This is a genomic window from Nonomuraea sp. NPDC048826, from assembly GCF_043198225.1.
Classification (GTDB): Bacteria; Actinomycetota; Actinomycetes; order Streptosporangiales; family Streptosporangiaceae; genus Nonomuraea.
On sequence record NZ_JBICUQ010000007.1, the window covers coordinates 388,301 to 442,938 of the forward strand.

General features: G+C 71.9%; 57 protein-coding genes (2 of these 57 running past the window's edge). 28 read left to right on the forward strand and 29 right to left on the reverse strand.

Annotated elements, in window-relative coordinates; genetic code table 11:
* Both ACGFI7_RS26670 and ACGFI7_RS26675 read left to right on the forward strand, forming a co-directional pair.
* On the forward strand, positions 1–552 hold the 3' portion of the coding sequence (locus ACGFI7_RS26670) for a glycosyltransferase family 9 protein (RefSeq protein ID WP_393409312.1). 321 nt of this gene lie to the left of the window's left edge; only the last 552 of its 873 coding nucleotides appear in the window; the start codon falls outside the window, past its left edge; the stop codon is at positions 550–552.
* Positions 549–1,523, forward strand: coding sequence for a UDP-glucuronic acid decarboxylase family protein (locus ACGFI7_RS26675; protein WP_393409313.1), 975 nt, complete (start codon positions 549–551; stop codon positions 1,521–1,523). Before ACGFI7_RS26670 ends, ACGFI7_RS26675 begins: the two co-directional genes overlap by 4 nt.
* Here ACGFI7_RS26675 and mshC read toward each other — a convergent pair.
* The 5 genes from mshC to ACGFI7_RS26700 are packed head-to-tail and all read right to left on the reverse strand — an operon-like array spanning position 1,520 to position 5,433.
* Positions 1,520–2,743 (reverse strand): cysteine--1-D-myo-inosityl 2-amino-2-deoxy-alpha-D-glucopyranoside ligase, encoded by a 1,224-nt coding sequence (mshC, locus tag ACGFI7_RS26680; protein WP_393409315.1) that lies wholly within the window; start codon positions 2,741–2,743, stop codon positions 1,520–1,522. The genes ACGFI7_RS26675 and mshC overlap by 4 nt on opposite strands.
* Before the next feature lie 10 nt (positions 2,744–2,753).
* On the reverse strand, positions 2,754–3,404 hold the full coding sequence (locus ACGFI7_RS26685; protein ID WP_393409316.1) for an NRDE family protein: 651 nt from the start codon (positions 3,402–3,404) through the stop codon (positions 2,754–2,756).
* A 23-nt stretch (positions 3,405–3,427) separates the two neighbouring features.
* Positions 3,428–4,192, reverse strand: a complete 765-nt coding sequence (locus tag ACGFI7_RS26690) for an SCO1664 family protein (RefSeq protein WP_393409318.1) — start codon at positions 4,190–4,192, stop codon at positions 3,428–3,430.
* On the reverse strand, positions 4,189–4,737 hold the full coding sequence (locus ACGFI7_RS26695) for a DUF3090 domain-containing protein (RefSeq protein ID WP_393409320.1): 549 nt from the start codon (positions 4,735–4,737) through the stop codon (positions 4,189–4,191). The genes ACGFI7_RS26690 and ACGFI7_RS26695 overlap by 4 nt, the downstream gene beginning before the upstream one ends.
* A 9-nt stretch (positions 4,738–4,746) precedes the next feature.
* Positions 4,747–5,433 carry an MSMEG_4193 family putative phosphomutase gene (locus ACGFI7_RS26700; protein ID WP_393409321.1) on the reverse strand — a complete coding sequence of 229 codons (687 nt, stop codon included), beginning with the start codon at positions 5,431–5,433 and terminating at the stop codon, positions 4,747–4,749.
* 65 nt (positions 5,434–5,498) lie between these two features.
* Between ACGFI7_RS26700 and ACGFI7_RS26705 the strand changes: the two genes are divergently transcribed.
* Complete coding sequence (locus ACGFI7_RS26705) at positions 5,499–6,446, forward strand: aldo/keto reductase (RefSeq protein WP_393409323.1); 948 nt, start codon at positions 5,499–5,501, stop codon at positions 6,444–6,446.
* A gap of 127 nt (positions 6,447–6,573) precedes the next feature.
* Positions 6,574–7,452 carry a hypothetical protein gene (locus tag ACGFI7_RS26710; RefSeq protein WP_393409324.1) on the forward strand — a complete coding sequence of 293 codons (879 nt, stop codon included), beginning with the start codon at positions 6,574–6,576 and terminating at the stop codon, positions 7,450–7,452.
* A 222-nt stretch (positions 7,453–7,674) separates the two neighbouring features.
* Here ACGFI7_RS26710 and fabI read toward each other — a convergent pair whose 3' ends face one another.
* Entirely contained in the window at positions 7,675–8,439 is a 765-nt protein-coding gene (gene fabI, locus ACGFI7_RS26715) for an enoyl-ACP reductase FabI (RefSeq protein ID WP_393409326.1), read from the reverse strand.
* A gap of 1 nt (position 8,440) precedes the next feature.
* Positions 8,441–9,136 carry a 3-oxoacyl-ACP reductase FabG gene (gene fabG / locus ACGFI7_RS26720; RefSeq protein ID WP_393409327.1) on the reverse strand — a complete coding sequence of 232 codons (696 nt, stop codon included), beginning with the start codon at positions 9,134–9,136 and terminating at the stop codon, positions 8,441–8,443.
* A 77-nt stretch (positions 9,137–9,213) separates the two neighbouring features.
* Between fabG and ACGFI7_RS26725 the strand changes: the two genes are divergently transcribed.
* Together ACGFI7_RS26725 and ACGFI7_RS26730 are read left to right on the forward strand one after the other, a co-directional pair.
* Entirely contained in the window at positions 9,214–10,707 is a 1,494-nt protein-coding gene (locus ACGFI7_RS26725) for a TldD/PmbA family protein (protein ID WP_393409328.1), read from the forward strand.
* Positions 10,708–10,721: 14 nt separating this feature from the next.
* Positions 10,722–12,077 (forward strand): metallopeptidase TldD-related protein, encoded by a 1,356-nt coding sequence (locus tag ACGFI7_RS26730; RefSeq protein WP_393409571.1) that lies wholly within the window; start codon positions 10,722–10,724, stop codon positions 12,075–12,077.
* On the opposite strand, the gene ACGFI7_RS26735 is transcribed toward ACGFI7_RS26730, so the two are convergent.
* Positions 12,061–13,164 (reverse strand): carcinine hydrolase/isopenicillin-N N-acyltransferase family protein, encoded by a 1,104-nt coding sequence (locus ACGFI7_RS26735; protein WP_393409330.1) that lies wholly within the window; start codon positions 13,162–13,164, stop codon positions 12,061–12,063. The two genes, ACGFI7_RS26730 and ACGFI7_RS26735, sit on opposite strands and share 17 nt — an antisense overlap.
* Before the next feature lie 89 nt (positions 13,165–13,253).
* A complete protein-coding gene (locus ACGFI7_RS26740; protein WP_393409331.1) occupies positions 13,254–13,466 on the reverse strand; it encodes a dodecin in 213 nt (70 codons plus the stop codon).
* Positions 13,467–13,566: 100 nt separating this feature from the next.
* Between ACGFI7_RS26740 and ACGFI7_RS26745 the strand changes: the two genes are divergently transcribed.
* Complete coding sequence (locus ACGFI7_RS26745; protein ID WP_393409333.1) at positions 13,567–13,881, forward strand: DUF3099 domain-containing protein; 315 nt, start codon at positions 13,567–13,569, stop codon at positions 13,879–13,881.
* A gap of 316 nt (positions 13,882–14,197) precedes the next feature.
* Here the strand turns inward: ACGFI7_RS26745 and ACGFI7_RS26750 are convergent, their stop codons facing one another.
* The 4 genes from ACGFI7_RS26750 to moaA are packed head-to-tail and all read right to left on the reverse strand — an operon-like array spanning position 14,198 to position 17,270.
* Positions 14,198–14,455 (reverse strand): DUF6457 domain-containing protein, encoded by a 258-nt coding sequence (locus ACGFI7_RS26750; protein ID WP_393409335.1) that lies wholly within the window; start codon positions 14,453–14,455, stop codon positions 14,198–14,200.
* A complete protein-coding gene (locus ACGFI7_RS26755) occupies positions 14,439–15,071 on the reverse strand; it encodes a molybdenum cofactor guanylyltransferase (RefSeq protein ID WP_393409336.1) in 633 nt (210 codons plus the stop codon). Before ACGFI7_RS26755 ends, ACGFI7_RS26750 begins: the two co-directional genes overlap by 17 nt.
* Positions 15,072–15,129: 58 nt before the next feature.
* A complete protein-coding gene (locus ACGFI7_RS26760) occupies positions 15,130–16,281 on the reverse strand; it encodes a P1 family peptidase (RefSeq protein ID WP_393409338.1) in 1,152 nt (383 codons plus the stop codon).
* Positions 16,281–17,270: a GTP 3',8-cyclase MoaA gene (moaA, locus tag ACGFI7_RS26765; protein ID WP_393409339.1), complete on the reverse strand. Its 990-nt coding sequence runs from the start codon at positions 17,268–17,270 to the stop codon at positions 16,281–16,283. Before moaA ends, ACGFI7_RS26760 begins: the two co-directional genes overlap by 1 nt.
* Before the next feature lie 293 nt (positions 17,271–17,563).
* Between moaA and ACGFI7_RS26770 the strand changes: the two genes are divergently transcribed.
* The 3 genes from ACGFI7_RS26770 to ACGFI7_RS26780 are packed head-to-tail and all read left to right on the forward strand — an operon-like array spanning position 17,564 to position 20,458.
* Entirely contained in the window at positions 17,564–18,718 is a 1,155-nt protein-coding gene (locus tag ACGFI7_RS26770; RefSeq protein WP_393409341.1) for an RtcB family protein, read from the forward strand.
* Positions 18,719–18,732: 14 nt separating this feature from the next.
* A complete protein-coding gene (gene aroQ / locus ACGFI7_RS26775) occupies positions 18,733–19,188 on the forward strand; it encodes a type II 3-dehydroquinate dehydratase (RefSeq protein ID WP_393409342.1) in 456 nt (151 codons plus the stop codon).
* 43 nt (positions 19,189–19,231) lie between these two features.
* Positions 19,232–20,458, forward strand: coding sequence for a serine hydrolase domain-containing protein (locus ACGFI7_RS26780; protein ID WP_393409343.1), 1,227 nt, complete (start codon positions 19,232–19,234; stop codon positions 20,456–20,458).
* On the opposite strand, the gene ACGFI7_RS26785 is transcribed toward ACGFI7_RS26780, so the two are convergent.
* From ACGFI7_RS26785 to ACGFI7_RS26820, 8 genes are all read right to left on the reverse strand, one after another.
* Entirely contained in the window at positions 20,459–21,673 is a 1,215-nt protein-coding gene (locus ACGFI7_RS26785) for an IucA/IucC family C-terminal-domain containing protein (protein ID WP_393409344.1), read from the reverse strand. It abuts the gene before it with no gap.
* A gap of 50 nt (positions 21,674–21,723) precedes the next feature.
* On the reverse strand, positions 21,724–22,860 hold the full coding sequence (locus ACGFI7_RS26790) for an alanine racemase (protein ID WP_393409345.1): 1,137 nt from the start codon (positions 22,858–22,860) through the stop codon (positions 21,724–21,726).
* Positions 22,861–22,990: 130 nt separating this feature from the next.
* The gene (locus ACGFI7_RS26795) at positions 22,991–24,688 is read right to left on the reverse strand and encodes an endo-1,4-beta-xylanase (protein ID WP_393409347.1); all 1,698 of its coding nucleotides are present in this window, start codon (positions 24,686–24,688) and stop codon (positions 22,991–22,993) included.
* 168 nt (positions 24,689–24,856) lie between these two features.
* Entirely contained in the window at positions 24,857–25,222 is a 366-nt protein-coding gene (locus ACGFI7_RS26800; protein ID WP_393409348.1) for a VOC family protein, read from the reverse strand.
* A gap of 69 nt (positions 25,223–25,291) precedes the next feature.
* The gene (locus ACGFI7_RS26805; protein WP_393409349.1) at positions 25,292–25,591 is read right to left on the reverse strand and encodes a hypothetical protein; all 300 of its coding nucleotides are present in this window, start codon (positions 25,589–25,591) and stop codon (positions 25,292–25,294) included.
* Positions 25,588–26,196, reverse strand: a complete 609-nt coding sequence (locus ACGFI7_RS26810; RefSeq protein WP_393409351.1) for a TIGR00645 family protein — start codon at positions 26,194–26,196, stop codon at positions 25,588–25,590. Before ACGFI7_RS26810 ends, ACGFI7_RS26805 begins: the two co-directional genes overlap by 4 nt.
* Positions 26,197–26,322, reverse strand: a complete 126-nt coding sequence (locus ACGFI7_RS26815) for a hypothetical protein (RefSeq protein ID WP_393409352.1) — start codon at positions 26,320–26,322, stop codon at positions 26,197–26,199.
* Positions 26,323–26,424: 102 nt separating this feature from the next.
* Positions 26,425–26,628, reverse strand: a complete 204-nt coding sequence (locus tag ACGFI7_RS26820; protein ID WP_393409353.1) for a hypothetical protein — start codon at positions 26,626–26,628, stop codon at positions 26,425–26,427.
* A gap of 230 nt (positions 26,629–26,858) precedes the next feature.
* Here ACGFI7_RS26820 and ACGFI7_RS26825 point away from each other — a divergent pair, with 230 nt between their 5' ends.
* The 6 genes from ACGFI7_RS26825 to ACGFI7_RS26850 are packed head-to-tail and all read left to right on the forward strand — an operon-like array spanning position 26,859 to position 32,853.
* Positions 26,859–27,950 carry an ABC transporter ATP-binding protein gene (locus ACGFI7_RS26825; protein ID WP_393409354.1) on the forward strand — a complete coding sequence of 364 codons (1,092 nt, stop codon included), beginning with the start codon at positions 26,859–26,861 and terminating at the stop codon, positions 27,948–27,950.
* Entirely contained in the window at positions 27,943–29,037 is a 1,095-nt protein-coding gene (locus tag ACGFI7_RS26830; RefSeq protein ID WP_393409355.1) for an ABC transporter ATP-binding protein, read from the forward strand. The genes ACGFI7_RS26825 and ACGFI7_RS26830 overlap by 8 nt, the downstream gene beginning before the upstream one ends.
* Complete coding sequence (locus ACGFI7_RS26835; protein ID WP_393409356.1) at positions 29,034–29,969, forward strand: carbohydrate ABC transporter permease; 936 nt, start codon at positions 29,034–29,036, stop codon at positions 29,967–29,969. Before ACGFI7_RS26830 ends, ACGFI7_RS26835 begins: the two co-directional genes overlap by 4 nt.
* A gap of 14 nt (positions 29,970–29,983) precedes the next feature.
* On the forward strand, positions 29,984–30,781 hold the full coding sequence (locus ACGFI7_RS26840; RefSeq protein ID WP_393409572.1) for a carbohydrate ABC transporter permease: 798 nt from the start codon (positions 29,984–29,986) through the stop codon (positions 30,779–30,781).
* A 3-nt stretch (positions 30,782–30,784) separates the two neighbouring features.
* Entirely contained in the window at positions 30,785–31,060 is a 276-nt protein-coding gene (locus tag ACGFI7_RS26845) for a DUF2160 domain-containing protein (RefSeq protein WP_393409357.1), read from the forward strand.
* A 14-nt stretch (positions 31,061–31,074) separates the two neighbouring features.
* Positions 31,075–32,853: an ABC transporter substrate-binding protein gene (locus tag ACGFI7_RS26850; RefSeq protein ID WP_393409358.1), complete on the forward strand. Its 1,779-nt coding sequence runs from the start codon at positions 31,075–31,077 to the stop codon at positions 32,851–32,853.
* 27 nt (positions 32,854–32,880) lie between these two features.
* On the opposite strand, the gene ACGFI7_RS26855 is transcribed toward ACGFI7_RS26850, so the two are convergent.
* Positions 32,881–34,413, reverse strand: a complete 1,533-nt coding sequence (locus tag ACGFI7_RS26855) for an MDR family MFS transporter (protein WP_393409573.1) — start codon at positions 34,411–34,413, stop codon at positions 32,881–32,883.
* A gap of 138 nt (positions 34,414–34,551) precedes the next feature.
* Between ACGFI7_RS26855 and ACGFI7_RS26860 the strand changes: the two genes are divergently transcribed.
* From ACGFI7_RS26860 to ACGFI7_RS26895, 8 genes are all read left to right on the forward strand, one after another.
* Positions 34,552–35,133 (forward strand): TetR/AcrR family transcriptional regulator, encoded by a 582-nt coding sequence (locus tag ACGFI7_RS26860; RefSeq protein ID WP_393409359.1) that lies wholly within the window; start codon positions 34,552–34,554, stop codon positions 35,131–35,133.
* 187 nt (positions 35,134–35,320) lie between these two features.
* Positions 35,321–36,325 carry a LacI family DNA-binding transcriptional regulator gene (locus ACGFI7_RS26865; RefSeq protein ID WP_393409360.1) on the forward strand — a complete coding sequence of 335 codons (1,005 nt, stop codon included), beginning with the start codon at positions 35,321–35,323 and terminating at the stop codon, positions 36,323–36,325.
* A 195-nt stretch (positions 36,326–36,520) separates the two neighbouring features.
* Positions 36,521–37,357, forward strand: coding sequence for an STAS domain-containing protein (locus ACGFI7_RS26870; RefSeq protein ID WP_393409361.1), 837 nt, complete (start codon positions 36,521–36,523; stop codon positions 37,355–37,357).
* Entirely contained in the window at positions 37,357–37,728 is a 372-nt protein-coding gene (locus tag ACGFI7_RS26875) for an STAS domain-containing protein (protein ID WP_393409362.1), read from the forward strand. Before ACGFI7_RS26870 ends, ACGFI7_RS26875 begins: the two co-directional genes overlap by 1 nt.
* Positions 37,725–38,126, forward strand: coding sequence for an ATP-binding protein (locus ACGFI7_RS26880; RefSeq protein WP_393409363.1), 402 nt, complete (start codon positions 37,725–37,727; stop codon positions 38,124–38,126). The genes ACGFI7_RS26875 and ACGFI7_RS26880 overlap by 4 nt, the downstream gene beginning before the upstream one ends.
* On the forward strand, positions 38,114–39,121 hold the full coding sequence (locus tag ACGFI7_RS26885) for an ATP-binding protein (protein WP_393409364.1): 1,008 nt from the start codon (positions 38,114–38,116) through the stop codon (positions 39,119–39,121). Before ACGFI7_RS26880 ends, ACGFI7_RS26885 begins: the two co-directional genes overlap by 13 nt.
* 1 nt (position 39,122) lies before the next feature.
* Positions 39,123–40,766: an ATP-binding protein gene (locus ACGFI7_RS26890; protein ID WP_393409365.1), complete on the forward strand. Its 1,644-nt coding sequence runs from the start codon at positions 39,123–39,125 to the stop codon at positions 40,764–40,766.
* Positions 40,759–42,330: a SpoIIE family protein phosphatase gene (locus ACGFI7_RS26895; RefSeq protein WP_393409366.1), complete on the forward strand. Its 1,572-nt coding sequence runs from the start codon at positions 40,759–40,761 to the stop codon at positions 42,328–42,330. The genes ACGFI7_RS26890 and ACGFI7_RS26895 overlap by 8 nt, the downstream gene beginning before the upstream one ends.
* 26 nt (positions 42,331–42,356) lie before the next feature.
* On the opposite strand, the gene ACGFI7_RS26900 is transcribed toward ACGFI7_RS26895, so the two are convergent.
* Positions 42,357–42,689: a YnfA family protein gene (locus tag ACGFI7_RS26900; RefSeq protein ID WP_393409367.1), complete on the reverse strand. Its 333-nt coding sequence runs from the start codon at positions 42,687–42,689 to the stop codon at positions 42,357–42,359.
* A gap of 139 nt (positions 42,690–42,828) precedes the next feature.
* Here ACGFI7_RS26900 and rfaE2 point away from each other — a divergent pair, with 139 nt between their 5' ends.
* Both rfaE2 and ACGFI7_RS26910 read left to right on the forward strand, forming a co-directional pair.
* Positions 42,829–44,247 carry a D-glycero-beta-D-manno-heptose 1-phosphate adenylyltransferase gene (gene rfaE2, locus ACGFI7_RS26905; protein WP_393409368.1) on the forward strand — a complete coding sequence of 473 codons (1,419 nt, stop codon included), beginning with the start codon at positions 42,829–42,831 and terminating at the stop codon, positions 44,245–44,247.
* An 83-nt stretch (positions 44,248–44,330) separates the two neighbouring features.
* Positions 44,331–46,046: a carbamoyltransferase C-terminal domain-containing protein gene (locus tag ACGFI7_RS26910; protein WP_393409369.1), complete on the forward strand. Its 1,716-nt coding sequence runs from the start codon at positions 44,331–44,333 to the stop codon at positions 46,044–46,046.
* Positions 46,047–46,111: 65 nt separating this feature from the next.
* Here ACGFI7_RS26910 and ACGFI7_RS26915 read toward each other — a convergent pair whose 3' ends face one another.
* The gene (locus ACGFI7_RS26915) at positions 46,112–46,315 is read right to left on the reverse strand and encodes a cold-shock protein (protein WP_148031343.1); all 204 of its coding nucleotides are present in this window, start codon (positions 46,313–46,315) and stop codon (positions 46,112–46,114) included.
* 260 nt (positions 46,316–46,575) lie between these two features.
* Here ACGFI7_RS26915 and ACGFI7_RS26920 point away from each other — a divergent pair, with 260 nt between their 5' ends.
* Positions 46,576–48,633 carry an AAA family ATPase gene (locus ACGFI7_RS26920; RefSeq protein ID WP_393409370.1) on the forward strand — a complete coding sequence of 686 codons (2,058 nt, stop codon included), beginning with the start codon at positions 46,576–46,578 and terminating at the stop codon, positions 48,631–48,633.
* Here ACGFI7_RS26920 and ACGFI7_RS26925 read toward each other — a convergent pair.
* Positions 48,539–49,675, reverse strand: a complete 1,137-nt coding sequence (locus ACGFI7_RS26925) for an acyltransferase family protein (RefSeq protein WP_393409371.1) — start codon at positions 49,673–49,675, stop codon at positions 48,539–48,541. The two genes, ACGFI7_RS26920 and ACGFI7_RS26925, sit on opposite strands and share 95 nt — an antisense overlap.
* 169 nt (positions 49,676–49,844) lie before the next feature.
* Between ACGFI7_RS26925 and ACGFI7_RS26930 the strand changes: the two genes are divergently transcribed.
* Positions 49,845–50,570 (forward strand): lytic polysaccharide monooxygenase, encoded by a 726-nt coding sequence (locus ACGFI7_RS26930; RefSeq protein WP_393409373.1) that lies wholly within the window; start codon positions 49,845–49,847, stop codon positions 50,568–50,570.
* Positions 50,571–50,578: 8 nt separating this feature from the next.
* On the opposite strand, the gene ACGFI7_RS26935 is transcribed toward ACGFI7_RS26930, so the two are convergent.
* The 4 genes in view from ACGFI7_RS26935 to ACGFI7_RS26950 are tightly spaced (at most 26 nt apart) and all read right to left on the reverse strand, a layout consistent with a single transcriptional unit that may run on beyond the window.
* On the reverse strand, positions 50,579–51,568 hold the full coding sequence (locus ACGFI7_RS26935) for a glycoside hydrolase family 43 protein (protein ID WP_393409375.1): 990 nt from the start codon (positions 51,566–51,568) through the stop codon (positions 50,579–50,581).
* The gene (locus ACGFI7_RS26940) at positions 51,565–53,067 is read right to left on the reverse strand and encodes an alpha-N-arabinofuranosidase (protein ID WP_393409377.1); all 1,503 of its coding nucleotides are present in this window, start codon (positions 53,065–53,067) and stop codon (positions 51,565–51,567) included. Before ACGFI7_RS26940 ends, ACGFI7_RS26935 begins: the two co-directional genes overlap by 4 nt.
* 26 nt (positions 53,068–53,093) lie before the next feature.
* Positions 53,094–53,921, reverse strand: a complete 828-nt coding sequence (locus ACGFI7_RS26945) for a carbohydrate ABC transporter permease (RefSeq protein WP_393409379.1) — start codon at positions 53,919–53,921, stop codon at positions 53,094–53,096.
* Positions 53,918–54,638, reverse strand: the 3' portion of a protein-coding gene (locus ACGFI7_RS26950; protein ID WP_393409381.1) for a carbohydrate ABC transporter permease. Its footprint extends 206 nt past the window's final position; only the last 721 of its 927 coding nucleotides appear in the window; its start codon lies off the right edge, out of view; the stop codon is at positions 53,918–53,920. The genes ACGFI7_RS26945 and ACGFI7_RS26950 overlap by 4 nt, the downstream gene beginning before the upstream one ends.

Genomic DNA, 54,638 nt, shown 5'->3' on the forward strand with positions numbered 1-54,638 from the left:
GTGCACGAGGTGCGGCGCTGGTGCGATCTGCTGGAGTGGTACGGCATCCCGGCCGATCCGCGGGATCTGACGCTCGGCGTGTCCGACCGGACCGGGCCGGCGATCGTGCACCCGGGGGCCGCGTTCCCGGCCAGGCGCTGGCCGCCGGAGCGGTTCGCCAAGGTGGCGGCGCTGCTGGACGACGTGGTCGTCACCGGCAGCGCCGAAGAGGTCGGCCTGGCCAGGAGAGTGGCCGAGCTGGCGGGGCTGCCGGCGGATCGGGTGCTCGCCGGCCGCACCGACCTGGCCGACCTGATCGAGCTGGTGAGCAGGGCCCGCCTGGTGGTGTGCGGCGACACCGGCGTGGGCCACCTGGCGACCGCGTTCTGCGTGCCGTCGGTGGTGCTGTTCGGGCCGGTGTCGCCGATGCAGTGGGGGCCGCCGCCGGGGTGGCGGCACGTCGCGCTGTGGACCGGGCACCGGGGCGACCCGCACGGCGACAGGCCGGACCCCGGCCTGCTCGAGATCGAGGTTTCCGAAGTCGTCGACGCCGCCATGGAGGTCACGTCATGAGAGCGCTGGTCACCGGAGGAGCCGGGTTCCTCGGCTCCCACCTGTGTGAGCGGCTGCTGGACCGGGGGGCTGACGTGGTGTGCATGGACAGCTTCCTGACCGGCGGGCCGCGCAACGTGGAGCACCTGATCGACCGGCCGTCGTTCCGCATCGTCGAGTGCGACCTGACCGGCTACGTGCACGTACCCGGCCGGGTCGACCTGGTGTTGCACTTCGCCTCGGCCGCCTCGCCGGCCGATTACCTGCGCTACCCGATCGAGACGCTGCGCGTCGGCAGCGTCGGCACGCTGCACGCGCTCGGGCTCGCCAGGGAGAAGGGGGCCAGGTTCGTGCTGGCCTCCACCAGCGAGGTGTACGGCGACCCGCTGGAGCACCCGCAGCGCGAGACGTACTGGGGGAACGTCAACCCGGTCGGCCCGCGCAGCGTCTACGACGAGGCCAAGCGCTTCGCCGAGTCGCTGACCACGGCCTACCGGGTCTCGCGCGGCACCGACACCGGCATCGTGCGGATCTTCAACACGTACGGGCCGCGCATGCGGCCGTTCGACGGCCGGGCGATCCCGACGTTCATCCGCCAGGCGCTGACCGGCGAGCCGATCACGATCACCGGGGACGGCTCGCAGACCCGTTCCATCTGCTACGTGGACGACACGGTGTCGGGTGTGCTGGCCATGGCCGACAGCGACTTCGACGGGCCGGTGAACCTCGGCAACCCGGACGAGCTGACCATGCTCGACCTGGCCATGACGATCAAGGAGCTGACCGGGTCGTCGTCGCCGATCGAGTTCATCGACCGGCCGGAGGACGACCCGAAGGTGCGCCGGCCGGACACCACGCTGGCCGCCGAGAGGCTCGGCTGGACGGCGAAGGTGCCGGCCGGCGACGGGCTGCGGCGCACCATCGAGTGGTTCACCGCGGAGCTGAAGCGCCACCGCCCGCCGGTCAGGATGACGGGCGCCGGGGCGGCCTAGAGCGTCACGCCGAGGAGGGCGTCGGCCAGGTCGCGGACCAGGGCCGGCGCCGACGGGTCGCTCCCCCGCCCGTCGAGCGCCTCGCCGGCCCACCGGTCGACGGCGGCCACGGCGCCGGGGGCGTCGAGGTCGTCGGCGAGCCGGTCGCGCACGTCGGCCAGCAGGTCGCCGGCGGGCGGCGCGGCGTCGAGCGCCACGGCGGAGCGCCAGCGCTCCAGCCGGGCCTCGGCGTCGGCGAGCAGGGCGGGGGTGTACTCCCAGTCGGCGCGGTAGTGCTTGCCCAGCAGGAGGAGCCGGATCGCCATCGGGTCGTGCTCGGCCCGCAGCTTGGAGACGAACACGAGGTTGCCCCGCGACTTGGACATCTTCTCGCCGTCGAGGCCGACCATGCCGGCGTGGGTGTAGAAGCGGGCGAACGGCCACCGGCCGGCGGCCGCGTAGCCCTCGGAGGCGCCGCACTCGTGGTGCGGGAAGATCAGGTCGGAGCCGCCGCCGGCGACGTCGTAGCCGGCGCCCAGGTTGTCGAGCGCGATCGCGGTGCACTCGACGTGCCAGCCGGGCCTGCCACGGCCCAGCGGGGTGTCCCAGGCGGGCTCGCCGGGCCGCTCGGCCCGCCACAGCAGCCAGTCGAGCGGGTCGCGCTTGCCGGGGCGCTCGGGGTCGCCGCCCCGCTCGGCGAACAGCTCCACCATCCGCTCGCGGGAGTAGCCGGACACCTCGCCGTAGTGAGGGGCGGCCGCGGCGTCGAAGTAGACGTCGCCGTCGAGCGCGTAGGTGACGCCCCGCTCGCCCAGCTCGCCGATCAGCTCCGCCACCCGGCCGACGACCTCGGTGACGGCGACGTACTCGCGGGGCGGCAGGATGCGCAGCGCCTCCATGTCGGCGCGGAACAGGTCGATCTCGCGCTCGGCCAGGCTCTGCCAGTCGACGCCCGTCTGCTCGGCCCGCTCCAGCAGCGGATCGTCGACGTCGGTGGCGTTCTGCGTGTAGTGGACCTGGTGCCCGGCGTCGCGCCACATCCGGCCGGCCAGGTCGAAGGCGAGGTAGGTGTTGGCGTGGCCGAGGTGGGTGGCGTCGTAGGGGGTGATGCCGCAGACGTACATTCTCGCGGTCGGCCCGGGATCGGTCTGCCGGACCTCCCGGGACGCGGTGTCGTAGAGCCGCAGGGGGACGCTCGCGCCGGGGAGCGTGGGAACGTTGGGGGCGGACCACGATTTCATGTCTTCGAGCCTATCCGTGCTGATCAGCGGTCATGTCGGTGAACTCGTACGTCACGCCGTCCGGCGCCAGCGTCAGCAGAGTGACACTGAGGCTGGCGAAGACGCGGCCGTCGGGCAGTTCGTGCCTGACGATCAGCGCCTCGGGGGCGTCGGAGGGCGGGTCGCGGAGCGGCTCGTGCCAGTCGGCGTCGCCGGCGAATCTCGGCAGGTGGGTGGTGACGCGCTCGTGGTCCGGGTCCAGGCCGGTGTTGACGATCACGTGGGTGCCGCCGGGCAGTTCGGAGGTCTCCAGGCGGTGCCCGTCCCAGCTGAACAGGCGCACCCGGTCCGGGTCCGCGAGGACCAGGTGGAACGGGTCGTAGCGGGTCAGGTCGGCATCCGGGAGATCGCCGGAGACGACGGCGCGCAGCGGCAGGTCGCCGCGGGAGACCTTGCGGGCCTCCGGCGCGGGTGTGCCGCGGCCGTTGAGCAGTGCGGCGGCCCGGGCCGCCGCCCGGTCGACCGCGAGCCAGGTGCCGCCCGCCTTGAGGTCACGCCCGCCGACGACACCGGGATAGTCGGGCCAGTGTTCGGCCGGGCCTTCCCATGGGCGGTCGGCGAACTCGTCCCTGATGCCCATCAGAGTGAGGGGCCGCCCCGTTCTCACGATCACCGTGCACATGGGGCAAAGCGTACAAAACCTGCTCAGATGGGCGGCCAGGGGATGGCAGGCCAGCCCTCGAAGGGGTACGGATGGACCCCGGTGTCGAGCAGCCGCCGCACGCGCTTCCAGGTCGCCTCGACCTCGGCCGTGGTCAGCAGCTCGCGCAGCCTGCGGCCGAGCGAGCCGGAGTCGAGCTCGCGCTCCAGCTTGGCCAGCACGCCCACCGCCTCGCGTGCCAGCGGTTTGCCCCGCCACTGCCACAGGACGGTGCGGAGCTTGTCCTCGACGGCGAAGCAGACGCCGTGGTCGACCCCGTAGACGTGACCGGTCGACAGCGGCAGCAGGTGGCCGCCCTTGCGGTCGGCGTTGTTGACCACCGCGTCGAAGACCGCCATCCGGCGCACCACCGGGTTGCGGCTGCGCACCAGCCGCATCAGGTCGACCTCGCGCTCGGTGTCGATCCACAGCTGGCACATGCCGGGCCCGAACGGCCCGTCGCGGTAGACCGTGGGCGGCACGATGTGCCAGCCGGTGGCCTGGGAGACCTCATAGGCGGCGACCTCGCGGGCGGCGAGGGTGCCGTCGGGGAAGTCCCACAGCGGGCGCTCGCCGCGGACCGGCTTGTAGACGCACGCGGCCGAGCGCTCGCCCAGCCGGACCGTGCAGTAGAGGGTCATGTTGGTGGCTTCGACGAGGCGCCCGGCCATCTCCAGGCGGCCGTCACGGAGCAGCTTGAGCGTCTCCTCCTCGTCCATGGCCGAGGGGAGGGCAGCCTTGACGGCGGGCTCGCTCTCCGGAGCGGTCATGAAGCCGCCTCACCTCCGCGGTAGCCGTTGAGACGTACGCACACATGCCCCTCGGCGTCGAGCGGCTGCGCGCACAGGGGGCACGGCGGGCGGCCCGCCGCGACGATCTCCAGCGCCCGCTGGGTGAAGGCCCGCGCGGCGCCGGCGCTGATGCGCACCCGCAGCACCGCGGGCTCGGGCGCGTCGAGGTCTTCCTCGTCGACCATCTCCTGTGCCTCGATGACCACCTGGGACCGGTCGGGATCCCACGCCAGCGCCATCGTGCCGACCCGGAAGTCCTCGGACACGGGGAGGTCGAGCGGCGCTTCGTCGGCCAGGTCGGCGGGGGCGACGGCGGGCACGTGGGCGGCCCCTCCGCTGCGCCTCAGCACCTCGTCGAGCAGCTCTTCGAGCCGGCCCGCGAGCGCCGCCACCTGCAGTTTCTCCAACGCGACCGTGGTCAGTCGCCCCTCGGACCTGGCCTGCAGAAAGAAGGCGCGCGCACCCGGCTGGCCGAGGGCGCCCGCCACGAACCTCTCCGGCGGGTCGTAGTCGAAGACCGGCATAGCCTGACCTTACGTGGTCCCGGGCCCGCCGCCGACGGCGGCATCGCTCCCGGTGGAGTTTTCTCCCCCGTCTTTCTCCTCCGAATCCTCGGGAAGCCTCAATTCACCCATATCGTTGAGCCTGAGAACAAAGGGACGCAAGGGGGCATAGCGAATAACGGTGAGAGCGGCTGGATCAGCAGTTATCCGTTGAAACTGATCGAGGTGCAGCCCCAGGGCGTCGGCGACGATCGCCTTGATCACGTCTCCGTGACTGCAGGCGAGGTAGACAGCCTTCTCCCCCAGGCGGTGATTCCACTCCCGGATCGCGGCCACGGCGCGGTGCTGCATCGCGGCCATGGGCTCGCCGCCGGGGAACGCCGCCGCGCTGGGGTGGGCCTGCACCACCGGCCAGAGCGGATCCTTGGCGAGCTCCTTCAGCTCGCGCCCGGTCCAGTCGCCGTAGTCGCACTCGAGCAACCGGTCATCGGTCAGCACGCTCAGCCCGCGGCCCGCCGCGACGGCCTCGGCGGTCTCGTGGCAGCGCTCCAGCGGGCTGGAGACGATCGCGTCGAGCCGTACGCCGGCGATCCGCTCCGCCAGCGCGGCGGCCTGCGCGCGGCCCGCGTCGCTGAGGTGGACGCCGGGGGTGCGGCCGGCCAGCACCGGCCCCGTCAGGTCGGTCAGCCCGTGCCGGGCCAGAAGCAGCGTGGTCATCCACCCAAGTGTCGCAGGCCGCTGTCTCTGCGTACGACCCGCCCGAGCGGTAATCTGGCGGGATCATGGAGCAGCGCTATGTCGGCCGCAGCGGCCTGTCGGTGTCCCGGCTGGGCCTGGGCACGATGACGTGGGGGCGTGACACCGACACCGACGACGCGGCGGCGCAGCTGGGGATGTTCCTCGACGCGGGCGGCACGCTCGTCGACACGGCCGACGTCTACACCGGCGGCGACGCCGAGCGGGTGCTCGGCCGCCTGCTGCGCGACCAGGTGCCGCGCGGGGAGCTGGTGATCTCCACCAAGGCGGTGGTGACGCCGATGGGCCGCCGGCCGCGCGACGCCTCCCGGCGCCACCTCATCGCGGCCGTCGACGACTCGCTGAGCCGCCTCGGCGTCGACTACGTCGACCTGTGGCAGCTGCACACCTATGACGCCGAGGTGCCCCTCGACGAGACGCTGGCCGCGCTCGACGCCATCGTCTCCTCCGGGCGGGCGCTGTACGCGGGCGTGTGCGACTACACCGGCTGGCAGCTCGCCGCGGCCTCGGTGACCCAGCGGGTGATCCCCGGCCGTGCGCCGATCACCTCGGCGCAGACCGAATACTCCCTGCTGGCCCGCGACGCCGAGCGCGAGCTGCTGCCCGCCGCCCACCACCTGGGCGTGGGCGTGCTCGCCTGGTCGCCGCTCGGCCGCGGGGTGCTGACCGGCAAGTACCGCACCGGCATCCCCGCCGACTCCCGCGCCGCAACCCCGCATTTCGCCGACTTCATCCGGCCCTACCTCGACGACCGGTCCCGCAGCGTGGTCGAGTCGGTCGTGACGGCCGCCGAGGGGCTGGGCGTCTCGCCGACGGCGGTGGCGCTGTCTTGGGCCCGCGACCAGCCGGGGATCGCCTCGGCGATCGTCGGGGCGCGCACGCTCGCGCAGCTGAAGGGCACGCTGCTCGCCGAAGACCTGGAGCTTCCGATCGAGATCCGAGAGGCCCTTGATGACGTCTCGTCCCCCGAATGACGACGAAAGAGAGCCCCACTCGCGTATCACTAGTCGATACCGAATCGCAACTTTACCGAGAAAAACCCTGCGTCGTCCGCCCCGTACCCATAAGGATTTTCCTCGGAAGCGACGCGGGAGGGGACGGATGGGGAGCAGGACCGCGATCTCGGCTGGGATCCTCGCGGTGTCGATCGCGGCTCTTCCGATCGCCGCGGTCCCGGCGGCGGCCCAGGCGGCGCGGGCCGGCGACTGCGAGCACGGCGGGGGCGGCCTCCTCTCCGGGGTGACCAACGGCCTGTGCGACGCCGTGGGCGCCGTCACCGGCACCGTCGACAAGCTGACCGGCGGGCTCACCGAGCCCCTCACCGACGGCCTCGGCAAGACCACCGACAAGGTGCTCGGCACCGTCGGCGAGGCCGTGCCCACCACCCGCGCGAAGCCGTCGGGCGCGCCGTCGGCCGACTCCACGCCCTCCACCAAGCCCAGGAAGACCCTGCTGCCGGAGCCGCTCGGCGACGTGTGCCTGCCGGGCCTGGCCTGCGAGGACGAGGGCCTGCTGGAGGAGACGCTGCGGCCCAGCCCGCGGGCGACGGGCCGCGACACGGCCGAGCCCGAGACCGAGACCAAGACCGACGACGAGCCGCAGGAGCGCCGCCGCGCCGACCGCGAGGAGGACGCGGAGGCGGTGCCGACGACCTGGCCGACGCAGCCGCCCATGCGGGAGACCCACTCCATCGACGGCAGCGAGGAGCCGGTCACCGACGAGCCCGCCGCCGACCCCGAGGACCTCCGGATCGACCTGCTGTGGCCCAACCCGTTCACCGACGAGCTGCCCCTGCCGGTGGGCAGGGAGCCGGTGGTGCGGCCGGTCGCGCCGGCCTCCGACGTGGTGGGCACCACGCTGACCGTGGTGCTGCTCGCCACGGCGATCCTGGCCAGCCGCGTGGTGCAGCAGCGCAGGCGCCGCGGCGAGCCGCAGGAGTCGATGCCGTTCGAGCCGGCGGGCCGCCACCGCCTCGCCTGAGATCAGCCACCGGCTCGCGTGAGGTCAGCCACCGGCTCACGCGAGGTCAGCCATCGGCTCACGCGAGATCAGCCACCGGCTCACGCGAGATCAGCCACCGGCTCACGCGAGATCAGCCACCGGCTCACGCGAGATCAGCCACCGGCTCACATGAGGTCAGCCATCGGCTCACGCGAGGTCAGCCACCGGCTCGCCTGAGATCAGTCATCGGCTCGCGTGAGGTCAGCCGCCGATGGCGTGGACGCCGCCGTCGACGTGCACGATCTCGCCGGTGGTGGCGGGGAACCAGTCGGACATGAGCGCCACGCAGGCGCGGGCGGCCGGGACCGTGTCGGCGAGGTCCCAGCCGAGCGGGGCGCGGTCGGGCCAGCTCTCCTCGAACTCCTTGAAGCCCGGGATCGACTTGGCCGCCATGGTGCGCAGCGGCCCGGCGGCCACGAGGTTGACCCGGATGCCGTGCTTGCCCAGGTCGCGGGCGAGGTAGCGGTTGCACGACTCGAGGCCGGCCTTGGCCACGCCCATCCAGTCGTAGACCGGCCAGGCCTTGCTGGCGTCGAAGTCGAGGCCGACGACCGCGCCGCCGTCCTTCATCAGCGGCAGGCAAGCCACCGCGAGCGACTTGTAGGAGTAGGTGGAGATGTGCAGGGCGGTGGCGACGTCCTCCCACGCGGTGTTGAGGAAGTTGCCGCCGAGCGCCGACTGCGGGGCGAAGCCGATGGAGTGGACGACCCCGTCGAGGCCGTCGACGTGCTCGCCGACCCGGGCGGCCAGCGTGCCGAGCTGGTCGGTGTCCTGCACGTCGAGCTCCAGCACCGGGGCGGGCGCGGGCAGCCGCTTGGCGATCCGCTCGACCAGGCTCAGCCGGCCGAAGCCGGTGAGCACCACGGTCGCGCCCTCCTCCTGGGCCAGCTTGGCGACCGAGAACGCGATGGACGCGTCGGTCAGCACGCCGGTCACGAGAATCCGCTTGCCTTCGAGTATGCCCACGTCAGTGCCCCATTCCCAGACCGCCGTCGACGGGGATCACGGCCCCGGTGATGTAGGAGGCGTCGTCGCTCGCCAGGAAGCGGACGACGCGCGCGACCTCCCCGGGGGTCGCCTGGCGCCCGAGGGGGATGTTCTTGACGATCGCCTCGGTGTCGAGCTCGGCCGTCATGTCGGTGGCCACGAACCCGGGCGAGACCACGTTGACCGTGATGCCGCGCGAGCCGTACTCGCGGGCCAGGGAGCGGGCGAAGCCGATCAGCCCGGCCTTGGAGGCGGCGTAGTTGGACTGGCCGGCCTGGCCGAGCATGCTGATCACGGAGGAGATGAGGATGACGCGGCCGCGCTTGAGCCGCATCATGGGCCGGATGGCCCGCTTGGCGACGCGGTAGGCGCCGGTGAGGTTGGCGTCGATGACGTCGGTGAAGGTCTCTTCCTTCATCATCGCCAGCAGGGTGTCCTTGGTGATGCCGGCGTTGGAGACGAGGACCTCGACCGGGCCGTGCTCCGCCTCGACCTTGTCGAAGGCGGCCTCGACGTCGGCCGTGCTGGTCACGTCGCACCTGACCCCGAACAGCCCTTCCGGCGGCTCTCCAGAGCGATAGGTGACGGCGACGGCGTCGCCGCCGGCGGCGAGTTCACGGGCGATCGCGAGGCCTATGCCGCGATTGCCTCCGGTGACGAGTACAGAGCGAGCCATGGCACCTGACGCTATCTGCTACCGGCCGGTACCCGCTTATCCGGGTGGTACAAGATCACGGGGTTAGGATCGTGGACATGCGCCAGATCGACTCCGACTTCCTCGCGCTCCCGCTGCGGCGGCTCGCGGACGCAGCGTTGCAGCGCGCCCGCGACCTGGGCGCCGAACACGCAGACTTCCGGCTGGAACGCATCCGCGCCGAGACGCTCAGCCTCTACGACGCCCGGCTCCAAGGCGCCGCCGACGCCGACGACCTGGGCTATGCCGTCCGTGTCGTCAAGGGCGGCACCTGGGGCTTCGCCGCCGGCATCGATCTCACCCCGGAGGCCGCCGCGCGGGTGGCCGAGCAGGCGGTGCGGGTGGCGGAGGTCAGCGCCCCCATCAACCGCGAGCCCATCGAGCTGGCCCCCGAGCCGGTCCACGCCGACGCCGTCTGGGTGTCGCCCTACGAGGTCGACCCGTTCGAGGTGCCCCAGGCCGACAAGGTGGCGCTGCTGGCCGACTGGTCGGCGGGGCTGCTCAAGGGCGCCGACCACGTCTCGGCCGCGCTCCTGCAGATCAAGGAGCAGAAGTTCTACGCCGACACGGGCGGCACCACGACCACGCAGCAGCGGGTCCGCCTCTACCCGCAGCTCAACGCCATGAAGGCGTCGGAGACCGGGTTCGACGACATGTCGACGATCGCGCCGCCCGCCGGGCGCGGCTACGAATACCTGACCGGCACGGGGTGGGACTGGCAGAGCGAGCTGGCCGCGCTGCCGCTGCACCTGGAGGAGAAGCTGGCCGCGCCGTCGGTCGAGGCGGGCGACTACGACCTGGTGATCGACCCGTCCAACCTGTGGCTGACCATCCACGAGTCGATCGGCCACGCCACCGAGCTCGACCGGGCGCTCGGCTACGAGGCCGCCTACGCCGGCACCAGCTTCGCCACCTTCGACCAGCTCGGCGAGCTGGTGTACGGTTCGCCGCTGATGAACGTCACCGGCGACCGCACCGTCGAGCACGGGCTGGCCACGGTCGGCTTCGACGACGAGGGCGTGCAGGGGCAGAGCTTCGACATCGTCCGCGACGGCGTCCTGGTCGGCTACCAGCTCGACCGGCGGATGGCGCTGATGAAGGGGTTCGGCCGGTCCAACGGGTGCGCGTTCGCCGACTCGCCGGGCCACACGCCGATCCAGCGGATGGCCAACGTGTCGCTCCGGCCCGCGCCTGACGGCCCGTCCACCGAGGAGCTGATCTCCGGGGTGGAGCGGGGACTCTACATCGTCGGCGACAAGAGCTGGTCGATCGACATGCAGCGCTACAACTTCCAGTTCACCGGGCAGCGCGCCTACCGGATCTCCCACGGCAAGCTGGCCGGGCAGGTCCGCGACTTCGCCTACCAGGCCACCACGACCGACTTCTGGCAGTCGATGGAGGCCGTCGGCGGCCCTGACACCTACGTCCTGGGCGGCGCGTTCAACTGCGGCAAGGGCCAGCCGGGGCAGGTCGCGCCGGTCAGTCACGGCTGCCCGTCGGCGCTGTTCAGGAACGTCCGGATCCTCAACACCGTTCAGGAGGGCGGAAAGTGACGACTCCCCAGGAGATGGTGGAGAGGGCGCTGGAGCTCTCCACGGCCGACGGGTGCGTGGTGCTCGTCGACGAGCACTCCACGGCCAACCTGCGGTTCGCGGGCAACACGCTGACCACCAACGGCGTGGCCCGCTCCAACCGCCTCACCGTGATCTCGGTGGCCGGGCAGGGCGTGGGCATGGTGTCGCGCGCCGCCGTGCGCCCCGAGCAGCTCGCCGACGTGGTGGGCGCCGCCGACGCGGCGGCGCGCGACGCGCAGCCCGCCGAGGACGCCCGCGAGCTGGTGTCCGGCGTGCCGGCGAGCCCTTCCTGGGACGAGCCGGTGCCGCCCACCGGCATCGGGGTGTTCGAGGAGTTCGCGCCCGCGCTCGGCGAGGCGTTCTCGGCCGCCGAGTCGGGCGGCAGGAGGCTGTACGGGTTCGCCGAGCACACCCTCACCTCGACCTTCCTCGGCACGTCCGCGGGCCTGCGGCTGCGCCACGACCAGCCGACCGGGCGGCTGGAGCTCAACGCCAAGTCCGCCGACCTGAAGCGTTCGGCGTGGGCCGGGGTGTCCACCAAGGACTTCACCGACGTCGACGTGGCCGCGCTCGACGCCGGGCTGGCGCGGCGGCTCGACTGGGCCAAGACGCGGGTCGACCTGCCCGCGGGCCGCTACGAGACGCTGCTGCCGCCCACGGCGGTGGCCGACCTGATGGTCTACATGTTCTGGTCCGCGGGCGCGAGGGACGCCGTGGACGGCCGCTCGGTGTTCGCCAGGCCGGGCGGCGGCACCCGGGTGGGCGACCAGCTCGCCACGGTGCCGGTGACCCTCTCCAGCGACCCCGCGGCCGAGGGCATCGCCTGCGCGCCGTTCGTGATGGCCCATGCCTCCGGCCGGCAGAGCTCGGTGTTCGACAACGGGCTGCCGCTGTCGGCCACCGACTGGATCCGCGAGGGGCGGCTGGAGTCGCTGCTGCAGACCCGCTACTCGGCCGAGCTGAGCGGGCTGCCGGTGACGCCCGCCATCGACAACCTGATCATGAAGGGTCCCGACGAGGGCCGCTCGCTCGACGACATGATCGCGTCCACCAGCCGGGGGCTGCTGCTGACCTGCCTGTGGTACATCCGCGAGGTCGACCCGCAGACGCTCCTGCTGACCGGGCTCACCCGCGACGGCGTCTACCTGGTCGAGCACGGCGAGGTGGTGGGCGAGGTCAACAACTTCCGGTTCAACGAGAGCCCCGTCGACCTGCTGGGCCGGCTGAGCGAGGTGGGCCGGTCCCAGCAGACGCTGGCGCGCGAGTGGGGCGACTACTTCACCCGCACCGTCATGCCCGCCGTGCGGGTGCCCGACTTCAACATGTCGACGGTCAGCCAGGCGAGCTGATCGCCAGTTCGTGCACCCTGGCCCAGCGCCGCCCGGTGACCAGCCGGGCGGTGAGGTCGTCCAGGTCGTAGACGATCGACCAGCGGGTGTGCGGCTGCGCCACCTCGCGCAGCAGGTCGAGGGCGTCGGCGCGGGTGCCGGCACCCTCGGCCAGGGCGGCGTAGCGGGCGTCCGACAGCCGGTCGTCCGGCCGGGTGCCGGCCATGGTGATGTTGGTGAGGATCCGGTCGTCGACGACGTGCAGCCGGCCGCCGCCGTACTCGGCGACCACGGCCCGGCCGGTCCTGTCGGCGATCAGGTAGTGCACCTGCGGCCCGCCGGTGAACTCGACGTCGTAGCGGCCCATGAGCGCGATCGCCTCGTCCACGGTGGCGGCGTGGTCGAGCATCAGCCGGATGACGCGCGTGGTGCCCACCAGGACGCGCCCGGGCGTCCTGGCGGGCAGCTCGGCGTCGGGCGTCTGGGCCAGGCCGACCGCCAGGCCCTTCTCGTTCATGCCGTCGAACGGCAGCAGCACCGCGTGGCCGAGCCGCCGCCGGTGCCGCGGGTCCGTCAGGTCGGGGCCGCCGGTGGACTCGCCGCCGAGCACGTACGAGACGTCGGAGACGGAGATCGAGGCGTACCCGCCGGGCGGGTCGGCGTGCACCACCATGGCGGCGTGCGGGTCCCAGTCGAAGTTGCGCCCGAACTCGGGCCCGCCCGCGGAGCCCGGGCCCCGGGCGAACAGCGAGCACGCCCAGGCGCTGTCGGGCCGGGCCAGCTCCTCGTCGGTGAGCGGCGCCTCGGCGTCGTAGCCGCCGTGATAGGTCATCACGTACATCGGCAGGTCGTCGAGCCGCCGCAGGCTGCCCGCCGTCCGCTCGATCTGCTCCTGGCTCTGCCGTAACACCGGGCTCTGCTGTGACGCCGGGCTCTGCTGTGACGCCGGGCTCTGCTGTGACGCCGGGCTCTGCTGTGACGCCGGGCTCTGCTGTGACGCCGGGCTCTGCTGTGACGCCGGGCTCTGCCGTACGGGGCGCTCCTGCGAGCACGCCGCCTGGGACACGAGGAGCAGTGCCGTCAGCACCACCGCGGTACGGCTGCGCATGACCGAAGTGTGCCGCCCGCTCGCCGATCCGTCACCCCTCGGGCGGGAACGGCGGGCGTGCGGCGGGCGTGCGGCGGGCGTGCGGCGGGTCAGGAGTCCTCGAGGCGGAAGCCGACCTTCATGCCGACCTGGAAGTGGGCCACCTCCCCCGCGTCGATGTGGCCGCGCACCTCGGTCACCTCGAACCAGTCGAGGTGGCGCAGGGTCTGCGAGGCCCGCCTGATGCCGTTGCGGATGGCCTGGTCGACGCTCTCCTGAGAAGTGCCGACGATCTCGGTCACGCGGTACGTACGATCCGTCATCTCCCGATCCTCCCTTACTCCAAGGCCATGATCGCATGACCTGTGCCTCCGTCCGGGGGCTCTGTCGCCGCCGGCCCGTCCGAGGTCTAACGTGAGAGGTATGAGGAGTTGGCGCAGGAAGCAGGCGGTCCACACCGTCACGGATGCCAGACCGCCGTTGAGCGCCGACATCCGCCACCGCGAGCGGAGCTACCTCATCAAGATGGGCATCCGCACGATCTGCCTGATCCTGGCCGTGGTGGTGCCGCTGCCGTGGCCGTACAAGCTGCTGTTCATCGCCGGTGCGGTCTTTTTGCCGTACATAGCGGTTATCGGGGCCAATGAGCGTGGGAAGGACGCCCCTCCTCCCACCTTTCAGACCCCCGAAGCTAACCAAAGCGAGATACCGCTGCATCGACGCGAGATCGGGTCGTGACTAAGTCTTGACGCATCCCACGGGTTGTAGGTGTACGCTTTAGCCAAGCGCTCCGGTCCCCCGTCGGAGTGCTGGTGCCGGCGTTCCGGGCCCCCGTCGGAACGCCGATGAAGCGACGCCGGGTGGTTTGCCCCCGTAACCACCCGGCGTCGCCCTTCTCCCGGCAAAACTTTCGAATGCGGATGATCTATCTGTGTGCCGGCTTCGCAGTCGGATAGGGCCGCTTTCCCGAAATCGTTTACACCCCGCCCGTCCCAGAATTCACAGGAAATCTTCAGGTTCGGGCGGGGGTTGACTTCGTGAGTTCGTTCCAGTGTCAGCCGTCGGTCAGTTTCTCGGTTGCGGTCTGGCCCCAATTCCTGGCCAGCGCGGTCAGCCGCGCCACCGCCTCCTCCGGCGCGGTCCCGGCGCCCTGCGCCAGGCCCAGCAGGTACGCGGTCAGCGGCGCGGCCGGTCGGGCCACCCCGTGCGCGACCTCCTTGGTCAGCTCCAGGATCTGGTCGCGGTCCACCCGGGCCGGGTCGATGCCCAGCTCCTCGCAGGCCAGCGCCGTCCACTCAGCGAGCACGTTCATTCCGAGCCTCCTTCAGGTCGTCCCCAGTGTCACAGTCGAACCACGCCTCGCGCGGCAGCGGCACCCGCCGGTCCGCGAGCGGCCCCAGCAAGCCGCGCAGCGACCGGTCCTCGTAGGCGGCCAGCGCCTGCCGCAGCGCGGCGGCCTGCCACACGCCGAGCAGCCACTGCTCCCGCCCGTCGCCGTCCACGGCGACCACCCCGCGAACCTCGGTACCGGCCCGTACGCCTGGATCCGCGGCCATGGCGGCCTGCCGGGAAGCCGGGTCGCCGGTCCGCTCCAGGAGGATGGCGAGGTGGGGCGGGGCCAGGAAGGGCAGGTCGGCGGCCAGCAGGATCACCCAGGGGGCGGTCACTTCGGCGAGTCCGGCGCGCAGAGCCGGGACGGGCCCGGCGCCGGGAGGGTCCTCGCGGACGAACACGGCGTCCGGGATGGCCCGCGGCGGCCCCACGACGATGACCCGCCCGCCGTCGGACCCTGCGGTCGTCCGGGCGGCGTCCCGGGCGGCGGCGGCCACGTTGGCGGCCATGGGGACGCCGCCCACCTCCAGGCCGGGCTTGTCCACTCCGCCCAGCCGCTCGGCCCTGCCGCCGGCCAGGATCACCGCGTCGAACACGCTTCCACCGTACGCACTCCTCGGGAAGGGAAACACCGTCCACGCGGCTTGCATGGGATCATGCCCGCTCGTGGTCGCGCAGGAAGTCCCTGAGGCGGGCCGCGGGGAGCGCGTGGGCGACGCGGCCGCCGACGCCCACGGTCGTCTCCGCCGCCAGGAGTGAGTTGAGCACGGCCTCCTCGACGGCGTCCAAGACTGCGCCGAACAACGGGTTCAGGGCGTGGTCGGGCATGGGGGCGAGGCCGGTGCTGGTGGTGAAGGCGATGGCGTAGTCGCCGCTCCCGTGGCTGTAGTCGGCCCCGACACGGGCGAGCGCGAACACGGCCCGCCTGGCCAGCCGGGTCAGCTGCCGGGCGTCCACGGGCGCGTCGGTCGCGACCACGATCATGCAAGACCCGGCCTCCCCCTCACCCCCTCCCCCGGAACCTGTAGAAAGATCCGGCCGGGCAGACCCGCCCCGAGCGGCGGTCTCGGCCGCGCCCGAGCGGGCGCCCGGAGCAGGGAGGACCGAAGAGGCCGGGGTGGGCGGGTCTGGAGGGCTGGGGACCGGGGAGGGTGGGGTGGGGAGGCCCAAAGAGGTGGGGGTGATGGGGTGGCCGTGGAGGCGGAGGGTGCCGCCGAAGTTGGTCTGGACGAGGGCGCCCAAGGTGATCGGGGCGTCTCCGGCGCGGACCACGCGGGAGGCGGTGCCGATGCCCGACTTGAAGCCGAGCGCGGTGGTGCCGGTGCCCGCGCCGACGCAGCCCTCGGCGACCGGGCCGCGGGCGGCCGAGGCGACGGCCTCCAGGACGTGGGCCTCGGTGACGGGGCGGGCCCGGATGTCGGACAGGAGGCCGTCGTTGCACTCTCCGACCACCGGGTTGAACGTCCGTACTCCGGCGCACCCGGGCTGCGCGAGCATCCACGTCACCAGCGCGTCGGCGGCGCGGAACGCCGACAGCGTGGCCGTGAGCACGATCGGCGACTCCAGCGCGCCCAGCTCGGCGAGCTGGGTGGCGCCGACGAGCTTGCCGTGGCCGTTGCCGGTGAACAGTCCGGCGGGCAGCGGGGCGCGCGGGCCGGCGTCGCCGGGCACGATCGCGGTGACGCCGGTGCGGATGCCGGGGTCGCGGACGAGGGTGACGTGCCCGACGCGTACGCCGGGCACGTCGGTGATCGCGTTGTGGGTGCCGCGCTCGCCGGAGGTGAGGCCCAGGTCGCGGGCCCGCACTAGCCGCCGATCGCCGACATGGGGCGGGCCGGCTGGAGGAAGGTGGGGTCGTCGATGCCGTGGCCGGGACGCTTGCCCGCCACGGCGGCGCGCCACCGGTCGGCCAGTTCGTCGTCGGTGGCCCCGGCCCGCATCGCGGCCTTGAGGTCGGACTCCTCGCGGGCGAACAGGCAGTTGCGGATCTGCCCGTCGGCGGTGAGCCGTACGCGGTCGCAGGCGCCGCAGAACGGCCGGGTCACCGACCCGATCACGCCCACCCGGGCGGGCCCGCCGTCGACCAGGAACCGCTCGGCCGGCGCGCTGCCGCGCTCCTCCAGGTCGTCGGGGGTGAGGTCGAAGGAGGCGGACAGCAGCGCCAGGATCTCGTCGGCGGTGACCATGGCGTCGCGGCTCCAGCCGTGCTGGGCGTCGAGCGGCATCTGCTCGATGAAGCGCAGCTCGTAGCCCTGTTCGAGACACCAGCGCAGCAGCGGCACCGCCTCGTGCTGGTTGATCTCGCGCATGAGCACCGCGTTGACCTTGACGGGCCGCAGCCCGGCGCGGTGCGCGGCGGCCAGGCCGTCGAGCACGTCGGGCAGCCGGTCGCGGTGGGCCAGCCGCTTGAAGGTGTCGCGGTCGAGGGTGTCGAGCGAGACGTTGACCCGGTCGAGCCCGGCGGCGGCGAGCGCGTCGGCGGTGCGGGCCAGGCCGATGCCGTTGGTGGTGAGCGAGACCTGCGGCCGGGGCCGCAGCGCGGTGGTGCGGGCCACGATGTCGGTGAGCTCGCGGCGCAGCAGCGGCTCGCCGCCGGTGTAGCGGACCTCGGTGATGCCGAGGCGTTCGACGCCGATGGTGACGAGCCTGACGATCTCGTCGGCGGTGAGGAGCTGGGCGTTGGGCAGCCAGTCGAGCCCTTCAGGCGGCATGCAGTACGTGCAGCGCAGGTTGCATTTGTCCGTGAGGGACACCCGAAGATCGGTAGCCACCCGCCCGAACGAGTCACGCAGCATGGGCGTCACCTCCCGTGGTCGCGCCGATGGGCCCGTGGGCGCCAAAAGGACAGCCTACGTCCGCTCTCGGTCCGGTCTCAAAACGGTGCGTCACCGTACAGCCTCCTGGAGAACGGGCGCGTGGCGTGGCCCCTGGGAGTCACAGAACACGCGGGGGGTACGGGGAGGGTCGTAACAGGGCGATCGTAACAACCCCATTCAACCGTCCGAAATTTCGTGACGGCATAAATGAGTGGGCTGGACCCATCTTGTCCGGGCAGACTGGATCAAGGACGAACAAGGAGTTCCACGTCATGCCGTACCAGCCAGCCCCGAACCTGCTGTCGTGGGCCAGCGAGATCGACGACCACACGATCGCGCAGGCGGCCCGCGCCGCCCGGATGCGGATCGTGTCCGGTCACGTCGCGCTGATGCCCGACGCGCATGTCGGCATCGGCGCCACGGTCGGCTCGGTCATCCCCACCGAGGGCGCGATCATCCCGGCCGCCGTCGGCGTCGACATCGGCTGCGGCATGGTCGCCACCGAGACCACGCTGACCGCCGCCGACCTGCCCGACACGCTCGACAAGCTGATGCCGCTGGTCGAGCGCCGGATCCCGGCCGGCGTGGGCAAGGGCCACGAGGACCCGTCGGTGGACCGGGCGCTCAGCGATCTCGGCCGCCCGCACACGAGCCTGACGCCGGCGCAGGAGACCAAGGTCGCCCGCCAGTTCGGCACGCTGGGCTCGGGCAACCACTTCGTCGAGGTCTGCCTGGACGAGCGCGACCGCGTGTGGACCGTGCTCCACTCCGGCTCGCGCGGCATCGGCAACCAGCTGGCCACCATGCACATCACCGGCGCCAAGAAGCTCATGAAGCGCCAGGAGATGGGCCTGGAGGACCCGGATCTGGCCTACCTGGTGCAGAGCACGCCGGAGTTCGACGCCTACATCGCAGACATGCTCTGGTCCCAGCACTACGCCATGGCCTCGCGCGCCCGGATGGACAAGGTCCTGGTCAACGCGCTGTTCCAGGTGGTCGGCACGGGCCGGAGGGTGCGAACCATCAACTGTCACCACAACTTCACCCAGCTGGAGACCCACTACGGCAAGGAGTTGTGGATCACCAGGAAGGGCGCGATCAAGGCCGACACCGGAGACGAGGGCGTCATCCCCGGCTCGATGGGCGCGCGGTCGTACATCGTGTCCGGGCGCGGCAACCCCGACTCCTACCACTCGTGCGCGCACGGGGCGGGGCGTCGGATGTCGCGGACGAAGGCCAAGCGGGAGCTGTCGGCGACGTCGCTGAAGGCGGCCATGCGCGGCCGCACCTGGAACGCCGACCGCGCCGCCGCGCTCGTCGACGAGCACCCGGAGGCCTACAAGTCGATCGACCAGGTGATGGACGACCAGAAGGATCTGGTGACCGTGCAGCACACGCTGCGGCAGGTGTTCAACTACAAGGGCTGAGTACGATCAGGCGGATGACTTCCGTCTACGTGTTCAACGGCCCGAACCTCAACCTGCTCGGCACCCGCAAGCCGGAGGTGTACGGGACCACGACCCTGTCCGACGTCGAGGCGATGTGCCGCGAGGAGGCCGAGGCGCTCGGCCTGGAGCTGGTCTTCGGGCAGTCCAACCACGAGGGCCAGCTGATCGACTGGATCCAGGAGGCGGGCGCCGCGGTGAAGGCCGGTCAGGCGATCGGCGCGGTGCTCAACCCCGGCGCCTACACGCACACCTCGGTCGCGTTGCACGACGCGATCGAGGGCGTGGAGCTGCCGCTGATCGAGCTGCACATCTCGAACGTGCACCGCCGCGAGCCGTTCCGGCACCACTCCTACGTGTCGCCGGTGGCGAGCGGGATCGTGGTCGGTTTCGGGGTGTACGGGTACGTGCTCGCGATCAGGGGGCTGCACAACGCGGCGCGCCCAGTCTAGAATCCGGTTCTAGATTGTTGTTCCGGGCTTTCGAGGAGGCGCGGTGGGCGAGCTGAAGGTGACCTGCGACCCGGAGGACGTCGGCCTCGACCCCGCCCGCCTCCGGCGGATCGACGCCCATTTCGCCCCGTACGTGGACGACGGGCGGCTGCCCGGCTGGCTGGTGCTGGTCAGCCGGCGCGGCGAGATCGCCCACCTGTCCGCGTACGGGTCGCGCGACGTCGCGTCGGGGGCGCCGGTGGAGACGGATACGCTGTTCCGGATCTACTCGATGTCCAAGCCGATCACCTCGGTCGCGGTGATGATGCTGTACGAGGAGGGGCTGCTGGAGCTGACCGACCCGGTCAGCCGCTACCTCCCGGCGTTCGCGGACCTGCGCGTGTACGAGAAGGGCCCGGCCTTCTCCCCCGTCACCCGGCCGACGACGGAGCCGATGCGGGTGTGGCACCTGCTCACCCACACCTCCGGCATGGTGTACGGGTTCCAGCACGTGAGCGTGGTGGACGAGATCTACCGGCGGGCCGGGTTCGACCGGGGCACGCCGCGCGGGATGAGCCTGGCCGAGGTGACCGACCGGTGGGCGGAGCTGCCGCTGCTGTTCGAGCCGGGCACGCAGTGGAACTACTCGGTGGCCACCGACGTGCTCGGCCGGCTGGTCGAGGTGGTGTCGGGCCGGCCGCTGGACGCGTTCCTGAGCGAGCGGATCTTCGGGCCGCTGGGCATGGACGACACCGGGTTCTGGATCGACGAGGAGCGGGCGGGGCGGATGGCCACGCTCTACACGGCCGACGGCCACCGCAGGGCCGTGCCCATGGACACGCGGGGCTCGGAGCTGCGGCGGCCGTCGTTCCTGTCGGGCGGCGGCGGGCTGATCTCGACGGCGGGCGACTACCACCGCTTCACCCAGTCGCTGCTGCGCGGCGGCGAGCTGGACGGGGTGCGGCTGCTGGGCCCGCGCACGGTCCGCTACATGACGCGCAACCACCTGCCGGGCGGGGCCGACCTGGAGGACTTCGGGCGGCCGGTGTTCGCCGAGGTGCCGTACTCGGGGATCGGGTTCGGGCTCGGGTTCGCGGTGGTGCAGGACGCCGCCCGGCACCGGACGCTGAGCTCGGAGGGCGAGTTCAGCTGGGGCGGGGCGGCGAGCACCGCGTTCTGGGTGGACCCGGCGGAGGAGCTGACGGTCGTCTTCATGACCCAGCTCCTCCCGTCGGACACCCACCCGATCAGGAGCAGGCTGCGGCAGCTGGTCTACCAGGCACTGCTGTAGCTAGCGCCAGGCCGGGGCCTCGCCGGTGTCGACGAGGTCCCAGCGGCCGTTGTCCTGGAGGCGATCCTCGTAGTAGTGGACGGTGGGCGGCAGCTCGACGTCCGGACCGGCGGCGAACGCCTCCCGCGCGGCCCGGCGCAGGTGCTCGGGGTCCACGCCGAGGGTGTCCGCGGCGACCCGGGCGAGGCGTTCCAGGGCGTGATGGCCCATGAAGCTGTCGTAGGTGAGGCTGAAGACGCGCTCGCGCGGCTGCCGGATGTCGCGGGAGATGACGTTGACCGGGGGCAGGTCGCGGGTCAGGCCGAGATCGGCCCGGGTGGCGGGGTCGACGTAGACGCCGCAGTCGCGGTAGAGGATCGCGGTGCGGCGGCCGTCGGGGTCGAAGGCGACCAGGGTGTTCTGGCCGTGCGGCTCGGGCACGCAGCCGGTGGCGGAGACGGCCTCCAGCCAGAGGCGCACCATGGGGGCGATCACCCGGCCGGCCAGCCACCCGGCGGGGTCCTCCCCGCTGCGGGCCGCGAGCTGCGCCACCAGCGGCGGGTCGTCCGGCCGGCGCACGTCCTGCCCGTAGAGCGCGAACAGCGGCACCGTGAACCGCGGCGTGGCCGCCGCCGGCCCCCGGGGGCGGGTCTCGCGGACGAGGAAGCCCCAGGACTCCGCCGGGTCGGCGCCCAGGACCCCGGCGGCGACCTCCGGGAGGACCGGCAGCCCGGCCGCCGACAGCTCCTCGGCCACCCACAGCTGCACCGAGATGATCGGCCGGCGCAGCCGCCGGGTGAAGCGCGACAGCCGCCGCGGGTAGTGGAGCTTGACGAAGTGCGGCTCCACCGGCTCGCCGCCGATCCGCTCGACGAACACGGTGCGCGCGTTGGCCGACGGCACCACGGTCAGATCGGGCCCCCGCTCGGTCAGCACGTCCAGGTCAGGCAGGCCGGGGAAGGCGAGCGTCTCGGGGTGGACCGGCAGCAGGAACCCGTCGCCGCCCTGGTAGTGCTTGACCGTCGCCGACTCCAGCGCGTTGCGCAGGAAGGCGCCCCGGCCGGGCGGCACCCGGAAGGTCGGCACCGCGAACCGTTCGAGGCCGAGCTGCGGATGGTACGGCTCGGAGATCTCCAGGTCCTGCGAGAACCGGCTGTAGGCCCGGGTGCCCGCCCCCAGGTAGCGCTCGGCGTACTGCCACACGCGCAGCGGGTCCTGCCCGTCATCAAGGATCATTCGCACCCGTTCCTCGTCGAAAGCCGGTAGATACCCGACATGGGAGCGTCTCAGTCGAGGTAGCGGAATCGGGGCCGCGGGTGCATCAGGAAGTCGTGGTGGGACAGGTTCCACGCGTACGCCCCGGCCAGCTCGAACACCACCAGGTCGCCCGGCCGCAGCTCCGTCACCGGGACGTCGCGGGCCAGCACGTCCCTCGGGGTGCAGAGCTGGCCGACCAGGGTGGCGGGGCCGGTGAGGGCGGGGCCGCCGCCGCCCGCCCGGGGCACGACGACGAACGGCTGGTCGTGGCCGCGGGCGACGGGGGTGCGCAGATGGTGGGTGCCGCCGCGCAGCACGGCGTAGTCGCGGCCGTGGTTGCGCTTGACGTCGAGCACGTCGGTGACGTACCAGCCGTGGTAGGCGGTGAGCGACCGGCCCGGCTCGACCCGCAGCCGCGCCTCGGTCGCGGGCAGCGCGGCGGCGTACGCCGGCCAGTCGAACACCCGGTCCGGCGCCCCGTAGTCGACGCCCATGCCGCCGCCGAGGTCCAGCTCCGGGTCGTCGAGGCCGGGCAGGTGCTCGCGGAGCCAGGGCAGCGCCCAGTCGGTCACGCGGCGGGCCAGGGCGGCCATGGCGGGCGCGTCGTGCCGGGCCCAGGTCAGGTGGGCGTGCAGGCCGCGCACCCGGATGTGCGGGGCGTCGGCCAGCAGCGGCAGGCAGGCGGCGAGGCCGTCCGGATCCATGCCGAACGGGCTGGCGGCGGCCTGCCGGGTGTCCTCGCCGGGCAGGTCCGGGTTGGCGCGCAGCAGCACGTCCACCGGGGCGCCCCGGGCGATCAGGCGGGCCAGCTCGCGGGGGCTCTCCACGTGCAGCCGGTGCACGGGCGGGGTGAGCGCGACTGCCAGCTCCTCGTCGGTCTTGCCGGGGCCGCTGAACGCGACCGGCCGTCCGGGGACGACCTCGCGCACGTGGGCCAGCTCGCCGCCGGAGGCGACCTCGAAGCCGTCCACGTACGGGTCGAGCGCGCGCAGGATCTCGGCTGCCGGGTTGGCCTTGACCGCGTAGTAGAGCTCCGCCGTCCCGGCCGTCGCCGCGCGTACGCGGGCGGCGTGCCCGCGCAGGGCCTCCAGGTCGTACACGTAGGCGGGCAGCTCCCCGCTCCCGGCCAGCCGCAGCGCCTCCGCCCGCACGGGCTCCGTCACCATCGGCTCCCCCTCTCGTCTCCGTATGCGAACGGTACGGGAGAGAGATCACCTCTGGCCTGGTGGGGCACCTGGAGAAGCGCGGGGTGCGGCCGGTGGGCCGCACCCCGCGAGGGTCAGACGGGACGGTGGGTCACGGGGAGGCGCAGGTGTAGCCGGACACGGTCTGGGTGTTGCCGTTGGGGCGGCTGACCTGGAAGCCGAACGAGGTGCCGGCGTTCGGGCCGAGGTTGCCGTTGTAGTTCATGTTCTTGGCCGTGACGGTCTGGCCGCTGGTGGTGAAGGCGGCGTTCCAGGAGCCGGTGATGCTGTGGCCGGCGGGCAGGGTGAAGGTAACGGTCCAGCCGTTGATCGCGGACGACCCGGTGTTGGTCACGGTGACGGGCTGGATGACGTAGCCGTTGCCCCACTGGGTCTGCACGGTGCCGGCGGCGGTGCACGGACCCTCGGGGCCGCCGTCGCCTTCGGTGGTGGTGAAGGTGACCGTGCTGGACGGGGTGGACAGGTTGCCGGCGCCGTCGCGGGCTCGCACGTACACCTGGTACTGGGTGCTCGGGGACAGCCCGGTCAGGGTGATCGAGTTGGTGGACGACTGGCCGAGTTGCGGGTCGGTGCTGCCCTGCTCGCGGTAGACGGTGTAGCCGGCCAGGCCGCTGCCGCCGGAGTCGGTGGAGGCCGACCAGGTCAGCGTGGCGGAGTTCGCCGTGACGTTGGAGGCGGCCGGGGTGCCGGGGGCGGTGGGCGGCGTGGTGTCGGTGGGGTCGCCGCCGTCGTCGAGCGCGTCGTGCACGGCGGTGTAGGACGGCTTCTGCTGGTAGTTCTCGTCGTAGATGAGCGCGGCGCCCTCGCCGGGGAAGGTGTCGGGCACCCAGGAGTACCTGTCGGTGAAGCCCCAGATGGTGACGCCCGCGCAGGCGTTCACGTTCATGCAGGCCTGGACGACGTCGCGGTAGTAGGTCGCCTGGGTGGCGTCCTTGCTGGAGGTGCGCGGCGTCTGCATGCGGATGTCAACCTCGGTGATGCGGACCTGGACGCCGAGGGCGGCGAAGCGCTCCAGGTTCTGCTGGAGCGAGGTCGGGAAGCCGTACTGGATCGCCAGGTGGCTCTGGAAGCCGACGCAGTCGACGGGCACGTTCTGCTGGCGGAGCGACGCCACCAGGTTGTACATGGCGGTGCTCTTGGCGTTGATGCCCTCGACGTTGTAGTCGTTGATGCACAGCCGGGCGTTGGGGTCGGCGGCGCGCGCGTAGCGGAAGGCGTCGGCGATGTAGCTCTGGCCGAGCGTGTTGTACCAGAACGACGTGCGCAGGTTGCCGTTCTCCTCGAAGACCTCGTTCACCACGTCCCAGGAGACGACGGCGGGGTTGTCGGCGTAGCGGCCGACGACCTGGCTGATGTGGTTCTGCATGGCCGAGCGCATGGCGGTGGCGCCGAGGCCCTGCACCCAGCCGGGGGTCTGGTTGTGCCAGACGAGGGTGTGGCCGTGCACCTGCTGGTTGTTCTGGGTGGCGAAGTTGACGATGGCGTCGGCGCCGGAGAAGTTGAACTGGCCCTGGCTGGGCTCGGTGGCGTCCCACTTCATCGCGTTCTCGGCGGTGACCTGGTTGAACTCGGTCGCCGCGATGTTCCGGTACTGGGTCTCGTTCGACAGCTGTCCGGTGGCGAGCGCGGTGCCGATGAACTTGCCGCGCGCGGCGGCGTGCTGGCGCAGCGGCGCCGAGGCGTCGGCGTGGCCGGCCGGCAGGAGGAACACGGCGAGCAGCCCGAGCAGGGCCGCTGCCGCGAGCGTCCTGGGCCGGGTGCCGGGTCTGATGAGCGTTGACGAAAGCACGAGCACCTACCTCCGGAAGGGCGCCAATCTGGTCCCGAAAGCTTTCGGCGGCTTCGGGATCCCTGCCGGGACGGTAGGGACAGGCCGGAGACAGGGTCAATGCCCGGACTGGCGCGCCACCGTTAAAGCAGGTGGCGACCTAAAATTATCGGCGATTTTGTGAAACTTTCATCGCACCCAGAGACAGAACGGGTGACCAGCGGGATCGAGATACACGCGCACGTCGTCCTGCGGCTGGTGCCCGGCGAGCGTCGCGCCCGCCTCCACGGCGGCGGCGCCGGCGGCGTCGAGGTCGTCCACCTCGATGTCGAGGTGCATCATCATCCGCTGGTCGCCGTCACCCGCGGGCCAGGTGGGGCGGACGTAGTCGTCCTCGGTCTGGAAGGCCAGCCCGGCGCCGCCGGGAGCCCGCAGGGTCACCCAGTCGGGCTCGTCGTCGTCGATCCGCCAGCCGAGCAGGCGACGGTAGAACGCGGCCAGCTCACGGGCGTCGGGGGCGTCGAGGACGGTGGCGGAGAGCTTGAAAGCGGCCATGGACCCCATGATGACGTGCCCGCCCCCGCTGGGGGAGATGAGGGGCGGGCACGGTCCGGAGGACGCCGGTCAAGCGTCGTCGTCGGACACCCTGGAGGCGTCGGCGCAGGTGCTGGAGCCGGTGCTCAACAGTTTCAGCGCCGGCCCGCAGGTGCTGATCGGCGCCGAGACCGGCTCGACGATCTCGTCGTTGAAGATGATCACGTTGCCGATCAGCGACGACGCGGGCTTGGCACTCTCGGCGGGCTCCGCCGGCTCGGCGGGTTCGGCGGGTTCGGCGGCTTCGGGGGCGGGTGCGGGCGCCTGGGCCGCGGCCGGGGGCGGCGCGGCGTGGGCGGGGCCGGCCGTGCACAACAGCCCGGCGATCACGCCGCCGACACCCGCGACGACGAGGCCCCCGCGGGCCCCGCCGACTGCTCGGCGCGGTCGCGGCTGCTCTGCATGATCCGGTCGATCAGCGCGAGCGCCACCGCCGAGAGGATGAAGGTCAGGTGGATCAGTGTCTTCCAAAGGAGCTCCCTGTCAGTGACGGCCGGCCTGGCCGCGTTGATGAAGATCTGCAGGAGGTGGATGGAGGAGATGCCGATGATGGCCATCGCCAGCTTGACCTTGAGCACGTTGGCGTTGACGTGGGAGAGCCACTGAGGCTGATCCGGGTGGCCCTCGATGCGCAGCCGGGAGACGAACGTCTCGTAACCGCCGACGATCACCATGATCAGCAGGTTGGAGATCATCACCACGTCGACCAGGCCGAGGACGATGAGCATGACGGTGGTCTCCGGCGGGTGGCCGGTGAATCCCAGCTCGACGAGGTGCACCAGCTCGGCCATGAACCGCCACACGTAGACCACCTGGGCGGCGATGAGGCCGAAATAGAGCGGCGCCTGGATCCAGCGGCTGAGGAACATGACGTAGCCGAGCCGGCTGGCGGCCCGCCCGCGGGCGGGGGCCAGGGTGCGCAACTGGGGGTGCATCTAGGACGTGAGGATGTTCACGTGCTGGATCACGGCCTCCAGATGGGCGAGGGGTTCTTCGCCGATGACGGGCGGCAGGACCAGCGCCGCCGCGGCGAGGGCGATGGCCAGGGCTCGGGTGGACATCTCAGCTCCTTCGGTTGGTGAGTAAGGGGTTCGCGGAAGGGGGTCCGGCGGGCGGCGCGGCTGGGGGCCGCGCCGCCCTTGCCACCGGCCTGGGGGAAGGTGTCAGGGAGCCAGGCAGGCGACGGCGGGAATCTCGGCCGGGATGCCGGGTGCGGTCGGGTCGACCAGAGCGGTCACGCTCGTGGCGCTCTCGGCCAGGCAGAACGAGAGTGCGACCGGGTCGACGACGGCGTGCGCCGGGGCCGCGGCGAGCAGCCCGGCGGCGGTGAAGGCGGTAACCGCCAGCAGGCGGGAGGTGGTGGACATGTGCCCTCCTTGAGCAGGTATTCGGATCACCCCGGGGTTGTTACCCACCGTAATCACAAAGTAACTCTGTGTACAAGGAACGCTCAGGGATTCTCATCTTCGCGCCGGATAAATCCCGCTTCACACCGCAAAATCCGGCCTTTGCACGAGGTTGTGGATCATGTTAACTGGAAGTGCAAAGTCTCGATCGTCGCGGTAACTGACACCTGTTCCGGGAAGGACCGGGCACAGTGGCGCTGGTCATCGATGGCGTCCGCGTACGCCGGCGTGGGGAGGTCTGGCTCGACGACATCCGCCTGGAGTCATCCGGCGGCATGACGACGCTCCTCGGGCCGATGACCGCGGGGAAGACCACGCTGATGCGGGTGGTGGCCGGGCTGCAGCCGCCGGACGCCGGGCGGGTGCTGGTCGACGGCGTGGACGTCACCGGGGTGTCCGTCCGCAAGCGGTCGGTGGCCTTCGTCTACCAGCAGTTCATCAACTACCCGTCGCTGACCGTGTACGAGAACATCGCCTCCCCGCTCCGCCTGGCCGCGGACTTCCCCAGAGGCGAGGTGGACCGGCGGGTGCGGGAGGTGGCCGGGCTGATGGGCATCGGCGACCTGCTCGGCCGCCGCCCCGGCGAGCTGTCGGGCGGCCAGCAGCAGCGCACCGCGATCGCCAGGGCGCTGGCCCGCCCGGTGGACGTGCTGCTGCTCGACGAGCCGCTCGCCAACCTGGACTTCAAGCTGCGCGAGCAGCTGCGCGCCGACCTCAAGCGGATGTTCAGGGACTCCCCCGGTGTGGTGCTGTACGCGACCGCGGACCCGAACGAGGCGCTGTCCTTCGCCGCGCCGACGGTGGTGCTGGGCGCGGGCCGGATCCGGCACCAGGGCGACCCGGCGCGCATGTACGCCGAGCCGCCGACGCTGGAGGTGGCGGCGACGCTCAGCGACCCGCCGCTGAACCTGCTGCCTGGCATCGCCCGCCACGGCCGGATCGCGTGCCTGGGCGCCTCGTTCCGGGCCCCCGGCGTGGGCGGGGACGGCCGGCGGGTGGTGGTGGCGGTCCGGCCGCACCAGGTGAGCCTCGACCGGGCCGGTCCCGGCATGCTGGAGTTCCCGGCCGAGATCAGGCTGGCGGAGGTGACGGGCAGCGCCACGTTCGTGCACCTGCTGCTGGAGGGCGGCACGCACCTGGTGGCGCACTTACCGGGCACGCACCCGTACGAGCCGGGAGAGCCGGCGGTGGCGGCGGTGGACCCGGCGCGGGTGTTCGTGTTCGGCGAGGACGGCGGGCGGCTGAGCGTCGCGCCGGACGCGGAGGTCGAGGCGCATGGCTGAGATCCGCCTGGAGGACGTGGCGCACAGCTACGACGGCGGCCGCACGTGGGCGCTGAAGCCGATGACGTGGACGTGGCGGACCGGCCGGGCCTACGCGCTGCTCGGGCCGAGCGGCTGCGGGAAGACGACGCTGCTGAACATCGTCTCCGGGCTGCTGACGCCGACGCGCGGCCGGATCTGGTTCGACGACCGCGAGGTGACCGGGATCCCGCCCGCCGGGCGGAACATCGCGCAGGTCTTCCAGTTCCCCGTCCTGTACGAGCAGATGTCGGTCTACGACAACCTGGCCTTCCCGCTGCGCAACCGCGGGTACCCGAAGCAGGAGGTGGACCGGCGGGTGCGCCGCGTGTCGGACCTGCTCGGGCTGGACGAGCACCTGCGCCGCCGGTCGCGGCGGCTGGACGCGGGCCGCCAGCAGATCGTGGCGCTGGGGCGCGGCCTGGTCCGCCCCGAGGTGGCCGCGGTGCTGCTGGACGAGCCGCTGACGGTGGTCGACCCGGCCATGAAGTGGACGCTGCGGAGCAAACTCAAGGAGATCCACCGCGACACCGGGCACACGCTGGTCTACGTCACCCACGACCAGACGGAGGCGCTGACGTTCGCCGACGAGGTGGTGGTGCTCAACGAGGGCGAGATCGTGCAGGCCGGCGAGCCGGGCGAGCTGTTCCTGGCGCCGGCGCACGAGTTCGTCGGCCACTTCATCGGCTCGCCCGGGATGAACATGCTGGACGGGGCGGTGGTCAACGGGCTGGTGTGGGTGGGCGACTCGGCGGTCGGGCGGGCGTCCGGCGACCTGCCGCCGGGGCCGGTGCGGGTGGGCGTGCGGCCGGAGTTCGTGCGGATCACCGGCGAGGAGGCGCTGCCCGGGATCGCCGCCCGGGTGACCGAGATCGACCGGATGGGCGCGTACGACCTGGTGCACGCGCGGGTGAACGGGCACACGCTGGTCGCCAGGACGGACGCGGCGGCCGTCCCGCGGCCGGGCGCGACGGAGTTCCTGCACTTCGCGGAGGGCCGCGCGTTCCTGTTCAGGGACGCGGTCCGGTGCGGGGTGGTCGAGCCGCTGCCGGGGAGGGCCGAGCCGTGACCGCTACCGCCACTCCCCCGTCCCAGCAGGCGGAGCCGCCGGCCGAGGACCGGTCCGAGAGCCGGCCGGAGACCAAGCGGCGCACCAACCGGGCCTGGCTCCTGGTGCTGCCGGTGGTGGTGTCGGTCGCGTTCACCGCGGTCATCCCGCTGATGACGGTCGTGAACTACTCGGTGCAGGACATCTTCAGCCCGAACGACCGGATCTTCGTCGGCCTGGAGTGGTTCCGGTCGGTGGCGCGCGACCCCGAGGTGCGGGCCGCGTTCGTGCGCACGCTGCTGTTCTCGGGGCAGGTGCTGCTGCTGGAGATCCCGCTGGGGGTGGCGCTGGCGGTGGTGATGCCGCGCCGCGGCCTCGGCGTGCCGGTGGCCCTGGTGCTGGTCGCGCTGCCGCTGCTGATCCCGTGGAACGTGGTGGGCACGATCTGGCAGATCTTCGCCCGTCCGGACATCGGGCTCGGCGGCTGGGCGGTCAACAACGTGCTCGGCCTCAACTACAACTACACGCTGGACGCCACCGACGCGTGGATCACCGTGCTCGTCATGGACGTGTGGCACTGGACGCCGCTGGTGGCGCTGCTGGCCTACGCCGGGCTGCGGTCGATCCCGGACCCGTACTTCCAGGCGGCGCAGATCGACGGCGCGTCGGCGTGGGCGACCTTCCGGCACATCCAGCTGCCCCGGCTGCGCGGGGTGCTGACGATCGCGATCCTGCTGCGGTTCATGGACAGCTTCATGATCTACACCGAGCCGTTCGTGGTGACCGGAGGCGGGCCGGGGAACGCGACCTCGTTCCTCAGCATCCTGCTGTCGAAGATCGCCGTGGGCCAGTTCGACCTGGGGCCGGCGGGGGCGTTCTCGCTGCTGTACTTCCTGGCCGTGCAGATCGTCTGCTACGTGTTCTTCACCGTGCTGACCAGGACCGGGAGGTGAGCACGGTGCGGCGGCTGCCCTGGGCGCGGACGGTGTTCTGGTTGTACGGGATCACGCTGCTGCTGCCGCTGCTCTGGATGTTCGGCATGTCGATCCGCCCGAACGAGGACATCCTGGGCAGCTTCCGGCTCCTTCCCGAGCGGGTGACGTTCGACAACTACGTCACGTTCTTCACCAACCCGGTGTGGTACTCCAGCTATCTCAACTCGATCGTCTACACGTCCATGAACGCGGTGATGTCGCTGATCATCGCGCTGCCGGCGGCGTACGCGTTCTCCAGGTTCAGGTTCGCCGGGGACAAGCACCTGTTCTTCTGGCTGCTGACGAACCGGATGGCGCCGCCCGCGGTGTTCCTGCTGCCGTTCTTCCAGATCTACCAGGCGGTCGGGCTGTTCGACACGCACCTGGGCGTGGCCATCGCGCACATGCTGTTCAACGTGCCGCTGGCGGTGTGGATCCTGGAGGGCTTCATGTCCGGGATCCCGCGCGAGATCGACGAGACGGCCGCCATCGACGGCTACTCGCTGCCCCGGTTCTTCGTCAGGATCTTCCTGCCGATGATCCGGTCGGCGATCGGCGTCACGCTGTTCTTCTGCTTCATGTTCAGCTGGGTCGAGCTGCTCATCGCGCGCACGATCACGTCGGTGAACGCCAAGCCGATCGCGGCCACCATGACCCGGACGGTGAGCGCGGCGGGCGTCGACTGGGGGCTGCTCGCGGCGGCCGGGGTGCTCACGATCGTGCCGGGGGCGATCGTGATCTGGTTCGTCCGCAACTACATCGCCAAGGGCTTCAGCCTGGGGAGGGTGTAGCCGATGTTGGAGTGGATGGTGTGGACCGGGCCCACCGCGGCCGTGTTCGCCGGCCTGGGCCTGCTGCTGTGCGCGATGGCGGTCTGGGCGAGGATCTCGCCGCCGGTGTCGCGGCGGGGGTTCTTGCGCATCGAGACCGATCGGGGGGACCGGCTGTACATCGGTCTGATCAGCGCGGCCGCCGTGCTCGCCGGGTGGATCGCCGTCACTGACCTGTCCATGTGGCTGGCGCTGGCGGTGGCGTTCCTGGTGGTGCTGGCGATCGGGATATGGGGCTGACGAAGGAGGCGGCGATGCCGTTCGACAGGAAGATCCCCCACAGGAGCACGATCTGCGCGGCCGTGCTCGTCCTGCTGGTTTCCGGCTGCTCCCAGGGCGGCGGCTCGGGAGGCGGCGGCGAGTTCAGGGAGGCCGACGCCAAGGCGGCCGCCCAGCGGTGGGTGTCCACCGAGTTCACCCCGAGCACGCTGTCCAAGGAGCAGCAGCTCGCCGAGATGGACTGGTTCATGAAGGCCGCCGCCCCGTACCGCGGCATGGAGATCAACGTGGTGTCGGAGACGATCACCACTCACGAGTACGAGTCGCAGCAGCTCGCCAAGGCGTTCTCCGAGATCACCGGGATCAGGCTCAAGCACGACCTGATCCAGGAGGGCGACGTGATCGAGAAGCTGCAGACGCAGATCCAGGGCGGCCAGAACATCTACGACGCCTACGTCAACGACTCCGACCTGATCGGCACCCACTCGCGCGGCGACTACGTGCTGCCGCTGTCGGACTACATCGCCGGCGAGGGCAAGGCGGTCACCTCCCCCACGCTGGACCTGGAGGACTTCATCGGGATCAGCTTCACCACCGGCCCGGACAAGAAGATCTACCAGCTCCCCGACCAGCAGTTCGCGAACCTCTACTGGTTCCGCTACGACTGGTTCACCGACCCGAAGATCAAGAAGCAGTTCAGCGACGCGTACGGCTACGAGCTGGGCGTGCCGGTCAACTGGGCCGCGTACGAGGACATCGCCGAGTTCTTCACCACCAAGGTCAACGGCGACGGCACCGTCGACGGCAAGAAGGTCTACGGCCACATGGACTACGGGCGCAAGGACCCGTCGCTGGGGTGGCGGTTCACCGACGCGTGGCTGTCGATGGCGGGCAACGGCGACCCGGGCATCCCGAACGGCCTGCCGGTGGACGACTGGGGCATCCGGGTGGAGAACTGCCGCCCGGTCGGCTCGTCCGTCACCCGCGGCGGTGACACCAACGGGCCCGCCGCCGTGTACGCGCTCACCAAGTACGTCGACTGGCTGAAGAAGTACGCCCCGCGCGAGGCGGCGGGCATGAACTTCAGCGAGTCGGGCCCGGTGCCCGCGCAGGGCAACATCGCCCAGCAGATCTTCTGGTACACGGCGTTCACCGCCGACATGACCAAGCCCGGCCTGCCGGTGGTGAACGAGGACGGCACCCCGAAGTGGCGGATGGCGCCCAGCCCGCACGGCGCGTACTGGAAGGACGGCCACAAGCTCGGCTACCAGGACGCCGGCTCGTGGACCCTGCTGAAGAGCACCCCGGCCGACCGGCGCGCGGCGGCCTGGCTGTACGCGCAGTTCGTCACCTCGAAGACGGTGTCGCTGAAGAAGTCGATCGTCGGCCTGACGTTCATCCGCGACTCCGACATCCGCAGCGACTACTTCGCGCAGAACGCCGAGAAGTACGGCGGCCTGATCGAGTTCTACCGTGGCCCGGCCCGCGTGCAGTGGACGCCGACCGGGACGAACGTGCCGGACTACCCGCGGCTGGCGCAGCTGTGGTGGCAGAACGTGGCCACCGCCGTCACGGGTGAGACCACCCCGCAGCAGTCCATGGACAACCTGGCCAAGCAGCAGGACGACATCCTGTCGCGGCTGGAGCGCCGCGGGTCCGGCGGCGCCTGCGCGCCCAAGCTGAACCAGGAGCGGGACGCCCAGTACTGGCTCGGCCAGCCAGGCGCGCCGGTGGCGAAGCTGGCGGACGAGCGCGGCAAGCCGGAGACGCTGGACTACGACGAGCTGGTCGCCCGCTGGAAGAAGGCCGACTGACGCGAACCCCGCACCCGGCCCGAGGGCTCAGCCGGCGGACACCGGCTCCTTCGCGGCCGGGTCCGGCAGGTCCAGGGTGTCGCGGAGGGTGACGGGCTTGAAGAACAGCGTGGCGATGACGCCGACCACCGCGAGCCCGGCCGAGATGAGGAAGATGTGCCCGGTCGCGTCGCCGTACGCGCTGCGGACGATCACCTGGATCGGCTCCGGCAGCGCGGCGATGTCGAGGGTGCCCGCGCCGCCGCTCGCGGAGGCCGGGATGCCCGCCTTGTCCAGCCCCTGCCTGATGTCGGCGGCGACCTGGTTGGCCAGGACGGCGCCGAGGACCGAGACGCCGATGGTGCCGCCGAGGGAGCGGAAGAAGGTGACGGCGCCGCTCGCCGCGCCCAGTTCGCGCAGCGGGACGGTGTTCTGGATGGCCAGCACCAGGTTCTGCATCGACATGCCGACGCCCACGCCGACCAGCACCATGGCCGCGCCGATGACGACGAGTGAGGTCTGGTGGTCCATCGTCGACAGCACCAGGAATCCGAGGGTGAGCACGATCGAGCCGGTCACGATGTACGGCTTGATCTTGCCGCTCCTGGACACCATGCGGCCGCTGATCGTGGAGGAGACCAGCACGCCGGCCATCATCGGGATGGTGAGCAGGCCCGCCTCGGTCGGGGTGTAGCCGCGGCCGATCTGGAAGTACTGGCCGAGGAAGACCGAGCCGCCGAACATGGCCATGCCGACCGCCAGGCTGGCCAGGATGGCCAGGGCGGGGGTGCGCCTGCGGATGACGTGCAGCGGCACCACCGGCTGGGCGGCCCTGGTCTCGACCCAGGTGGCGAGCGCCAGGATGACGGCGCCGCCGCCGGCCATGGCCGCGGTCTGCCACGACAGCCAGGCGAAGGAGTTGCCGACGAAGGTGACCCAGATGAGCAGCACGCTCACGCCGGCCGCGATGAGCGTCGCACCCAGGTAGTCGATCTTGACGTCGCCGCGGCGCACGGTGACGACGTGCAGCGTCTTCTGCAGCAGCACGAGGGAGATGGCGGTGAACGGCACGGCGATGAAGAAGCACCACCGCCAGCCGAGCCACGAGGTGTCGGCGATGAGCCCGCCGAGCAGCGGCCCGCCGACGGTCGCGACGGCCATGACGCCGCCGAGGTAGCCGTTGTAGCGGCCGCGCTCCTTGGGGCTGATCATCGCGGCGATGATCACCTGCACCAGGATCTGCAGCGCGCCCATGCCGAGCCCCTGCAGGGCGCGGAAGGCGATGAGCTGCTCGGTGTTCTGGGCGAGGCCGCAGGCCAGCGAGCTCACCATGAAGATCGTGATGGAAATCTGCAGCAGCAGTTTCTTGCTGAAGAGATCGGCGAGCCGTCCCCAGATCGGGGTGGAGGCGGTGGCGGCGAGCAGCGAGGCGGTGACGACCCAGGTGTACTGGGACTGGGTGCCCTCCAGCGCGCCGATGATCTGGGGCAGCGCGACCGACACGATCGTGCCGCTGATCATGGCCACGAACAGGACGAGCAACAGCCCGCTGAGGGCTTCCAGCACCTGCCGATGGGTCATCGGTTCAGCAGGCGCCTCTGTGGATGCGCTCACGCGCAACCTCCATCTGGATCTAGGGGGAAATAGGGGACATCATACTTCCCAATGTGAAAGTTTGCGCATTGGGCATTTATTCCCACGGGGTAGAGTGGCCACAAGATGGACACCACGACGCTCGGGCTGCGCGAGCGCAAGAAGGCCGAGACCCGTCAGGCCGTGCACGAGGCGGCGCTGCGGCTCGTCGTCGAGCATGGCTTCGACGGCGTGACCGTCGAGGCCATCGCCGACGCCGCCAACATCTCCCGCCGCACCTTCTCCAACTACTTCGCCGGCAAGGAAGACGCCCTCCTGTACGGGGAGGAGCAGCGCTTCCGCCAGCTCGTGGACCGGGTGCGGGAGCAGCCCGCCGGCCACACCGCCTGGCAGGCCCTGCGGGCCACCATCACCCAGCTGTACGAGGAGCTGGGCACCCCCGACCGCGAATGGGCGATCCGCATCCGGCTGGCCAAGAAGCACCCGGCGTTGCTGGCCCGCCAGCTCGCCAATCACGCCGCCCTGGAGCGGGAGCTGGCCCAGGCCATCTCCGACCGGGTCGCCCCGGTGCGGCCGCGGGTGATGGCGGCGGCCTTCCTCGGCGCGATGCGCCTGGCGACCTTCCAGTGGATCGAGGAGGAGGAGGCGCGCTCCCTGGTGGAGGTCGGCAACGAGATCCTGGACGAGGTGGCCAGGCCCTTCGCCTGACACAACCTCGAAATCCGATGCCCGCGAATTTGTAACTCTTTTTGCATGTTTTTTCGAACGACTCCAGACAAGTAGCTCTACAAAAGAGCAAATTTCGTGGAACGTTACCGGTTGGTAGGGTGCGGTCGGCGGGCTGTCCGGGGGAAACGCGGCATCCCGTGTGTGGTTCGTTCTACGGGGAGGCCGGATGACCGCCAGGGTGACGATCGCGGACGTGGCGCGGCACGCGCAGGTGTCCACGTCTGCGGTGTCCAAGGTGCTGCGCGGCGCCTACGGGGTCAGCCCCGCCATGCGCTCCCGGGTGCTGGCGGCCATCGACGAGCTGGGCTATCGGCCGCACGTGGCGGCCCGCGCGCTGCGCGGCCACGCCTCCACGCTCGGCGTGCTCCTGCCCGGCCTGCGCGACCCGTTCTTCCCCGACCTGATCGACGGGGTCATGGCGGAGACCGGCGACTCCGGCTACGAGGTGGTGATCAGCCAGGTCTGCGGCGGCCCGGCGGGTGAGCCGCGGGCCGTGCACGCGCTCGTCGACCAGTCGGTGGGCGGGGTGGTGCTGGTCGCCCCGCTCGGCCCGCGGGCCGAGCTGGAGGCCGTCGCCGGGGCCGTGCCCCTGGTGGTGCTCGGCCGCCACGACCGCTCACCGCATTACGACACGGTGGTCGGCGACGACGAGGTGGGCGCCGGCCTCGTGGTCGAGCACCTGGCCGCCCTGGGTCACCGCCGCATCGCGCACCTCGCGCCCCGCGACGCCGCGGAAGGCGGATCCGCCGCCCTCCGCGCGGACGCGTACGAGCGGGCCATGATCCGGCTGGGACTCGGCGCCCACGTGGACGTCGTGCGGACCTCGTACACGGAGGAAGGCGGCCACCAGGGGGTCGCCGAGCTGCTCAGCAGGCCGGAGCCGCCCACGGCGATCTTCGCGGGGGCGGATCTGGCGGCGATCGGCGCGCTGGCCGCGCTCCGCGAGTCGGGGCTCGACGTGCCGGGCGACGTCTCGGTCGCCGGCTACGACAACAGCTGGCCGGCCGGGCTGGCGCACATCGCGCTGACCAGCGTCGACCAGTCGGGCCGTACCCTGGGCCGGACGGCGGGCCGGCTGCTGCTGGAGCGGATCGGCGGCCGGACGGCGTCGGCGCGCATCTCCATCACGCCCACGCTGGTGCCACGGCGGACGACCGCCGCGGCGCCCTAGGACGCACCGTCGGCACCAGGCCAGGCTTTCCCCTTTCTGGGTCACGAAATATGGCGGTATGCGGTGCGGTGTCCGTCATCGGTTATTGTCGGTACGGCACGGGTTGGGGATGAAATGTGCATCCGCCATCCGCCGGGCATTCTGCCCGCTACCCTGCCCGGCAGTGCTGTTATACGTACCTTCAGGAGTCCAATTTTGACCGTCCACGCTGACGCTTCCAGGCAGCGCATCGAGGAACTGCTGAGCACGTCCGAAGAGCAGATCCTGCGCCGCTGGAGCACCATCGCCAAGGCCCCGATCGACGAGTTGCGGGAGCTCTACCAGGCCTTGCGCACCGCTCTGGCACAGGAGGCGAACGACCTGACCGACGTGCGCGGCCTGCTGGCCGAGCTGTCGCGCAGCCGCGCCCGCCAAGGCCACACCCCCTCCGACACCGCCAGGGCGGTCTACGGGCTCAAGGAGGCCCTGTACGAGGCCGTGGAGGCCGACGGCGGCGCCGAGGCGCTGCGTGGATTCATCTGGTTCTCCCGCCTCATCGACGATCTCGGCCTCTACACGATCGAGACCTACTCGACCGCACGCGAGAAGGTCATCATGGACCAGGCCGAGCAGCTCCTGGAGCTGTCCACGCCGGTGGTCAAGCTGTGGGAGGGCATCGTGGCGGTGCCCCTGGTCGGCACGCTCGACTCGGCCAGGACCCAGGTCGTGATGGAGAAGCTGCTGCAGATTTTGGTCGACACCGGGTCCGAGCACGCCGTCATCGACATCACCGGGGTCCCCGCCGTGGACACCCAGGTGGCCCAGCACCTGCTCAAGACCGTGGTCGCCGCGCGGCTCATGGGCGCGGAGTGCGTGATCTCCGGCATCAGCCCGCAGATCGCGTACACCATCGTCACGCTCGGCATCGAGTTCGGCGACATCGTCACCAAGGCCACCTTGGCCGACGCGCTCGCGTACGCCCTGCGACGCAGCGGCATCGAGGTCAACGAGGGTCGCACGACACGGATCGCGGTCCGCGCCGAGGAATCGTGATGGAGCGCGTTCCGATCCTCAAACTCGGCGACATCCTCATCATCTCCATCCAGCTCGACCTGGACGACCAGAGCGTGCTGGCCCTGCAGGAGGATCTCGCGGACCGGGTCGTCGCCACGGGCGCGCGGGGCGTCATCATCGACATCTCGGCAGTGGAGATCATCGACTCGTTCATCGGCCGGATGTTCGCCACCATCGCCGGCATGTGCCGGATGCTCGACGCCGAGACCGTGGTCGTCGGCATGCGGCCGGCGGTGGCCATCACCCTGGTCGAGCTCGGCCTGTCGCTGGGCGGCGTGCGCACCGCGCTCAACCTGGAGAAGGGCGTGGCCCTGCTGGACCACCTCGACAGCCGGGGCGCGCCCCGATGACCAAGAGCGCCCGGCTGGCCATCGCCGGCAACGCGGATCTCGTGATGGTGCGCCAGCAGGTGCGCGTCGTCGCGGTCGAGGCGGGCCTGTCGCTGATCGACCAGACGAAGGTCGTGACGGCGGCCAGCGAACTGGCCCGCAACGCGCTGATCCACGCCGGCGGAGGCGCGGTGGACATCGCGATCGTCGACGACGGCCGGCGGCGCGGCCTGCGGCTGAGCTTCAGCGACGACGGTCCCGGCATCCCCGACCTGGATCGGGCGCTGACCGACGGCTACACCACGGCGGGCGGCCTCGGGCTCGGGCTGGGCGGGTCCCGGCGGCTGGTCGACGAGTTCGACGTGACCTCGGCGACCGGCAAGGGCACGACGGTGACCGTGACGAAATGGGCCAGGTAGTGCACCGGGCCGGCGAGGTCCGCGACGGCGTGTGGACCCGGGCCGAGGAGCCCAGCTCCGTCGGCGCGGTGCGCAGGAGCGCCGTGGAGCTCGCCGAGGAGGCCGGGTTCGACGCCGAACGGGTCGGCCAGGTGGCCGTCGCGGTCACCGAGGCCGTCTCCAACCTGGTCAAGCACGCCGTGGAGGGGATGGCCCTGGTGCGGCCCTGCCCAGGCCTGCCCGGCGTGGTCGAGCTCATCACGCTGGACCGGGGGCCGGGCATGCCGGACGTGGCGCGGGCGATGCGCGACGGCTACTCCACCTCGGGCACGCTCGGCATCGGGCTGGGCGCGATCACCCGCATCGCGTCCTCGTACGACGTGCACTCCCTGCCCGGCAAGGGCACGCTGCTGTCCGCCCACTTCGCCGCCGAGCGGCAGATCACCCTGCCGCCGGCCACCGGCCTGGTCCGTCCCATCGGGGAGGAGACCGTCTCGGGCGACGCGTTCGCCATCTCGATCGACGGGCCGGTCACCAGCGTCCTGGTGTGCGACGGGCTGGGCCACGGCCCGGCGGCGGCGCTCGCCTCCCGGGAGGCCGTCGAGCTCTTCATGATCGCTCCCGACGACGAGCCGCTGGCCATCTTGGGACGACTGCACCGCGGGCTGAACCGCACCCGCGGCGGGGCGGTCGCCATCGCGCGGATCACCCCGGACAAGGTGACCTACGCCGGGCTGGGCAACATCGCCGGCTGGATCGCCTACGCCGACCGCCGCCAGGGCATGGTGTCGGTCCCCGGCATCACCGGCCACCAGGGGCGGCGGTTCCAGCAGTACGACTACGAACTGGACGAACACGCGACGATCGTGCTCCACTCCGACGGGCTCACCGACCGGTGGTCCCCCGCTCTCCTGCCCGGCCTGTTCTCCCGGTCCCCCGCGGTGATCGCCGCAGGAGTGCTGCGTGAGGCGGGCAGCCGCAGGGACGACGCCTGCGTCGTGATCGTGAGGCCGTGACATGACCGCACTTGAGCTGGCCAGGCTGCGCCTGAGCGACGACCGGGACGTCTTCGCGCTGCGCCGGCTCGGCCGTGCGACCGCCGAGCTGGCCGGGCTGGAGACACAGGACCAGATCCGGGTCGCCACCGCGCTCAGCGAGGTCGGCCGGGAGGTGGTCGGCAGCGCGACCGTCGCGCTCTTCACGCTGGACTCCGACGAGCTGCGCGTCACGATCGAGCACACCGGCCGGCCGGTCGGCGGGGAGAGCCTGGCCCTCGCCGGTCGCCTGGTGGACGAGGCCACCACCGCCGCCGACCGGGTCACCATCGTCAAGCGGCTGGCCGGTCGACTGCCCGCCGTGCCCCCCGGCGAGATCCGCGAGCGGCTGGCGCAACTGGCCCCGGTCAACGCGCTGGATGAGCTGCGCCAGCAGAACCACGAGCTGGCGACGACCCTCGAGGACGTGCTGCGCCTCAACACCGAGCTGCAGGAGACCAACCGGGGCGTGATGGCCCTGTACAACGAGCTGTCGGCGGAGCTCGAGGAGACCAACCGGGGCGTGGTCGCCCTCTACGCCGAGCTGGACGAGAAGTCCACGCAGCTACGCGAGGCGGCCGAGGCCAAGAACCGGTTCTGGGCCACGGTCAGCCACGAGCTGCGCACCCCCTTGAGCTCCATCATCGGCCTGGTGCGGCTGATGACCGTGGAAGGCGGCGAGCCGCTCACCGCGGAGCAGGAGCGCCAGATCAGGTTCATCGGCGACTCCGCCGAGACGCTGCTGGCCCTGGTCGGCGACCTCCTCGACCTGGCCAAGGCCGAGTCGGGCCGTCTGCAGCCCGAGCTCGGGCCGGTCGATCTGGACGAGCTGGTGCGCCGGCTGCACGCGACCATGCAGCCCACCAGCGAGGTGTCCCTGCATGCCGAGGTGGCGCCGGCCGTGGCCGAGGTCTACACCGACGAGGTCATGATCACCCGGGTGCTGCGCAACCTGCTGTCCAACGCGCTGAAGTTCACCCGGGAGGGCGAGGTGCGGCTCGACGCCCGCCTCGACGAGGAGGCCGGACAGGTGGTGATCACCGTGGCCGACACGGGGATCGGCATCGCCGAGGAGGACCTCAACCGCGTCTTCGAGGAGTTCTTCCAGGTGCCGAACGCGCTGCAGGTCAAGGCCAGGGGCACCGGGCTGGGCCTGCCGTACGCGCGCACCCTGGTGAGGGCGCTCGACGGCCAGATCGAGATGGCCAGCACGCCCGCCTCCGGCACGACCGTCACCGTGCGGCTCCCCCGCAGGCACGGGCCTCCCGAGATCGGCAGGCTGCTCATCGCCGACGACGACCAGGGCTTCCGCGAGTCGGCCCGTAGGATGCTGTATGGAGTCGCGAGCGAGGTCGACGAGGCCGCCGACGGTGTCGAGGCCTTGGAGGTGATGGCGGTGCGCAGGCCGGATGTCATCGTGCTCGACATGCTGATGCCGCGGCTCGACGGCAACGCCCTGCTGCAGCGGATGTCGGAGGACCCGGACTTGGAGGACATCGCGGTGGTGGTGGTGACGGTCGCGCCGGGCAAGGCGGCGCGCGGCCATCCCGTGCTGTCCAAGCACGGGTTGCGGCGCCAGCAGCTCCTCGACGCCGTGCGGGAGGCCGCGCGGGGGCGTCATGCCTGACCGCGGACCCGCCAACGTGCTCGTGGTCGACGACACGCCGGCCAAACGCTACGTCATGTCCAGCTGGCTGCGCCGGGCCGGTCACCAGGTGGCCGAGGCGAGCGCCGGCGAAGAGGCCCTGGGCATGATCCATACCGCCCGCCCCGATCTGGTGATCCTGGACGTGCGGCTGCCCGATCTCAGCGGCTTCGAGGTGTGCGAGCGGATCAAGGCGGATCCCGGCACCGCCTCGATCCCGGTCATCCAGGTGTCGGGCAACGCCATCAGCGTGCGCGACCGGGCCGAGGGGCTGGAGCGCGGCGCCGACGCCTACCTGTCCGAGCCGATCGCGCCGGACGAGTTCACCGCGACGGTGGAGGCGACGCTGCGCTACTCCAGGGCACGGCGGCGGGCGGAGGTGATGGCCGCCCGGCTGGCCCAGCTGGCCGAGGTCACGCTGCAGATCAACCAGTGCGAGTCGTTCGAGAGCCTGCTGGGCGTGGCGGTGCGGGGCACCGCCACGATCCTGGGCCGTCCGGCCACCGCGCTGGCGCTGCCGGCCGACCAGCGGCTGCGGCGCTATCTCGCCGGGCCCGGCGAGGACGCGGTCCTGGGAAACGTCCCGCCGGAGCTGCTGGACCGGCTGTCCGTCCTGGCCCTGGGCCGGGACACCGGCGCCGAGGTCCTCACCGTGCCCGCGGCCGACTGGGCCGCGCTGTCCGGCTCGGAGGCCGGCGGGCCCGTCATGGGCGTCATGTGCCGCACCAAGACGGGCCGGCCGCCGGTCTTCCTGGGCGTGACGGCCGATCAGGCCATGGACGGCAACGAGGTCAACCTGCTGCGCCAGCTCGGCCAGGGGCTCGCGCTCGCCGTGGACGCGCTGCGCGCCTACGCCGAGGAGCACGCGACCTCGCTCACGCTGCAGCGCAGCCTGCTGCCGACGCGGGTGCCCGTCATCCCCGGGTTGTCGGTGGGTCTGCGTTACCGGCCCGCGCGCGACAACGTGGAGGTGGGCGGCGACTTCTACGAGGTGCTGGAGGCGGGCGACCGGGTGCTGGTGGCCATCGGCGACGTGATGGGCCACTCATTGCACGCGGCCACCGTCATGGCCGAGCTGCGGCACGCGCTGCGCGCCTCGGTGATGGACCGGGTCGATCTGGCCGCGTCCATGGACCTGCTCAACAAGATCCTGCGGCGCTACCACCCGGGCATGACGGCCACGGTCTGCCTGGTGCTGCTCCACCCCCGCACCGGCGAGCTGCAGCTGGCCAACGCCGGGCACATCCCGCCGCTGCTGACCGGCCCCGGGGCGCGCTACCACGGGCTGGGCAACCTGCTGCTCGGGGTGGCGGAGGAGGAGTACAAGGTCGACCACCTGGTGCTGCCGCCCGGTGGCACGCTGATGCTGTTCACCGACGGGTTGCTCGAGGACCGCGACGTGCTGCTGGACGTCAGCCTGGAGCGGGCCAGGTCGCTGGCGGAGACGGTCGAGGACGACCTGGAGCGGTTCTGCGACCGGATGCTGGCCGCGTTCGGCACGCGCGAGGACGACGTGGCCATCGTGGTGGTGCGCCGCGAGCTCTAGGGCGGGGTTCCCCTGGCCGTGCCCGCTCAGCCGCGCGGCGCGTACATGATGACGGCCACCCCCACCAGGCAGATCACCGCGCCGGCGAGGTCCCAGCGGTCCGGCCGGAACCCGTCGACCAGCACGCCCCACAGCAGCGACCCGGCCACGAACACCCCGCCGTAGGCGGCGAGGATCCGGCCGAAGTGCGGGTCGGGCTGGAAGGCGGCGACGAACCCGTACGCGCCCAGCGCCAGCACCCCGGCGGCGATCCAGAGCAGCCCGCGTTGCTCCCGCAGCCCCTGCCACACCAGCCAGGCCCCGCCGATCTCGGCGACGGCGGCCAGCGCGAACAGGATGAGGGAGCGGACGGTCGTCATGCGGGCGACTCTATAGACCCCTGCCGCGGGGCGATCCGCCGCCTGGCCCGGGGCATCCGGCCGCGCGGGCACCGCCGGCCGTTTGAGAGCCGTCCCTCCAGGTAGTCGCATGGCCATGGACGGTGCTAGTGACGGTGCTGTGAACGGGGACATCCAGGCCGTGGTCGTCGGCGACGTGATGCTCGACTCGTGGCTGCGCGGGCCGGTCAAGCGCATCGCCCAGGAGGCGCCGGTCCCCGTGGTGAGCGTCGAGGCCACCGACCACGCGCCGGGCGGGGCGGGCAACGCCGCCGCCAACCTGGCCGCGCTCGGCGCGCGGGTGCGGCTGATCGGGACGGTCGGCGACGACGCCTGCGCGGAGCAGCTGCGTACGGCGCTCGGGCTGCTCGGCGTGGACGCCCGGCTGGTGACCGTGCCCGGCAGGCGCACCCCGCACAAGCAGCGGCTCATGGTCGGCGAGCAGCTCATCGCCCGCTACGACGAGGAGGACCGCGAGCCGATCCCGCCCGAGGCCGAGGCCCGCGTCGTCGACGCGCTCCGGGAGGCGCTGCCGGGCGCCGGCGTGGTGGTCGCCTGCGACTACGGGGCGGGCGGCTGCACGGACGCGGTGCGGCGGGCGCTGACCGGGCTGCCCCTGCTGGTCGTGGACGCGCACGAGATCACGCCGTGGCGGGCCTGCGCGCCGACGGCGGTGCTGCCGAACTACGGCGAGGTGCTGCAGCTGCTGCGCGAGGACGGCGACCCCGGCGACCGGGTCCGCTTCCTCACCGAGCGGTCCGGGCGGCTGCTGACCGAGTCGGGGGCGCGGATGGTGGTGACCACGCTGGACGGCGAGGGCACGCTGCTGCACCGGCCGGGCCGCGCGCCGTACCGGACGTACGCCGAGCCGGCGCCGGACCACATGACGGCAGGGGCGGGCGACACCTTCACGGCCGCGTTCGCGCTCTGGCTGGCCGGCGGCGCGCCCCCGGAGCAGGCGGCCCGGGCGGCGCAGGCCGCCGCCGGGGTGGTGGTGCGCCGGCCGGGCACCGCCACCTGCACCCGGCAGGAGCTGCTGCGGGCGCTGCGCCGTGAGGACGGCCCGGCCCCCGCGCCGGAGCGGCTCGCGGCCCGGCTCGACGAGCACCGGCGGCGCGGGCAGCGGATCGTGTTCACCAACGGCTGCTTCGACGTGCTGCACCGGGGGCACGTGACGTACCTGGAGCGGGCCGCGCGGCTCGGCGACGTGCTGGTGGTGGCGGTCAACAGCGACGCGAGCACGGCGCGGCTGAAGGGGCCGGGGCGGCCGATCAACTCGTGCGAGGACCGCATGTCGGTGCTGGCGGCGCTCGGCTACGTCGACTACGTGACCTCCTTCGACGAGGACACGCCGGAGCGGCTGCTGCGGATGGTCCGGCCCGACCTGTACGTCAAGGGCGGCGACTACACGCCCGACATGCTGCCGGAGGCGCCGCTGGTGCGGGCCATGGGCGGTGAGGTGCGGGTGCTGGACTACGTCTCGGACCGGTCCACGACGGCGATCATCGAGCGGGTCCGCTCGCTCCCGGACGCCGACTGACACTCTCCGTCACCACTTCGTGACATGACGCGCTATCGGGGTACAGGACTCTTCTGGGGTACGGCTCGTTCGGGGGAGCGCAGATGGCCGGAAGTCCTGTCGTGATCGGCGTCAACCGGACGCGGGACGCGTCGATCGCGCTCGCGCGCGGCCGGGACTCGGTCCACAGCCTGCAGAAGGAGCGGATGACACGCCGCGAGCACCACCGGGGCCGGCTCGGCGACCTGCCGCGCCACTACCTGCCCCGGCTCCCCCAGCTCGCCGGCCCGGTGGACCTGGTGGTGGAGTGCTACGCGTCCGACGACGAGATCGCCGACCTGGCCGCCTACCGGGCGGAGCTGCGCGAGACGCTCGGCCTGGCCGGGGACACGCCGGTCGTGCTGCTCTCCCATCATCTGAGCCACCTCTACAGCGCCTTCCCGCCGTCGCCGTTCGAGGAGGCCGCCGGGCTGGTGGTGGACGTGCAGGGCAGCCGGGTACGGGATTTCACCGAGCCGGTGGAGCTGCCCGGCGGCGCCTCGGGCGACCTGCTGGAGGTGGCGTCCTTCTACCGGTGCGCCAGGGCCGGGCAGCGGGTCGAATGCCTCGCCAAGCAGCTGTGGGACGGCGACTGGACCAGGCCGGCCGGGCTGGGCTGCTTCTCCGCGCTGCTGACGCGGATGCTCTGGCCGAGCGGCGACGGCCACGAGGGCAAGGTGGTGGACCTGGCCCCGTTCGGCGACCCGGACGCGCTCGGGCTGCCGGAGCTGGACGTGCGCGGGCACGAGGTGTTCATCCCGCCGGCCTGGCTGGACACGTTCGCGCAGGGTGCGGCGTTCCGCTACGTGATCAACGGAGCGAGCACGTTCAAGCGGTCGGCGAACCTCGCCGCGGCCGGGCAGCGGGCCTTCGAGCGGGCGCTGGACCGGCTGGCCGCCTGGCTGCGCGAGCGGACCGGGCTGGCGGACCTGGTGTACGCGGGTGACGCGGCGCTGAACCTCGCGGCCAACGGCAGGCTGGTCCGCGAGTCGGGGTTCCGCGAGGTGTTCATCCCGCCGGGCCCGCACGACGGCGGCACCGCGATCGGCTGCGCCCTGTACGGGATGATCGAGTGCCTGGGCGCCGGCAGCGGCTTCCGGTGGGCCGACGACTTCCTCGGGCCGGACCCCTGCCCGGCCGAGATCGACGCCGCGGTGCGGGCGCTGCCGGACGACCTGACGGCCGAACGGCCCGCCGACCTCGTGGGCGCGATCGTCGAGCTGCTGGCCGACGGCCGGACGGTGGGCCTGCACCAGGGGCGCGCCGAGTCGGGACCGCGCCCGCTGGGCCACCGGAGCGTCCTGGCCGACCCCCGGGTGCCCGCGATGCGCGACTACGTCAACGTGGAGATCACCGGCCGCGAGTGGTTCAGGCCGCTCGCGGCGCTGGTGCCGGCCGGGCACGCGGACCAGGTCTTCGACCTGACCCGTCCGTCGCCGTTCGCGCAGCATACAGTCGCGGTGCGGGCCGGGCGCCGCGACGCGCTGCCCGGCGTCACGCACGTGGACGGCACCGCGCGACCGCGCACGGTGGAGCCGGGCGGCGCGCCGTTCCTGCACGACCTGCTGGCCCGCTGGCACGCGCTGACCGGCTGCCCGGTGCTGGTCAACGCCGCGCTGAGCGGGCCCGGCGAGCCGCTGACCGAGACGCCCGAGCACTCGATCGGCACGCTGCGCAAGACCGGGCTGCACGCGCTGGCCATGCCGCCCTACCTCATCCGCAAGCGCGACGAGCCGCCGTTGCCCGGCGAGGACTGGCAGCCGCCGGCGTGTCCCGCGTAGCGACCCGCGGGTGAACGCGCGAGGGCCCGCACCCCCGGTGGGGATGCGGGCCCTCGGCCGTCACGTCAGGCGGGGACGATGTTCTCCGCCTGCGGGCCCTTCTGGCCCTGGGTGATGTCGAAGCTCACCTTCTGGCCTTCCCGCAGCTCGCGGTAGCCCTGGGCGGCGATGTTGGAGTAGTGGGCGAAGACGTCGGCGCCGCCGCCGTCCTGCTCGATGAAGCCGAAGCCCTTTTCCGCGTTGAACCACTTCACGGTGCCAGTAGCCATGTCATTCTCCTTTGATGAGTACAGAGCCGGAGTACCGGACCCATCCGGAAATGACCGGTAAAACAAAATGCGCCGGACGGTTACATACCGTCAGGCGCACACGAAGTCATGGGTACCAGAACTGCAACACATTCACTGTAGCACGGCGGCGGTGGTGCGGGAGGCGCGACAGCCGCATGCGCGAATTCTGGTGAATCTTTCGCATTTGCCGGGCGTCGTTCACGGGGTCTTGTCTCGATCGCGCAGCTATTGTGGCCCGCATGTTACGGGGACTTGATCCTGACTACCCGTCGCTGGGCCGGCGCCTGGAGGCCGCTCGTGACCGCGCGTTCGTCGGGCGCGAGGAGGAGCAGGCGCTGTTCCGGTCCGCTCTCGGCACGGACCGCTCCTTCATGGTCCTGTTCGTGCACGGCTCCGGCGGCATCGGCAAGTCGGCGCTGCTGCGCAGGTTCGCCGCCGAGGCGGCCGCGGCCGGCCGGCCGGTGGTGACGGTGGACGGCCGCACGGTGGACCCGTCGCCCGGAGGTTTCGAGGCCGAGGCCGGGCAGGTGCTCACCGCGGAGCGCGCGGTGCTCCTGATCGACACCTTCGAACGCTGCCAGGGCCTGGAAGGCTGGCTGCGCGAGCGCTTCCTGCCGCGGGTGCCGGCCGGATCCCTCGTGGTGATCGCCGGGCGCAACCCGCCCGACCTGCGCTGGCAGGCCGACCCCGGCTGGGCCGAGGTGCTGCGGGTGATCCGGCTGCGCACGCTCGCGCCGCAGGAGGCGATGGCGCTGATCGACGCCCGGGGGGTGACGGCGGAGCTGCGCGAGCCGCTGCTGGCCTTCGCCGGCGGTCACCCGCTGGCGCTCTGCCTGGGCGCGGCCGTCGCCGCCAAGGACGACCGGGCCTCGGCCCGCTGGACCCTGGACAAGGACATCCCGGAGGAGCTCGCCGCGACGCTGCTGGACCAGCTCGTCGGCGAGGTGCCCTCGGCCGCCCACCGCCACGCGCTGGAGGTGTGCGCGCACGCCCACGCCACCACCGAGGAACTGCTGCGCGCGGTGCTGCCCGACCATCCGCGGCCGCTGTTCGGCTGGCTGCGCCGGCTGCCGTTCATCGAGTCGGGCCGGCACGGGGTGTTCCCGCACGACGTGGTGCGCGACGCGCTGGAGGCGGACCTGCGCTGGCGCGACCCCGAGGGGTACGCGGACATGCACCACCGCATCCATGCCCACCTGGCCGCGCAGGTGCGCGCCGCGGCCGGCCCGGACGCGCTGACGGCCATGGGCGCGCTGTTCTTCCTGCACCGCCACGACGGGGTGACGTCGAAGTTCCAGAACTGGCGCGGCGACGGCGAGGTGTACGAGGAGGCGTTCAACCCCGAGGACCGCGCCGAGGTGCTCCGCATGGCGGCCGAGGCCGAGGGCGAGGAGTCGGCCTCCGACGCGTCGTACTGGATCGACCGGCAGCCGGAGGGTTTCTGGGTGCACCGGCGCACCGAGACGGGCGAGCCGGTCGCGCTCATGTCCTGGGTGCGGGTGACCGGCCCGGCCGAGCCGGAGGCGAGCTGCCCGCTGCTCGCGGCGGCCTGGCGGCACGTGACGGAGACCGCGCCGCCGCGTCCCGGCGAGCACATCGCGATGGCCCGCGCCTGGGTGCTGCCCCGCTTCCACGGCCGGTCGCCGGTGATGGACCTGGTGCAGTGGCGCGCGGTCGGCGAGTGCCTGCGCTCCGACCGGCTGGCCTGGACGTTCCTCGTCATGCGCGACCCGGACTCGTGGCGGCGCTACCTGCGCCACTACGACATGCACGACCTGGGTGCCCGCATCCCGATGGGCGGCGACACGTTCGGCCTGTTCGCGCACGACTGGCGGACGATCACGCCGGAGGCCTGGCTGGAGCGGCTGAGCATGCGCGGCCTGGGCCTGCGCCCGCCCGCCGCCCAGCAGGGCAGGGCGCTGACGGTGCTGGCGCGTTCGGACTTCGACACGGCGGTACGGGACGCGCTGCGGAACGTGTCGCGGCCGGACGCGCTGGCGGGCAATCCGCTGGCCCGCTGCCGCCTGGTCGCCGTGCATCCCGCGGGAGACCCCGCGCAGGCCGTGCGCGACCTGCTGGAGCAGGCGGTCGAGCAGGTGCGGCAGGACCCGCGCGCGGACCGCTTCCACCGGGCTCTCACCACCACCTACTACGGCCGCGTCCCCACCCAGGAGGCCGCGGCCGAGAGGCTGGGGCTGCCGTTCAGTACGTACCGGCGGCACCTGGCGGCGGGACTGGAACGGGTCGCGGAGATCCTGTGGCACCAGGAGGTGTTCGGGGCCCGGCCAGACGCCTGATCAGCGGTGCGGCCGGCCGCTCGACCCAGCGGTGCACGGCGTACGCGGCCAGGCACATGACCGCGACCAGCACCGCCAGCAGCACCCATCGGTTCACCGTGCCCCCGCTCCGCTCGACGACGATGAACCCGATGTGCGCGTGCAGCAGGTAGAGCGGGTAGGTGAGCGCGCCGGCCGTCACCAGCCAGGGCCTGGCGAGCGGCCCCAGCGCGCGCAGCGCCACCAGCGTCATGATCAGGAACGCCGCGGCGATCACGGCCGCGATCACCCACGGGTCGTACTCCACGCCGTACCGCCGCCCCACGGCCTCGGCGTAGCCCACGCCCCGGTAGACGGCGTTGGCCAGGCAGAGCGGCACGATCAGCAGCGTCTGCCAGGTGACCCCGAACCGGTACGCCAGGAACAACGCCATCCCGGCGATGAAGTAGTGGGCGAACTCCGACTGCACGACCAGGTCGGCGACCCCCGGCAGGACCCCGAGTTGAACCAGGGCGGTCATGGCCAGCCACCCCCATAGCAGAGCCATGACCCGGCCCCTGGTCATCCCCACCCAGGCGAAGACCAGGATGAGGAAGTAGAAGCGCATCTCGGCCCAGAGCGTCCAGTAGACGACGTCCACGTTCGGCACGTCGGCCACCGACTGGAACATGGTCAGGTTGGCCAGCACCTGGACCGGCGAGATGTCGTACATGCCGCGGCCGAGCGTCACCGTCACCAGCGCCGTCACGGCCAGGCCCAGCCAGTAGGCGGGGTAGAGCCGGGCCAGCCGGGAGACGGCGAACGCGCGCGGGCCCTTGCCCCAGGCGCTCATCAGCACCACGAAGCCGCTGATGAGGAAGAACAGGTCCACGCCCAGGTAGCCGTACTGGGTCAGCCCGGAGATCTCGGCATAGGTGACGGACGTCGTGCCGCCGACCGGCCCCGAGAACGTGTAGTGGTACAGCACCACGCACAGGGCCGCCGCCAGCCGCAGCCCGTCCAGCTCGTACAGCCGCTCCACCTTCCGGCGCCGGCTCTCATACGCGTTTCCCCCGCTGTTCACCCCGCGAGGATGCGCCGGGGCATTACTCACTTAACAGGTCTTTTTACGCTCAATGACTGCTCATCACTGTCCGTTTCCGGCCGGCGCGGTGTCAGGGCGGGTGAACTGCCATGGGGGCTGGAGCCGTACCCCTCGTTGGAACGGTGTCACCGGACGAGGAGGCGGGCAGGTGCGTCAGCGGATCGCCGGAGTGGCCGTCGCGGTGCTGGGACTGTGGGCGGCCGGCTCGCACGGGGCCCTGGAGGCGCCCGTCAGCCGGGCGGCCGCCTGCGGAGAGGAGGGGGCCGCGAAGGCGCCCGCGTGCGCCGCCGCGGTGGCGGCGAGCGACGGCGAGCTGCCGGAGGCGTGGGACAACCTGCGGGTGCCGGACGTCGGCGGGCGGGACCGCGAGGTGATCCCCGACGGCGAGCTGTGCAGCGCCGGGCTCGACGCCTACCGCGGGCTGGACCTGCCGCGCGCCGACTGGCCCGCCACGACGCTCACCCCGGGCGACGGCTTCACCTTCAGGTACCGGGGCACGATCCCCCATCAGGGCAGCTTCCACCTGTACGTGACGGCCGACGGCTACGACCCGGCCCGGCCGCTCGGCTGGGACGACCTGGAGCCGCGCCCGTTCATGGAGGCGACCGACCCGCCGATGAAGGACGGCTCGTACGTGATGGACGGCAGCCTTCCCGAGGCCAAGAGCGGACGCCATCTCATCTACACGATCTGGCGCAACAGCGACACTCCCGACACGTACTACTCGTGCTCGGACGTGGTGTTCACCGTCGCCGCGCGGCCACGGGCGGCGGAGCCGGAGGGCGGCCGGCTGCCCTGGCTGGCGGGCGGCGGCCTGCTCGCGCTCGCGGCCGGCCTGGCCGTCATGGCCCGCCGCCACGACCGCCGCCGCTGACCCTCCCCTCAGGCGGGCCGGGGCTGGGGGGATGCCGTCGGGCCGCGCACGATGGGCTTGCCGTCCTCCCAGTCGACCCGGTCCAGCCAGAGCCGCCGCCCCGGCTCCACGCTGCCGATCGCGTCCGGCGGCCAGGCGTGGTAGAGCAGCCAGGTCTGCCCGGAGGGCGTGGTCACCAGGTAGCTGTGTCCGGGTCCGGCGGCCCCCTCGCCGCTGGTCAGGATCGGGTTCTCGGGGGCGTCCTGGCAGGGGCCGAGCGGGGTGTCGCAGGTGGCGTAGCCGACCGCGTACTCGGCGGCGTCGAACGCGTTGGCTGAGTAGAACAGGTAGTAGCGGCCGTCGTGGCGGACGAGCTGCGGCGCCTCGACGACCTTGCCGTGCCAGGCGGCGGTGTTCGACAGCAGCCGCGCCCGGTCCCCTTCGAGCCCGAGCCCGTCGGGGGTGAGCCGCTGGCCGTAGAGCCAGGTGGTCAGGCCGATCGCGTTGCCGTCGTTCTTCCAGTACAGGTACAGGCGGCCGTCGGCGTCGCGGAACGGGCTGGCGTCGATGGAGCCGCCCTCGTCGGCCTGGCAGATCAGCGGCGCGTCGGAGCGGTCGGTGTACGGCCCCTCCGGGCGGGCGGCGGTGGCGACCCCGACGCACTGGCGGCCGGTCGCGGTGGAGCGGGCCGTGTAGTACAGCGCAAACCGGTCGCCGGTCACCTGGATGACCTCCGGCGCCCAGGTGAAACCGGGCTCGGCCCAGGACCCGAGCTCCGGCAGCACGTCGCCGCGCGGTGTCCAGGTGACCAGGTCGGGCGAGGTGAGCAGGGGCACGTTCGCGCCGCCGCCGTTGGTCCCGTACGCGTACCAGGTCGCGCCCACGCGGAGGGCGCCGGGGTCGGGGAAGTTCGCGTCGTGCACCGGGTTGGTGAAGGTCATGCTCTCTCCCGAGGGGGTTCCGGTCGAGCAGGCGGCCAGCAGGCACAGGAACACGCTTGCCAGGAGGTGGCGTGTCATGCGCGCCGGGCCAATCTGACCAGGTTCCACGAGGCCGGGGGAAGGACCAGGGTGAGCGTGCCGCCGTCGGCCTTGACGTCGTCCAGCGGCCGGTCCCGCACCTCCTCGGCCGGGCCGCTCAGCCGGTGCGGGTCCTCCTCGGCGAGGGTGCGGGCCTCGGTCACGTGGTATGCGCCCGCGTCCCGCACGTCGCGCACGTCGGCGGTCACCTCCAGCGGCCGGTCCGGCGACCGGTTGACGGCGAACAGCGTCACCCCGTCCTCGTCCAGCGTCGCCACGGCCGACAGCTGCGCCACCTCACCGTGCCGCGCGGTGTCCAGCGTCGGCGAGGACGGCTCCACCCGCAGCACCTCGCCGCGCGCGTGGCGGGCGGTCAGGGCGAACGGGTGGAAGATGCTCTGCCGCCAGGCGGGGCCGCCGGGTTCGGTGCGGATGGGCGCGATGATGTTGGCGAGCTGCGCCTGGCAGGCGACCGCCACTCGGTCGGTGTGGCGCAGCAGCGTGATGAGGAGGTCGCCGACGACGACGGCGTCGGCGGCCGTGTAGGTGTCCTCGATGAGACGCGGCGCCTCCTCGAACGGCGCCCGCTCGCGGCCGTGGTAGTCGGCCTGGTTCCACACGTTCCACTCGTCGAAGGACAGGTCGATCCGCTTGCGGGTGCGCCGCCTGGCCGCCACGTGGTCGGCGGTGGCCACGACCGAGGAGATGAACCGGTCCATGTCCACGGCGCTGGCCAGGAAGCCGGGCAGGTCGCCGTCCTCCTCGTAGTACGCGTGCAGCGACAGGTGGTCGACGGCGTCGTAGGCGTGCTCCAGCACGGTCGCCTCCCACGCCCCGAACGTCGGCATCCGGCTGTTGGAGCTGCCGCACAGCACCAGCCGCACGTCCGGGTCGACCAGCCGCATGGCCCGCGCCGTCTCCACGGCCAGCCGGCCGTACTCGTCGGCGGTCTTGTGGCCGACCTGCCACGGCCCGTCCATCTCGTTGCCCAGGCACCACAGCCGGATCCCGTACGGGTCCCGCGCGCCGTGCGCGACCCGCAGGTCGGACAGGCGGGTCCCGCCGGGATGGTTGGCGTACTCCAGCAGGTCGCACGCCTCCTGGATGCCGCGGGTGCCGAGGTTGACCGCGAGCATCGGCTCCACCCCGGCGGCCCGCGTCCAGCGCATGAACTCGTCCAGGCCGAACCGGTTCGTCTCGATCTGCCGCCAGGCCAGGTCCAGCCGGGTGGGCCGGTCGGCGACCGGGCCGACGCCGTCCTCCCAGCGGTAGCCGGAGACGAAGTTGCCGCCGGGGTACCGTACGACGCTCACCCCCAGCTCGCGGGTCAGCTCCAGCACGTCGGCGCGGAAGCCGTGCGCGTCGGCGGACGGGTGGCCCGGCTCGAAGATCCCGGTGTAGACGCAGCGCCCCATGTGCTCGACGAACGAGCCGAACAGGCGCCTGCCGACCGGGCCGATGGTGAAGTCGCGGTCCAGGGTCAGCCGTGCGGTCTCCACGAAACAGCTCCTTGCGGGTAGACGGGTCAGCCCTTGAGGCCCGACCGGGACACGCCCTCGATGACGTAGCGCTGGGCGATGACGAAGAGGACCAGGACGGGGACGCTGGCCAGCACCGCGCCCGCCATGATCACCGGGTAGTCGATGGTGTAGGCGCCCTGGAGGATGGACAGCCCCGGGGGCAGCGTGAACTGGTCGGGGCTGAACAGCACGTAGATGGGCCAGATGAACTCGTTCCAGTTGCTCAGGAAGGTGAGCACGGCCAGCGTGGCCAGCGCGGGCCGGGCCAGCGGCAGCACGATCCGCAGAAAGATCTGCAGGTGGTTGGCGCCCTCCATGGCGGCCGCCTCCTCCAGCTCGTGCGGCAGCGACAGGAAGAACTGGCGCAGGAAGAACACCCCGAACGCGCTGGCCGCGCCGGGCACGATCAGCGCCAGCGGGCTGTCGAGCCAGCCGAGCCGGTCGACGATGAGGAAGTTCGGGATGAGCAGCGTGAAGCTCGGCACCAGCAGCGTGCCCACGATGATCCCGAACAGCAGGCCGCGGCCGCGGAACTCCAGCCGGGCCAGGGCGTAGGCGGCGGTGGCGGCCACGACGAGCACGAGCAGCGTCTGGCCGGTGGCGGCGACCATGCTGTTGAGGAACCAGCGCAGCACCGGCGTCTCGCTGGTGCCCTCGGCGAGCGTCCGGTAGGCGCCGGTGGTCCACTCCTCGGGCACGAACGTGGGCGGGATCCTGGTCGCCTCGACGTTGGTCTTGAGCGAGGTGAGCAGCATCCACAGCAGCGGCATGATCACCACGGCGGCGAAGCCGGTGAGCATGAGGTACCAGGCGGAGGCCTTCAGCGTCTTCATGACCTGCTCCTGAAGATCCGGAAGTTGATCACGCTGACCACGATCAGGATGAACGTGAGCACGTAGCTCATGGCGGCGGCGCTGCCCATCCGGTAGTCGACGAGCCCCTCCTGGGCGATGTACATGATCGCGGTACGGGTCTCGACGCCGGGCGCGCCCTGGGTGACCAGCAGCGCCTGGCCGAACATGTTGGCCGAGGCCAGGATCGTGGTGGTGGTGACGAAGACCGCCACCGGCCGCAGCCCGGGCAGGGTGACGTGGACGAACCGGTGCCAGGCGCCGGCCCCGTCCACGGACGCGGCGTCGTACAGCTCGCGCGGGATGTCCTGCAGACCGGCGAGGTAGATGACGGCGTTGAAGCCGAGCGTCCACCACACGGTGATGCCGATCAGCGACACCCACGCCCACGGCAGGTCGGTCGTCCACGGGATGTCGAGGCCGAACAGATGGTTGACGAAGCCCAGGTTCGGGTCGAGCAGGATGCGCCACATGACGCTGATGACCGCCACGCCGAGCACGAACGGCAGGAAGAACACCGCGCGGAAGAACGTGCGGCCGGGGAAGCGCCGGTTCAGGATGATCGCCACCCCGAGCGGCAGCACCACCAGCGGCGGCACGCTGCCCACGGTGAAGATCCCGGTGGCCTTCATCGACGTCCAGAAGTTGTCGTGCACCGGCGAGGCCGGGTCGAACAGGGCGGCGTAGTTGTCCAGCCCG

Coding starts and splice junctions, on each gene's coding strand:
- ACGFI7_RS26800 (WP_393409348.1), bottom strand. CDS start 25,222: ATGGCCGCTTTCAAGCTCTCCGCCACCGTCCTCGACGCCCCCGACGCC.
- ACGFI7_RS26740 (WP_393409331.1), bottom strand. CDS start 13,466: ATGACGGATCGTACGTACCGCGTGACCGAGATCGTCGGCACTTCTCAG.
- ACGFI7_RS26705 (WP_393409323.1), top strand. CDS start 5,499: ATGGAGCAGCGCTATGTCGGCCGCAGCGGCCTGTCGGTGTCCCGGCTG.
- ACGFI7_RS26745 (WP_393409333.1), top strand. CDS start 13,567: ATGAGGAGTTGGCGCAGGAAGCAGGCGGTCCACACCGTCACGGATGCC.
- ACGFI7_RS26830 (WP_393409355.1), top strand. CDS start 27,943: ATGGCTGAGATCCGCCTGGAGGACGTGGCGCACAGCTACGACGGCGGC.
- ACGFI7_RS26700 (WP_393409321.1), bottom strand. CDS start 5,433: ATGACCACGCTGCTTCTGGCCCGGCACGGGCTGACCGACCTGACGGGG.
- ACGFI7_RS26810 (WP_393409351.1), bottom strand. CDS start 26,196: ATGCACCCCCAGTTGCGCACCCTGGCCCCCGCCCGCGGGCGGGCCGCC.
- ACGFI7_RS26880 (WP_393409363.1), top strand. CDS start 37,725: ATGACCAAGAGCGCCCGGCTGGCCATCGCCGGCAACGCGGATCTCGTG.
- aroQ (WP_393409342.1), top strand. CDS start 18,733: ATGACTTCCGTCTACGTGTTCAACGGCCCGAACCTCAACCTGCTCGGC.
- ACGFI7_RS26730 (WP_393409571.1), top strand. CDS start 10,722: ATGGTGGAGAGGGCGCTGGAGCTCTCCACGGCCGACGGGTGCGTGGTG.
- ACGFI7_RS26815 (WP_393409352.1), bottom strand. CDS start 26,322: ATGTCCACCCGAGCCCTGGCCATCGCCCTCGCCGCGGCGGCGCTGGTC.
- fabG (WP_393409327.1), bottom strand. CDS start 9,136: ATGGCTCGCTCTGTACTCGTCACCGGAGGCAATCGCGGCATAGGCCTC.
- ACGFI7_RS26845 (WP_393409357.1), top strand. CDS start 30,785: ATGTTGGAGTGGATGGTGTGGACCGGGCCCACCGCGGCCGTGTTCGCC.
- ACGFI7_RS26935 (WP_393409375.1), bottom strand. CDS start 51,568: ATGACACGCCACCTCCTGGCAAGCGTGTTCCTGTGCCTGCTGGCCGCC.
- ACGFI7_RS26770 (WP_393409341.1), top strand. CDS start 17,564: ATGCCGTACCAGCCAGCCCCGAACCTGCTGTCGTGGGCCAGCGAGATC.
- ACGFI7_RS26820 (WP_393409353.1), bottom strand. CDS start 26,628: ATGTCCACCACCTCCCGCCTGCTGGCGGTTACCGCCTTCACCGCCGCC.
- ACGFI7_RS26890 (WP_393409365.1), top strand. CDS start 39,123: ATGACCGCACTTGAGCTGGCCAGGCTGCGCCTGAGCGACGACCGGGAC.
- ACGFI7_RS26710 (WP_393409324.1), top strand. CDS start 6,574: ATGGGGAGCAGGACCGCGATCTCGGCTGGGATCCTCGCGGTGTCGATC.
- ACGFI7_RS26785 (WP_393409344.1), bottom strand. CDS start 21,673: ATGATCCTTGATGACGGGCAGGACCCGCTGCGCGTGTGGCAGTACGCC.
- ACGFI7_RS26865 (WP_393409360.1), top strand. CDS start 35,321: ATGACCGCCAGGGTGACGATCGCGGACGTGGCGCGGCACGCGCAGGTG.
- ACGFI7_RS26915 (WP_148031343.1), bottom strand. CDS start 46,315: ATGGCTACTGGCACCGTGAAGTGGTTCAACGCGGAAAAGGGCTTCGGC.
- ACGFI7_RS26875 (WP_393409362.1), top strand. CDS start 37,357: ATGGAGCGCGTTCCGATCCTCAAACTCGGCGACATCCTCATCATCTCC.
- moaA (WP_393409339.1), bottom strand. CDS start 17,270: ATGCTGCGTGACTCGTTCGGGCGGGTGGCTACCGATCTTCGGGTGTCC.
- ACGFI7_RS26860 (WP_393409359.1), top strand. CDS start 34,552: ATGGACACCACGACGCTCGGGCTGCGCGAGCGCAAGAAGGCCGAGACC.
- ACGFI7_RS26685 (WP_393409316.1), bottom strand. CDS start 3,404: ATGTGCACGGTGATCGTGAGAACGGGGCGGCCCCTCACTCTGATGGGC.
- ACGFI7_RS26790 (WP_393409345.1), bottom strand. CDS start 22,860: ATGGTGACGGAGCCCGTGCGGGCGGAGGCGCTGCGGCTGGCCGGGAGC.
- ACGFI7_RS26675 (WP_393409313.1), top strand. CDS start 549: ATGAGAGCGCTGGTCACCGGAGGAGCCGGGTTCCTCGGCTCCCACCTG.
- ACGFI7_RS26690 (WP_393409318.1), bottom strand. CDS start 4,192: ATGACCGCTCCGGAGAGCGAGCCCGCCGTCAAGGCTGCCCTCCCCTCG.
- mshC (WP_393409315.1), bottom strand. CDS start 2,743: ATGAAATCGTGGTCCGCCCCCAACGTTCCCACGCTCCCCGGCGCGAGC.
- ACGFI7_RS26750 (WP_393409335.1), bottom strand. CDS start 14,455: ATGAACGTGCTCGCTGAGTGGACGGCGCTGGCCTGCGAGGAGCTGGGC.
- ACGFI7_RS26945 (WP_393409379.1), bottom strand. CDS start 53,921: ATGAAGACGCTGAAGGCCTCCGCCTGGTACCTCATGCTCACCGGCTTC.
- ACGFI7_RS26920 (WP_393409370.1), top strand. CDS start 46,576: ATGTTACGGGGACTTGATCCTGACTACCCGTCGCTGGGCCGGCGCCTG.
- ACGFI7_RS26725 (WP_393409328.1), top strand. CDS start 9,214: ATGCGCCAGATCGACTCCGACTTCCTCGCGCTCCCGCTGCGGCGGCTC.
- ACGFI7_RS26910 (WP_393409369.1), top strand. CDS start 44,331: ATGGCCGGAAGTCCTGTCGTGATCGGCGTCAACCGGACGCGGGACGCG.
- ACGFI7_RS26695 (WP_393409320.1), bottom strand. CDS start 4,737: ATGCCGGTCTTCGACTACGACCCGCCGGAGAGGTTCGTGGCGGGCGCC.
- ACGFI7_RS26885 (WP_393409364.1), top strand. CDS start 38,114: ATGGGCCAGGTAGTGCACCGGGCCGGCGAGGTCCGCGACGGCGTGTGG.
- ACGFI7_RS26850 (WP_393409358.1), top strand. CDS start 31,075: ATGCCGTTCGACAGGAAGATCCCCCACAGGAGCACGATCTGCGCGGCC.
- ACGFI7_RS26895 (WP_393409366.1), top strand. CDS start 40,759: ATGCCTGACCGCGGACCCGCCAACGTGCTCGTGGTCGACGACACGCCG.
- ACGFI7_RS26855 (WP_393409573.1), bottom strand. CDS start 34,413: ATGACCCATCGGCAGGTGCTGGAAGCCCTCAGCGGGCTGTTGCTCGTC.
- ACGFI7_RS26735 (WP_393409330.1), bottom strand. CDS start 13,164: ATGCGCAGCCGTACCGCGGTGGTGCTGACGGCACTGCTCCTCGTGTCC.
- ACGFI7_RS26900 (WP_393409367.1), bottom strand. CDS start 42,689: ATGACGACCGTCCGCTCCCTCATCCTGTTCGCGCTGGCCGCCGTCGCC.